Source organism: Bacillus sp. MYb78 (assembly GCF_002975115.1).
Taxonomy (GTDB): domain Bacteria; phylum Bacillota; class Bacilli; order Bacillales; family Bacillaceae_G; genus Bacillus_A; species Bacillus_A cereus.
Map to the genome: position 1 here is coordinate 1 of NZ_PCOB01000002.1, position 57,671 is coordinate 57,671.

The following is a 57,671-nucleotide window of genomic DNA, read 5'->3' on the forward strand; positions in this document are numbered from 1 at the left end:
GCGCACGCCTGATAAGCGTGAGGTCGATGGTTCGAGTCCATTTAGGCCCACCATATATTATTCCGCAGTAGCTCAGTGGTAGAGCTATCGGCTGTTAACCGATCGGTCGTAGGTTCGAGTCCTACCTGCGGAGCCATACAGAGAAGTACCCAAGTGGCTCAAGGGGCTCCCCTGCTAAGGGAGTAGATCGCTAACGCGGTGCGAGGGTTCGAATCCCTTCTTCTCTGCCATACATATTGGCCCGTTGGTCAAGTGGTTAAGACACCGCCCTTTCACGGCGGTAACACGGGTTCGAATCCCGTACGGGTCATACTAAAAGAGATAGCATAATCTGCTATCTCTTTTTTGTTGTATAAAAGTAGACTTTGGATAGTCTGCTTTTTTTATGCAATAGAAGAAATATGAAGTATTCGCTGTTGCAGTTAGGTACATAGAGAGCCGTAAATACAATCATGTTATTTATTTGGACCTGTATGGATATGAAGGAAGTATGACTGTAGCCTCCTATACTTGGAGAAACCGATGAAAATACATCCGGGAGCTACTGTGGAAAATAAATAATATATAGAAGACAGCTTTTTTAGGTTGTCATTATTGTCGAGTTTTGTCGGTAAGTCGATATATTGCAAAAATCGCTGATATAATTTGAGTTACGATCGATAAATTTCAATAATCGCTGATATATTTGGAGTTACGGTCGATATATTCTAAAAATCGCCGGTATAATTTCACTTACCGACAAAAACATAAGAAAATCCCTTTCACAATCTAAAGAAAACGCCTCCATTGAAATTGATTCCACACCTATTCTAATAACTTTACACTCTATGTGAAAAAGTTCACAAATAGGTCATAATTTGTGAAGTAATTCACAATAATACGTGCTACAATATGAATGTAAAGAAGTTAAACAACATTAAATTAGTATTTTAATTAATTACTTAAACAATCATAAAAAATAGATGTGAACAATAGAGAGGGGAAATTACCATGAAAAAAGGTATCAATCGTGTAGTATTAGTAGGAACAGGAGCTGTAGGTTGTAGTTACGCTTACTCAATGATCAACCAAGGTGTAGCTGAAGAGTTCGTATTAGTAGATGTTAATGAAGCAAAAGCAGAAGGGGAAGCAATGGACTTAAGCCATGCGGTACCATTCTCTCCATCACCAACAAAAGTTTGGAGCGGTAGCTATGCAGATTGTAAAGATGCAGATTTAGTAGTTATCACTGCTGGATTACCACAAAAGCCAGGTGAAACTCGTTTAGACTTAGTTGAGAAAAATACAAAGATCTTTAAACAAATCGTTCGCGGTATTATGGATAGTGGATTCGATGGAATCTTCTTAATCGCAACTAACCCAGTTGACATTTTAACTTACGTAACTTGGAAAGAATCTGGTTTACCAAAAGAGCGCGTAATCGGTTCTGGTACTACTTTAGACTCTGCTCGTTTCCGTTACATGTTAGGTGACTACTTAGATGTAGATCCACGTAACGTTCATGCTTATATCGTTGGTGAACACGGTGACACTGAACTTCCAGTATGGAGCCACGCTACTATCGGTGTACAAAAACTAGAAACAATCTTAGCTAACAACGAACAGTACAATCAAGAAGACTTAGATAAAATCTTCGAAAACGTACGTGATGCAGCTTACCATATTATCGAGCGTAAAGGTGCAACTTACTACGGAATCGGTATGTCACTACTTCGTGTAACTAAAGCAATCTTAAACAACGAGAACAGCGTATTAACTGTATCTGCATACCTTGAAGGTCAATACGGAGAGAAAGATGCTTACGTAGGTGTTCCAGCTGTAATTAACCGCGAAGGTGTACGTGAAATCGTAGAACTTGAGCTAAATGAAGATGAAAAAGCGAAATTCGCTCATTCTGTAAAAGTATTAAAAGAAACAATGGCACCAGTACTATAATAATTGCTAAATAATTCAGAGGTGGGAAACTGCTTCTTACCTCTGAACTTATATAATTTAATATAAATTCCTTTTCCGGTTTCCCTTGTATATCCCCAATATACCCCTTTTGCTGGATAAGGGTCGTTTATAGAAAAGAGCACTCTACTTTACGTAGAGTGCTCTTTATTATCCCGCATTAACGGGCAGTAAGATCCCCACCTCAAAATGCAGCGAAAGCAAAGAAGTTAGTTTGGTGATCAACTGCCCGTAAAAGCCCGATTGGTTCAACTAATAATCAGTGGGGGATGAACACCCCCCACTGATTAAAGTTTCACTTTATCATTTTTTAGGCGTTAATCCCAATTTCTTTAAAATATCTGTCAGTGTACCGCTTTTTGATTTTTCTACAGGTGTTTGTGATTTAGATGCATCTGGCCCTTTTTTCAAGAAGTTCTTTTCAACGAAGCGAATATCTTTTTCGTCGACAATCCCATCTTTATTAAGGTCTCCGTCTTTTACAGTTAGTCCTTTTTTACCATAGTTGCTAGCGATAATTTCAGCATCTTTAATATCGATTACTTTATCAGCATTTACATCGCCGGCAAGGTTTTCGTCAGGTCTTGCATAATAATATTGGCCAAGCAGCTTACCGTCTTTTTCAGTACCAAGTTTCGTTGTTAGGCGGCTTGTTAAATGTCCTGGCACTTCTACATATAGGTTATAGTCGCGTTTATTAACTGGAAGTCCATTTAGTTTGAAGTACCCATATTTATCTAGTGAGCCTTCAAACTTATGACGGTAAGAATCAGTTGCGTATACTTTTACGCCAAGCTTTGCATAATCAAACTTTTCATCTAAATATCCACGTTCATTTAAGAATGCACCAGGTTTAATATTTCCTTCTACTAGTGAATTTAAGGACATAACTGAGAATGTTTGTTCTTGAAGTACACGCATTCTATTTGGTTCTGATTCACCTTGTTTCCAGTAAACAAAAATTGGTGACTCTAATTGAGCGTTTGCTTCATAAAATTCATCATTTTCTACTTTGAAAGTTACATCAATGAACGGGAAATCACCATCTAATCCAGCAAAGTTTTTGTCATCGATAGCGCCACCAACTGTAACCGAACCTGCCTCTAGTTTCGGTTCATTTACTTTTGCGGTTACTCCTTTTTCGGAAAGTAGCTTTTCAAAAGCAGGATTAAATTTCGCATTTGCAAATTTGAAGTTCTTCTCTAGGAAGTTTACATTAAATTGCCCAGCAACAAATTGTTTTACGTGTTTTGCGTTTAGTGTTACTGTGAACTCGTCATTTTTATATAATTCTTTTTTATCGTAACTAGCTTTCGCATATTGAGCACCTTGTGGGATAAACCAGTAGTTATTTACACCGCTTGGATAGTCAGCTCCTGCAGTTGCATAATCGAAAATATATACGCCTGTGTTCATTGGACCTTCCGTTCTGAAGGAGTCAGGTGTAATGCCAACTTTAAAGTCGCCATTTGCATTAATCGGTAAAAACTTATGCAAGTATGGAGAATAGTCATAGTACATAACGCCATTCGCTTCTTGCGTAATGTTTAATCCTTTTCCTTTTAAGTAGTCAACGTTTGAATCGTATACATTTCCTTTAATCCATAGTGCTTTTTTGTCATCTTCTACTGTATAATTTTCTTCATTTAACTCGTAAATACCAGGTTTTAATCCAGTTAGTTTCACTTCTGGTGGGGTATTATCAATTACAACATAATCACCTTTTACACGTGCTTTCCCAGCCTTATCATAACCGACAAACTCAATTGTGTAGTCTCCTTCTGCTAAGTTGATTTTCTCATCACCAATTGGTTTTGCAGGATCATTTGTAAAAGGATACACTTTTCCATTAAAGAATGAGTCTAAGTAGTAATACACATCAGTTTTTAGTCCACTTGTGTTTAATGTCCCAATGAAGCCCAGAGCTTTATCTGTTTTGGAATCTTTTACGATAAGATCTAACGTTTCAAGTTCGCTGTTTAATTGGAATGCCCCGTGAACATACGATTCACCGTATGGATTAAATTTAGATGTATCAGTTGAAATTGCTTTTCTTGATAGTATTGCATTTTCAATACCAGGCTCTGATACACGAATAGAGAATGGGATTTGATATGTTTCTTCTTTATTTTTCGTGTTCGTAATATGAATATATCCTTCATATCGGCCTTGTTTTACACCGGCTGGAACATTAATTTTTGCTTCAATTTCATCTGCTTTGCCAGCATCAAGAGTAATTGTTTCTGGAGCTGAGATTTTTACACCGTTTGCGACAGCATCGTTAATAGTAGAAGAAGCCGGTGTATAAGAAATTTCTGTTTTAAATTCTTTTTTCTCTTGTTTATTATGATTAGTTACTTTTATATTTCGTTTTTGTTCAAGAGCTTCACCGTCTTTTTGATAAAACTTACCGAATGCAATAGATCCAGTTTCTTCGGGCACTTCAATTACTTCATCATTTACAACATTTTGTGTCGTATCTAATACTTTAAAGCTTGTTTCTGTACGAACGGCGTTGTAAGCATCTACTCGCCCAGCTCCAACTTCATACACCGAATATTTTTCTTTTAAATCATCAGCTGTGTTCATTAGAGACGCTTTTACATCGAACGGAGAGTAGTCTGGGTGTTCTTGTAAAATTAGAGCAGCAACGCCAGCAATATGAGGGGAAGCCATAGATGTTCCTTGCATACGCTCATAGGAAACAGCGTAGTTTTCACCCTCTTGCGGGTCGTTAATATATTCAGGAACTGTTGAAAGGACAGCGACACCAGGCGCTGTAATATCAGGCTTAATATCATCATTTGCTGTAACAGGACCGCGTGAGCTAAAGTCTGCAAGATGATCGCCTTCTGTTTGAATGTAATTAATTTCATCGAAAGTTAAGGATGTGCTACCTTGTTCAATTTGAGCTTTTAGTTTTTCACCGTCTTCTTTCGTTAGGCGGAATGATGGAATGTATTTTGTGCTTTCACCAACGTAGAAAGGAATTTCTCCATCCACGTTGTTATAAATAATAACGGCCTTTGCACCTGCTTGTTTTGCGTTAGCAATTTTTTCATCAAATGAGGTTGTACCACGTGCAACGAGAGCGATTTTTCCTTTTACATCTTTTTTACTAAACTCGTCAGGCGTACCGATTCCTACAGATTCAATAGGTAAAGTTTGTCCCTTAAAATCTTCTATTTTATCAGTGAAGTTTTTGCCGAACAAAATTAGGTTAGGGAATTGTAATTGTCCAGCATGACCTGATAGTTTCGGTAAGGAAATAGAGCTATCACTGGCTCCAACCGTAATAGCAAATGGCGAAGCACCTGGTGATCCGAGTGTTGATGGATTCGGTCCAGAGTTACCAGCAGCAACGACTGTAACAACGCCTGAAAGCATCGCGTTATTAACAGCGATAGATGTTGGATCAAGAGGATTGTTGCTATCATCACCTAACGATAAGTTAATAACGTTCATACCGTCAGAAATAGATTTATCAATTGCAGCGATAATACCTGAACTATCTCCACTTCCGTATGGACCGAGTACACGATAGTTATACAGTTCAATGTCAGGTGCAACACCTTTTACTGCTGAATCAGATTGGTTCTTCTTTTGAGCAGAAACGATACCTGCTACGTGAGTGCCGTGGGCTGTGTAGAAGGAAGAACCGCGGCTATCAAATTCAGGAGCACCAGATTTTTGCCATTCTGAATAAGTAGTTTCCATTGGATCTGCATCGTTATTAATAAAGTCCCAACCCTTTACTGAGTTTGGGTCTACTTTGCTAGAGTCCTCACCAGGTTTTGCGCGATAGCCTTTATATACGTCTTTTAAGTCAGGATGATTGTAATCAATACCTGTATCTAATACACCAACTTTAATTCCTTTTCCGGTAATGCCCTCACTATGTAACTTATCTACTCCAATTTGCGGGATGCTATCTGTTAGTTTTTGAGGTGCTTTTTGCTCAGCTTGTTTTGGTAAATTTAATTTCACTTCGTAATCTTTCCAAATGCGTTTTACAACACCAATTCGTAACAACTCTTCAACTGTATTTGCTGGTAATGTCATCGCAACACCATTTATCGCATGCTTATAAGAACGTTTAATTTGTACAGACTGGAAGTTTCCTGATTTTACTGATGGGCTGAATTGATAAAGACGTTTTAGTCCTTTTTCGAATTCTTCATGTTCTTGATCAATACGTGCTTTTGTATTTTCAGGAGCAGACTGTAATCCTTTTTCTTTTTGTTTTAATTCATTAATCTTTACTGGAGCAGTTTGAAATTCTACGATGATATTTACAGGCTCAGAACTACTCGTATTAATATCTGGTGAAATTGTAAAACCAGGGTTGGCATCTACCGTTTGTAATGCTAGGCGTTGTTCTTTAGAAAGCTTCGATAATATAGAATGAGCATTTGAAGATTCAATTTGGTTAATAGGACTTTCAGCAAGTACATTGAACGGAATGGCAGTTGAAAACAGAACGCCAGCCGTTACAATTCCAGTAACAAAACGGTTTTTCTTTTTCATTTATAGGCCTCCGGTAATATATATTTTTAAAAATTATTTCTCCACACCTGCTGTTTGCTCAGCATGGAATGTCCAGTTTAGCTGCAGGGAATCACCTTGAAATCTATTTTGATCTTGGTCGTTATCTTCAAATGAGAAGAGGACATGTAAGTAATCTGTTTCACCAGATTTAATACCATCTATTAAGTTATGACGTTCTAGAGACGTAGCGACATCTTCAGGTTTCATAGTTTTTAATTCTGATAGTTTTGTTTCCCACAAAATCTCATGATCATCGTTTGGATTAGATGGCTGTCCATCATTCACTAGAAACTTGACGATAATGTGATCACCTAAATCTTCACCGACATTATTTTGCGTTGCATCTGTAACTTCATATGATGTTTCAAGTGCTACTTTTGCAATATCCAATGTACCTTTATTTTCAAGCTTGAAGTTCCTTTCAATAAAATCACCTGGTTTTAAATCTTTCACATTAACGATTACACTTGGATTAATAGAAAGATCTAGTGTTCCAGCTTGAAATGAGTTACTTGATGTTTCTGAATCACTGAAATAGGCGAATACACCGCCGAATGTAAGGGATAAGCCAAGTGAAGCGGTGATAATTCCCATTCCTACTTTTTGTTTTAATGACATAAGAAAGCCTCCTAGTTAAATTTGTATAGCAACCGTTCGCAACAAGGATAAATAAGTAAACATAGTAGTCCGCTATGAATTATAGTTACGAAAGATCGTAGTTCTTTATTGAGAACAAGTATATGCTTATGAATTTCGCGTTTCAATAAAAATATGACAAAAAATGTTGAGAAACATTTTTTTTATTACAGATTATTTTGTTTTGATTTTGAGTGGAAAATAGCATGAAAAATAGTATAAACCTAATAAAATAAAGGTTGAGAAAAAAATAATAGGAGGAAATATAGAAGTAGAATGAAGCGTTTACAATGAATATTCGTCAAAATTCGATATTTTACACGGAAATGTGAAGAAAAACTAACATTTTTAAGAAAAAAACGAATGTTTTTTATAAATTAACAAGGATATTGCAGTTTTTCGCAGAAATAGTTAAAGTATAAAAAATTCTGTCATCTAAGTGAGGTGAGCATATTGAATGTAATAAATTGTGAAGAAGTGAAACGAGATGAGTTTCATACAGAAAAGTACTATGAAAGTTATAACATCTTTGGCGCGCATGTTGTGACGGAAGATGAGATTCAAGGGGTACGATTTACAGTGTGGGCTCCTCATGCGAAAGCAATGAGTGTTGTTGGGGATTTTAATGAGTGGGATTATGAGCAACATAAGATGCTACAAGTGACAGAAGAAGGCATTTGGTCCTTATTTATACCGCATATTGAAGAAGGAGAAATATATAAATATGCGATTGAAACGTTGGCTGGTGACGTCATTTTAAAGGCAGATCCGTATGCTGTATATGCAGAAGTAAGACCGAATACGGCATCTGTAGTTTTTGATATAAAAGGATATGAATGGAATGATAAAAACTGGAATCGTAAGAAAAAGAAAAAATCGATTTATAAAGAAGCGATGACAGTTTATGAATTACATTTTGGTTCTTGGAAAAAGAAAGAAGATGGAACGCTGTACTCTTACAGGGAAATGGTTGAAGAGCTCATCCCGTATGTGGTGGAACATCAATTTACACATATTGAAATTATGCCGCTTGTTGAGCATCCATATGATCGTTCTTGGGGATACCAAGGAACGGGATATTATGCAGCGACGAGTAGATTTGGTACGCCGCATGATTTAATGCATTTTGTCGACGAATGTCATAAATATGGAATCGGTGTCATTTTAGATTGGGTGCCGGGGCATTTTTGTAAAGATGCTCACGGTTTATATTTGTTTGATGGTACACCGACCTATGAATATAAAGATAAAGATGTACAAGAAAATCCAGTATGGGGAACTGTCAATTTTGATTTAGGAAAGAGAGAGGTACGTAATTTCTTAATTTCAAATGCGTTATTTTGGATGAGATATTTCCATATTGATGGTTTCAGAGTTGATGCAGTTGCGAACATGTTGTACTGGAATAAAGAAGGACAAGAGCAAAGTAATGAGCATGCTGTTTCATTTTTAAGAGAGTTAAATGAAGCAGTGTTTGCAGAGGATGAAGATTTTCTTATGACGGCAGAAGATTCAACAGCTTGGCCACTTGTAACAACTCCAACGTATGAAGGTGGGCTTGGATTCAATTACAAATGGAACATGGGCTGGATGAATGACGTGCTGAAATATATGGAGTGTGCGCCTGAATATAGGAAACACATTCATGAGAAAATGACGTTTTCTTTACTATATGCGTACTCTGAAAACTTCATATTACCGCTTTCTCATGATGAAGTCGTTCATGGGAAAAAGTCGTTATTAAATAAAATGCCAGGTGATTACTGGGATAAGTTTGCTCAACTTCGTTTATTATATGGATATTTCTTTACTCACCCAGGAAAGAAGTTACTTTTCATGGGAGGAGAATTCGGACAGTTTGATGAGTGGAAAGACCTTGAAGATTTAGATTGGAATTTACATGATTTTGAAATGCATCGTTATATGCATGATTACTTTAACGAGCTCATAGCATTGTATAAGCGCTCAAAACCACTTTGGCAACTTGACCATTCACCTGAAGGTTTTCAGTGGATTGATGCTAATAATAATGAGCAAAGTATTTTCTCTTTTATCCGCCAAGGGGATAAACAAGAAGATGCGTTAGTTGTCGTATGTAATTTTACGAAAGCTACATATGAAAACTATAAAGTAGGTGTACCAGATTTCGAGTATTATAACGAGATTTTAAACAGTGATGCTGAGCAATATGGCGGTTCGGGGCAAGTGAATAAGAAACGTCTTAAGACGATTCTAGAACCGTACCATAATCAAGCAGCGCATGTAGAGATTACAATTCCACCATTTGGCGTATCCATATTACGACCAGTGAAGACGAGAAAGGGGAGCAAAAAACAAGATGGCTCAAAAACAAAAGTGCGTAGCAATGTTACTAGCAGGGGGAAAAGGTAGTCGTTTAAGTGCATTAACAAAAAATTTAGCCAAGCCAGCTGTTCCATTTGGTGGTAAATATCGCATTATTGATTTTACGCTAAGTAACTGTGCGAATTCTGGTATTGAAACGGTTGGGATTTTAACGCAATATCAACCACTTGAACTTCATAATTATATCGGAATCGGAAATGCGTGGGATTTAGACCGAGTAAACGGTGGGGTCACAGTATTACCTCCTTATGCGGAGTCTTCAGGGGTTAAGTGGTATACAGGTACGGCAAGTGCCATTTATCAAAATTTAAACTATTTAAGTCAGTATGAACCGGAGTATGTTCTTATTTTATCAGGCGACCATATTTATAAAATGGATTACAGTAAGATGCTAGATTACCATATTGAGAAAGAATCGGACGTATCCATTTCTGTTATTGAAGTACCTTGGGATGAAGCGAGTCGCTTTGGCATTATGAATACAAATGAAGAGATGGAGATTGTTGAGTTTGAAGAGAAACCACAATTTCCAAGAAGTAATCTTGCATCGATGGGAATCTATATTTTTAATTGGTCAATTTTGAAAGAGTATTTAGAGATGGATGCAAGAAATCCTGAATCTAGTAACGATTTTGGAAAAGACGTCCTTCCGCTTTTATTAGATGAAGGGAAGAAGCTAATGGCGTACCCGTTTGAAGGATATTGGAAAGATGTTGGAACGGTGAAGAGCTTATGGGAAGCGAATATGGATTTGCTTCGCGATGAAACATCACTGAATTTAAACGATCGTAATTGGCGTATTTACTCTGTCAATCCAAACGAACCGCCTCAATATATTGCTGAAAAGGCGAAAGTAGAAGAATCGCTTATTAACGAAGGGTGCGTCATTGAAGGGGACGTGAAGCATTCTGTGTTATTCCAAGGAGTGACGGTGGAAGAAGGTAGTATGGTAATTGATTCTGTCGTTATGCCAGGGGCCAAGATTGGTAAAAATGTTGTGATTGAAAGAGCGATTGTTGGATCAGAAATGGTTATCGAAGATGGAACAATCATTCGTCCAGAAAAGAATGTTGACGATGTAGTATTAATTGCTGAAGGGAAATAGAAAAGGGGGATGAAATGAATGGGAGAAAAAATGTTAGGGATTATTAATGCAACGGGAAGTTTTCCTTCCTTAAAGAAAGTAACAGGGCATCGTTCACTAGCGGCGTTACCGTTTGGGGGCCGTTATCGACTCATTGATTTCATGCTTTCAAATATGGTGAATTCTAGTATTCATAGTGTGGCAGTTTTTACAAGCCATAAAAACCGTTCGTTAATGGACCATGTCGGTTCAGGGAAACAGTGGGATTTAGATAGAAAACGAGACGGACTATTTTTATTCCCGCCAAACTGCCAATGTGACCAAGATGAGTTTGGGTCTTTTGCACACTTTAGAAGACATATTGATTATTTTCTAAGAAGCAGAGAAGAGTACGTTGTTATTACGAATAGCCATCTCGTAACAGCATTAAATTTTCAAGCGGTGTTAGAGCGACATATACATACGGCAGCTGATATTACGGAAGTTTGCCATGAAGGGGTTTCGCTTCAAACATACGTGTTAAAGAAACAATTATTATTAGATTTATTTGAGACATATAAAGATGTGGAGCAATACAGTTTATTTGATGTAGTGAGAGAAAAACGCGGGAAATCATTACATATTGCTACATATGAACATACTGGATATGTAGCAATTATTGACTCGATCGAAAGTTACTATAAACATAGCTTAGAAATTTTGCAACCTGCTATTTGGAAGCAATTATTTAAGAAAGAAGCGCCGATCTTTACGAAAGTAAAAGATGAGCCACCAACTCGTTATCTAAAGGGTGCAGTCGTGAAAAATACAATGATTGCAAATGGCAGTATTATTGAAGGGGAAGTCGAAAACAGTGTTGTTTCCCGTTCGGTTAAAATTGGAAAAGGTTCAATTATTCGTAACAGTATTATTATGCAAAAGAGCCAAATTGGAGATAACTGTATAATAGACGGTGTTATTATTGATAAAGACGTGAAAATTGGCGACGGTGTCGTATTAAAAGGAAACGCCGATGAGCCGTATGTTGTAGAAAAAGGAAGCGTACAAAACAGTACGATTAATAGTTATTCCTAAAGAATCAGTGGGGGCTTTTTCCTCCACTGATTAAAGTTTTAATTTAAATGAAAACTCGAAGGGAGGAAGCTGCAAGAGGAGTAATAAAAACTTTTCGCGCAGTGGGACAACAAGTGAATATTTTATTTGCAGTATCAGAATGTGTACCGTTTGTGAAATCGGGAGGATTAGCTGATGTAGCGGGTGCGCTCCCAAAAGAGCTGAAAAAATTAGGAGTGGACGTTCGTATTATACTTCCGAATTATAGCCTCATTCCGAAAAAGTTAAGAGATGGATGTACGTTACATAAAGTAATTAACGTCCCGCTCGGGTGGAGAAATCAATATTGTGGAATTTTAAAAGGTGAGCAAGACGGAATTACGTATTACTTAATAGATAATGAATATTATTTTAAGAGAGATTCTCTGTATGGTCATTATGATGACGGGGAGCGTTTTTCTTATTTCTCAAAAGCAGTGTTAGAGTGTATTCCGCACCTTGATTTTGAAGTGGATGTTCTTCATAGCCACGATTGGCATACGGCTATGGTTAATTTCTTACTTCGTGAAAAGTATCAAGATAACCCGTTATATGAGCGTATTAAAACGGTATATACGATTCACAACTTGCAGTTCCAAGGAGTATTTCCTCCTGAAGTGATGTACGACTTGTTAGAGCTTGGTGATGAATATTTTCATAGTGAGCAGCTAGAGTTTTATGGAAACATAAACTTTATGAAAGGCGGTATTATCGCTTCGGATCAAATTACAGCGGTGAGCCCGACGTATAAAGAAGAAATTCAATATGAATTTTTCGGTGAGAAGTTAGATGGATTACTGCGAAAATATAATGATAAGCTTAGCGGTATTGTAAATGGTATTGATACGAGCGTATATAATCCAGAAACGGATTCGTATATTAAGACTCAGTATGATGCAGAGTCATTATATGAAAAGAGTGAAAATAAACGCGCTTTGCAGCGTTATTTTGGTTTGCCAGAAAAAGAGGATACACCAATTATTTCAATGGTAACGAGATTAACGAAGCAAAAAGGTCTTGATTTAGTACGCACTGTATTCCGCGAAATAATGGAAGAAGATGTACAATGTATTATTTTAGGTTCAGGTGATTCGGAATATGAGCAATTCTTTGAGTGGATGGCATATGAGTATCCGGAGAAGGTAAAAGTTTATATCGGATTTAATGAAGAATTAGCGCACCAAGTGTATGCGGGAAGCGATTTGTTTTTAATGCCATCGCTGTTTGAACCGTGTGGACTTGGACAACTTATCGCATTAGCGTACGGTACGATTCCAATTGTAAGAGAAACAGGTGGATTAAACGATACAGTACATTCTTATGATGAAGAAACAGGCGAAGGAAATGGTTTCAGTTTCACGAACTTTAATGCACATGACATGCTGCATACGGTTCACCGTGCAATTGAATTTTATCACGATAAACCAGTGTGGGAGCAGCTTGTAAAACAAGCGATGACTGAAGATTATAGCTGGGAGCAATCGGCTCTTGCTTATAAGGAATTGTATAAAAGTCTCATGGAATAACATGTAGGTGGTGAAAAAATGTTTACTCATGTTGAAAGTTTTAAATCAACTTTTCTAGAAAAGTTAGAGACGATGTATGGGAAAAGTTTCAAAGATTCTACAACTCGTGATCAATATAATACGCTCGGCCATATGGTACGTGAGTATATGAATAGTCAATGGATTGCAACGAATGAGAGTTATCGATCCGGAGAGCAAAAGCAAATGTATTACTTGTCTATTGAGTTTTTGCTTGGACGTTTGCTTGGAAGTAACATCTTGAATTTAGGTATTAGAGATGTATGCGAGCAGGGGTTATCTGAACTAGGGATTTCGTTGCAAGAGTTAGAAGAAGTGGAAGCAGATGCAGGCCTTGGTAATGGTGGGCTTGGACGCTTAGCAGCCTGTTTTCTCGATTCACTTGCATCTTTAAACTTGCCAGGACACGGCTGTGGAATTCGTTATAAACATGGTTTGTTTGATCAGAAAATTGTTGATGGTTATCAAGTTGAATTTCCAGAACAGTGGCTTCTTCATGAAAATGTATGGGAAGTAAGAAGGCATGATCAAGCTGTGGAAGTAAGTTATTTCGGCAGTGTTGAACCGCTAGAAATTGACGGGCGTTTAGAGTTTAGGCATACAAATGCAGAAGTCATTATGGCAGTGCCATATGATGTGCCGGTAGTAGGCTATGAGACGAGTACTGTAAATACACTTAGACTTTGGAATGCTGAACCAGTTCCGTTCCCGCAAAACTGCAAAGATATTTTGAAATATAAGCGCGAAACAGAGGCTGTATCGGAGTTTTTATATCCAGATGATACGCATGATGAGGGGAAAATACTTCGTTTAAAACAACAGTATTTCCTCGTATCAGCAAGTTTACAAAATATCGTTCGAATGCATAGAGAAAGATACGGTGACCTTCGTCAACTACATGAAAAAATTGCGATTCACATTAACGATACACATCCGGTTTTAGCAATTCCAGAACTGATGCGTATTTTACTAGATGAAGAAAAGTTAACATGGGAAGAAGCTTGGCACATAACGACGCAGACGATTTCTTATACGAATCATACGACGTTATCAGAAGCGCTCGAAAAGTGGCCAATTCACATTTTTAAACCATTATTACCGAGAATTTATATGATTATTGAAGAGATTAATGAACGTTTCTGTCATGAACTTTGGGAACGTTATCCTTATGAATGGCATCGCATTGAAGACATGGCAATTATTGCGCATGATCTTGTGAAAATGGCTCATTTAGCAATTGTCGGTAGCTATAGCGTAAACGGTGTAGCAAAAATTCATACGGAAATATTAAAGCAGCGGGAAATGCGATTGTTTTATGAATTTTATCCAGATAAGTTTAATAATAAGACGAATGGAATTGCTCATAGGCGCTGGCTTATGAAAGCAAATCCACAGTTAACAAATCTCATTTCAGAGGCGATTGGAACAGAGTGGAAGAAAGAACCGATTAAGCTTCAATCGTTGCAAACAGTTCAATATGATGCGAGTTTCCAAGAGAAATTTGCAGAGGTAAAACAAGAGCGTAAAGAGATTTTAGCGGAGCGTATTCATAATACAATGGGGATTACGATTGATCCAAATTCTATTTTTGATGTGCAAGTGAAAAGATTACATGCTTATAAACGACAATTATTAAATGTTCTTCATATTTTATATTTATATAACCGTTTGAAAGAGGATGCTAGTTTTACATTTTATCCGCGTACTTTTATTTTTGGAGCGAAAGCATCACCTGGCTATTATTACGCGAAAAAAATTATTAAATTAATAAATGAACTCGCAAGAAAAGTAAATAATGACCCGTATGTCAGTCAATATATGAAAGTTATCTTTCTAGAAAACTATCGAGTTTCTTTAGCGGAAGATATATTCCCAGCGGCGGATGTAAGTGAACAAATTTCAACGGCGAGTAAAGAAGCATCGGGAACAGGTAATATGAAATTTATGATGAATGGTGCGATTACACTCGGAACGCTAGACGGTGCTAACGTTGAAATAAAAGACCGGGTCGGTGATGATAACTGTTTTATTTTCGGTTTAACGGCCGAAGAAGTTCTTCATTACTATCAAAATGGTGGATATCGTGCAAGTGATTATTATCACCACAATAGACACATTAAAAAAGTAGTTGATCAATTAACAAATGGTTTCTTTGCACAATCGGGAGCTGAATTTGAAGCGATTTACGATTCTCTTGTTATTCAAAATGATGAATATTTCGTTCTGCGAGATTTTGGCCCATATGCTGAAAGACAAGAAGCTGTCGGTAGAGCTTATGAGAACCGAACAAAGTGGCTAGAAATGTCGATTTTAAATATTGCACAGTCTGGTCATTTTGCGAGTGATCGAACGATTTTGCAGTACAGCAATGAAATTTGGGGTATTGGTAATGCAGTTAAACAGTTTTAAAGAAGTTGCTATATTGGGAGATATATTATCGATTTACCAACAAAAATGGATATTAATAAATAAAACGGGCTTAATAAAATTAAGCTCGTTTTATTTATTTTGCTTAAGAAAGACATGGAACAGTGGTATATATGATACCTGCCCCATCATACTCTCCTGTCGCAAAGTATGAAAATGTAAAGAAACCTGTGACCGTAAAAATTACAATAAGAAAAAGTGTGAAGATAAATTTTAACATGTAAGGTCCCCTCATCCAAAAATAACTTCATAGAGTATTATAGTATACGAATATTTTATTTCCAATTGTTTACTGGTTAAAAATGAGAAGTCAGACATGTTTTGTATGTTGTAATGGAATGATTATTTGTAATGGATTTTGTATTTTTTGTAAATGTCATATTGTGATGGACGTGTGCATACTCCCAATCATGATCATTAAAATTTATGTTTCGGGGAGGGAGAAGTGGAACGACATCGAACAAGTTGACGAAACGAAAGCTACTAGCTACTTGTAGTTTATAATAATTTCGAAAAGCGATATCTCCTACTTTTGGAGAAGCGAATGTATAAAGTCCATACTGTGCGAAGGCAGTATTTATACGTGCATCTAATATGTGTAATGTGGCAAGCGCACCACCTAGACTATGCCCAGTAGCTAGCAGTTTTTTATGTGCTGGCAATGATACGAGCATATCCATAATAGAATCACGACAAGACTCATAAATAGAGAGAAAGCCGTTATGGACATTTCCGCTATTTAAAGCATAAGGATAAGGTTTTTGATTGACGAGAGAGTCAATAATCCAATCAGGGTCTGTTTGAGTGCCCCTGAAGGCAACGATAATTGTATCCTCAGATTCTAATATAAACCCGAACCATTCTGTTGTTTGAATGGCTTTTCCTTGAAACCCTTGTACATATTGAAAACCATCTGGTATTTCGAAAATACCATTTTGTTTATATTGTTCATACGTTAACTCACAACAAGAAGCTAACAGTATGGCAGTGTCTTTATCAAAGGATAAAGGAGTACGCATTAAGGAAGCCCTCCTTAAGAAAAGGTATAGTTTAATATATGCGGTGAGGAACTTGATTCATGCTTTTGGAAAAAAGACTTGAACCTACAGTTACGTGAGGGAGTATGATTTTTGTAAACATATTGTTAGGAGGAGTGTAAGATGAGCAAAAGGGAAGGCTGTTCAATTGGTGAGTTTGCAAAGAGGACAGGCACATCAATACGGACACTACAATATTACGATGAAATTGGACTACTTAAACCTGGAAAGAATGTTAGCTCTGGTCACCGTGTGTACAAAGGAAAAGATATATTAGAACTCCAGAAAATAGTGAGTCTTAAAGTATTAGGATATAGTTTAGAAGAAATACGCGTTATGCTGAAAATGCCAAGTTTGAATGTAAATTTAAAAGAAACGTTGGAACAACAAAGAAAAGCCTTTGAAGAAAAGAGAAGACACATTGAAGTTTCGATAAAGGCGCTTGAACGAACAATGGTATGTCTTGAGGAAGATGAAGAGTTGGATAGTGACATATTAATGAGTCTAATTAACAGCATTCAAAAAGAAAACGAACAACGTTTATGGCTTGAAGGATATGTATCAAAAGACTTGGCTGATGGATTATATAATAAGTCGGAAGAAGAGGGCATAGCACTTGATAAAGAGTTTGTGCGTTTAGCAAAAGAAGTGAAAAGGTTATTTGGAAGACAAATTGAGGATTCAGAAGTGCAAAAATTGGTTGATGAACATATGAAGGCGACTCTTAAGTATGTTGGTGAAGAGACAATGTATTCTTTAGGTAAATTAGAGAATGTAGAAGAACAATATAATAATATGATGCCATCTCCTTACACGGAAGAAGAAGAGACATGGCTTAATGAAGCGATGGAGTATTATATGATTCGAAATGGTATGTATAGCCCTCCGCAGTAAAAATAAAGTGCCATAGTCATAAACTTTAGAGAAATGCCTCCGATGTTTTTTGCATTGGAGGCATTTTTTACTCTTTTCCATCTAAAAGGTGAACAAGGCCACCTAATATACTACTTTCACCAGTACTTTATAATGCTGGGCTTGTAAGAGGTTTGAAAAAATAGTCTGTATATATTTGAACGATGATTACCTATTTACTTGTGTTTGTTCGCACTATATACCGAAAATTTCGGGAAACGAAACATATTATTTATCTGTTTGTTTTTGCTTTTTTTTTCAAATACTCCGCACGTAATTGTTCAAGTTGCTGCTTTTTATCAAATTTGGCAGGCTTCTGTTTTTCATGAAACTTTGCCACAGCTACCTGACTTTTGGAATCCAATTGATATTTTCCCACTTTGTTCACCTACTTTTCTTGTCTTGAAAGAGAATCTATTCAACAAATATAATATACCTTATTTTACTGAAGTAAACCTTATTACTTTATTTCATCTGCTTTTTCTCGTTTGTAGACGTAAATTAAAACACCCTTTCACTGCATTACTGCAAGCAAGGGTGTTTAATTTTAGTATTATATTAGTCGATGGACAAGCCTGCATAAGGGCCCTTTTTACTCTTTCCCATCCAATAAACGACCAAGGCCACCTAATACACTACCTTCGCCAGTACTTTGCGCTGCTGGGCTTGTAAGGCGTGCTGCTAATCGGCTAAGTGTTAAGGACTGAATCCAAACTGTTCCAGGACCTTCTAATGTTGCGAAGAATAAACCCTCGCCGCCAAATAGAGCTGTTTTTACTTTACCAACGAATTCGATATCATAGTTAATATCTTTTGTCATGGCAACGAGACAACCTGTATCAATGCGAAGTTTCTCACCAGGTTTTAATTCACGTTTATATACAGTTCCACCTGCGTGCATGAAAGCAAGGCCGTCACCTTCAAGTTTCTGCATGATAAACCCTTCACCACCGAAGAAACCAGTTCCTATTTTTTTCGTAAATTCAATTCCGATAGAAACACCTTTTGCGGCACAAAGAAAGGCATCTTTTTGACAAACTACTTTTCCTTGATATTCTGTTAAATCTACAGGGATAATTTTACCAGGATAAGGAGCAGCAAATGAGACGTGGCGTTTGCCGTGACCTGTATTTGTAAATACAGTCATAAACATACTTTCGCCTGTAACGAGACGTTTACCAGCGCCCATTAATTTGCCGAATAAACCGTTAGATGGGCCAGAACCGTCACCAAAGATTGTTTCCATTTCAATGTAATCTTCCATCATCATCATTGCGCCAGCTTCTGCGATAACGCTTTCTTTTGGATCTAATTCAATTTCAACAAACTGCATATCATCGCCATATAACTTATACTCGATTTCATGTGCTTGCATTTTTTCACCTCATAAATATGTAGTAATTATATTGTACAGAAGTTAAAAGAATTAGAGTACTGTATTTTTGTTAATTTTTGAATAAAAATAGAATGAAAATTTAAGGTTATACTAGGATTATAAAAAATGATGGAATGAAAGTGTTCTCATTTGACGTTTTCGATATAGCATGATATAGTGAAAGCACTATTGAGCTACATAATGTGGTACGGAAATAAAGCACGTTGTATTAAAGGCTGTAAGCTTGTTATACATTCATGTCCTTTATATCCACCTTTTCATGTGGATTCATAGTTTCATTTTTATTTAGGAGGTACATGACATGCAAACAGGTAAAGTTAAATGGTTTAACGGCGAAAAAGGTTTTGGCTTCATCGAAGTTGAAGGCGGAGAAGACGTATTCGTACATTTCTCAGCTATCCAAGGCGACGGCTTCAAAACTTTAGAAGAAGGTCAAGAAGTTTCTTTCGAAATCGTTGAAGGAAACCGCGGACCACAAGCAGCTAACGTTACAAAAAACTAATTAGCTAGCGATAAAAAGCATTCCGATTTTCGGAATGCTTTTTTTTATTCTTTGGAACTAGATTCATTTGAAGATAATTCACCTTTGAAGGTACGTTCTTCAAAATCATCAAGCATTTGTTCATATTCTTCATGCTCTTCTGTAGCGAAAACTTGTGGGTTTTTCCCGTACATATCCGTACCGATAAAGTTTTCAAAATCCTCCACGTAGCCTACGTTTTCTTCACTATTTACATACATGCCATTATAGTTTTTTGAATCTTGTCTTTCTAAATCAGACGGCGTTTCAGATGTTCCGTAATTTGCGACATCTTGCCACGCATCTTCCGCATCGTACTCAACAGAATGGTCCTCATCATGCTTGTGGAAAGAAGGAGACAACACTTCTTCTTCAACTGGCCGTGTATTCATATTTAACTTATTTGTCGCGTGCTGTATGCATGTTGTAGCAGTCGGCATTGCTTCCAATCTTTCAAATGGAATTTCTTCGCCAGACACTTCACAAATGCCGTACGTACCCGCTTCTATTTTTTGTAGGGCATGTTTCGTCTCCTCAAGCTGTTTATGCCAAAGTTCAATAAGCCCGAAGTCTTTTTCCCGTTCATATAGCTCTGTAGCCATATCACCTGGATGGTTGTCATAGCTAGACAGTTCTCCTACTGAATCGCGTTCAGAAGCACGATCTGTATTTTCATGAGTTTGTATCGTTTGTTCCAGTTCTTGTTTTTGTTTTTCTAAAATGGATTTAAATTGACCTACTTGTTGTGGAGTTAACATAGTCGTCCACCTTCCTACAATTCAGTTTCTTTACATAGTATGAGCGTTGAGAGTAGGAATTATGAGATGAATTTCAGATATGAAAAAGGAGCCACATAAGCAGCTCCTTTTATAGAAAGTATCCAAGTAATAATCCGATTCCCATTAGGAAACCGAAGATTGTATTTGTTTTTGCTGTTGCAATCATCGCAGGTACCATTTCCATTGGAATGCTTTTGCCGATAAAGCCTTTCGTCGCTTTAAATGCTTTCGGCGCACTTAAAAATACGATAAGCATCCATGGTGATACGATGCCCACGATAATTAAAGCAATTGTCCAAATGTAGGAAACGATGAACATCGAAGCAAGTACACCAACAGCTCTTTCACGTCCAACGAGAATTGCTAACGTTTTACGACCGTTTTCTTTATCGCCATCCAAGTCGCGAATATTATTAGCTAGTAAAATGGCGCCAATTAAAATGGAGCTTGGAATAGATAGTAAAATGACTTCTGATGTTACAGTTCCAGTTTGAATAAAGAATGAAATCCCAATAATAATGACACCCATAAATAATCCGGCTGTCAACTCTCCAAATGGTGTATATGCAATTGGAAGTGGGCCACCTGTATAAAGGTAAGCAACGGCCATACAAACAAGACCGATTGCAGCAAGCCACCAGCTAGAATTCATACAAATATAAACACCTAATAGTATTGCGATGCCGAAAAATCCAAATGCTAAGTTAAGCACTGTTTTTGGCTGAATGCCATCGCGAACGATAGCGCCGCCGATACCAACTGAACCTTCGTGATCGAGTCCTCTTTTATAATCAAAGTATTCATTAAACATGTTTGTTGCTGCTTGAATGAGAAGACAAGCAAGAAGCATCATAAGGAAAAGAGGAAGATGTATTTGATTTATACCTCCGACCTGCATCGAATATGCTGTTCCGATGAAAACAGGTACGAAAGCGGCTGTTAATGTATGGGGACGTAGTAAACTCCACCAGATGCGCCAGCCTGTTTGCTTACTTGGCTTTGGCGCCGTAGGAGAGGAATTCGTTTTGACGTTCATTTCCATGTTGAATCCTCCTTTGGTCACATATTGTACACAACTAAGTGTAGAAAAAGCATCATTTAGTGTCAACGTTTATTTTCTAGGAAGAGAAGGTGAATTTCTCAGAAATGCTAAACGTTGACAGGCCTTTCGTTTGAGGTGTATCTTAAAATCAAGCGTAATTATGACTATTTTTCGCCCATAGGGGGGAGACAATTGTGATTCAAACGAAACAAAAAGGCTTGCAAGAAGTTCTTATTGCAGCTATCAAGCGTGCAACTAACGAAAAAACATTGGTTAGTTTTGTAAAACAAATAGACTGGGTGGATCCGCTTCTGTTCTATGCAGCAGGAAAAAGGATTTCATTCGAAAATAGATGTTATTTTGCAGACCCGGCTCAGCATGTAATATTTGCAGGAATTGGCTCTGTTTTCACTATAGCAAATTCTTCTCATAAGCGCTTTCAAACCGCTCGTGACGAGTGGGAGAAAGTAAAAGAGAATGCATTTGTCCAAAGAGATGAATATGAATTTGGAACGGGTCCGCTTTTATTTGGTGGTTTTTCCTTTGATCCAGAAAAAGAGAAAACGGACCTATGGAAAGAGTTTAAAGATACGACATTTTCACTACCAGCATTTTTATTAACTGTAAAAAATGAAAAAGCATGGTTAACGATGAATACATTTGTTGCAGCAACAGATTGTGCAGAAACTCTTTATAATGAAATAATTTCTTTAGAAGAGAAAATTTTTGAGGAGAGTAAATGTGCGCTAAACGGATCGAAATTAACTGTTATTTCTAAAGTAGAAGTGGATCCGAAAGGCTGGATGAAAGCAATTGAAAAAGTACAAGATGAGATGAAGCAGGGTAACGTGCAGAAGGTTGTATTGGCGAGGGAACTAAAAGTAGAGATGAACCATTCGATTGATTCTGCTCTTGTTTTAGAAGCACTTCGCATTGGTCAACCGGATTGTTACGTATTTTCTTTTGATTATAAAGGAGCATGCTTCTTAGGAGCGACGCCTGAGAGATTAATTCGCAAAGAAGATGAGAAATTTACATCGATGTGTCTTGCTGGTTCAATCGGTCATGGTCATTCTATAGAAGAAAGTGAACGAAATAGTAATGCGCTTCTTCATGATGAAAAGAATTTAGCTGAACATGGTTATGTTGTTAACATGATCCGCTCGGTACTAAATGAACATTGCGAATACGTTAATATTCCGGAAAGCCCAGGTTTATTAACAACGAAAAACTTAATTCACTTATATACGCCTGTAGAAGCAAAAGGCGATGCGAGTCTTTTAACAATGGTAGAAGAATTACATCCAACACCAGCTCTTGGCGGGACACCTCGTTTGGAAGCGATGAAACTGATCCGTGATGTTGAATTGTTAGACAGAGGGTTGTATGGTGCACCGATTGGCTGGATAGATGATGAAGGAAATGGTGAATTTGCGGTTGCGCTGCGCTGCGGATTATTAAACGGCGAGAAAGCATCCTTATTTGCCGGTTGTGGTATTGTAATTGATTCAATCCCGCAGCTTGAATATGAAGAAACAAGTTTGAAGTTTAGACCGATGCTTGGTGCTTTGGAGGAATTAATGAAATGAACAATCATATAGAAGCATTATCATATTATTTAGGCGCGTTCGTGGATGAACTGACGCGTCTAGATGTATGTGATGTTGTCATTAGTCCAGGCTCACGGTCAACGCCGATTGCTTTACTAATGGAACAACACGAAGGAATGAACACATATTTACATGTAGATGAAAGATCAGCTGGATTTTTCGCGCTCGGTATTGCGAAAGCGAAAAAACGCCCAGTAGCATTATTATGTACGTCAGGAACAGCAGCAGCTAATTACTATCCAGCTGTATGTGAAGCTTTTCATTCAAGGGTCCCGCTTATCGTCTTAACAGCGGATAGACCGCATGAATTAAGAGATGTGGGTGCACCACAAGCAATGAATCAATTTAATTTATACGGTACTTTTGTGAAACAATTTACAGAGATGGCACTGCCAGAAGCGAGTGAAGCGATGTATCATTACGCTCGTATGACGACGCAGCGCATAGTAGCAAATGCTTGTTTAGCGCCGCAGGGTCCTGTTCATCTTAATTTTCCAGTTCGCGAGCCACTTATCCCTGATTTCTCACTAGGAAGCTTATGGGATAAAGGACGTAGTGAATATACAGGAGTAGTTCAGCAAGGAAACGTGACGATGCCGAGTGAATATGTAGATTCTCTTGTAGGGCGCCTTTCACATATGGAAAAGGGGCTTATTATTTGTGGAGATGATAGTCATTCAGAAATTGCAATGTTTGCAACGCAACTAGCTGAAAAAACTGGCTATCCTATATTAGCAGACCCACTTTCTAATATTCGTAGCGGACACCACGATAAAACGATGGTAATTGACTGTTATGATACATTTTTACGAAATGAGCAGTTAAAAGAAAAATGGAAACCGGACGTGTTAATTCGCTTTGGTGGTATGCCTATTTCTAAATCATTAACGCAGTTCATAAAAAAACAAACGAAAGCAGTTCATATCGTTGTCGATGAATCAGGACAATGGAGAGATCCAGCTCTTGTTGCGACAGAAGTTGTGCAAGCAAGTGACATTGAATTCTGCAAGGCAGTAATAGAAAAAATGCCAGTTATGAAGAAGAATGATTGGTTCGTAATGTGGCAACATATAAACGAAAAAACGAAGGAAACGCTTCGTGAAATGGAAACATATGAAACTGCATTTGAAGGAAAGGTTATTACAGATATTGTGCGCGTATTACCAGAAGACGCAACGTTATTTGCGAGCAATAGTATGCCAATTCGTGATACAGACTCATTCTTCTTCACATCGGATAAAAACATCCATGTGATGGCAAACCGTGGCGTAAATGGTATTGATGGAATCATTTCGACAGCTTTAGGAGCGAGCATTATTTGCGATCCACTTGTATTAGTGATTGGTGATTTATCATTTTATCACGATTTAAATGGGCTATTAGCAGCGAAATTACATGAATTAAACATAACAATTGTCGTTGTAAATAATGATGGCGGGGGTATTTTCTCATTCTTACCACAATATGAGAAAAAGGAACATTTTGAATCATTATTTGGAACACCAATTGGACTTGATTATGAGCACGTTGTCAAAATGTACGGTGGTTCATTTAGCCGTGTAAATGGTTGGGAGCAATTCCGTGAAGAAGTACAAAAGGGAGCAACGACAAAAGGTTTACACGTTGTGGAAATTTGTACGAACCGTGATGAAAACTTAACATTGCACCGTACGTTATGGGCAAAAACACAAGACGTAATTACTACATCGTTGCAAGGTGAATCAAAATGAACGTAACACTGCAAGGTGTATCGTATGAATATGAAGTAGTTGGAAGCGGGGAACCACTTCTACTTCTTCATGGTTTTACGGGAAGCATGGAAACGTGGCGTTCTTTTATCCCTTCATGGAGCGAGCAGTTTCAAGTTATTGTAGTAGATCTTGTTGGACACGGAAAGACCGAGAGTCCTGAAGATGTTGCGCATTATGATATCCGAAATGTGGCATTGCAAATGAAAGAACTATTAGATTACCTTCAGATTGAAAAAGCGCATATACTTGGCTATTCAATGGGCGGTAGATTAGCGATTACGATGGCATGTCTATATCCAGATTATGTACACTCTCTTTTATTAGAAAATTGTACAGCTGGGCTCGAAAACGAAGAGGATAGAAAAGAACGTCGTGAAAAAGATGATCGACTTGCTAATAAAATTGAGCGAGAAGGCGTTCAAAGTTTTGTTTCTATGTGGGAAAATATTCCGCTTTTTGAAACGCAAAAACGTTTAGCAAAAAACGTACAAGAAGCGGTGCGAAAAGAACGGCTTGCTAACAATCCAAAAGGACTTGCAAATAGCTTGCGCGGCATGGGAACAGGGGCTCAGCCTTCATGGTGGGATGAGCTACACAATTTGAAAATGCCTGTTCTTTTAATGAACGGAGAATATGATGAAAAGTTCTTTCGCATATTAAAAAACATCGAAAAATACGTTTCTGATGCGAAAATTGTCAAAATTGATGGTGCTGGCCATGCAATTCATGTGGAACAACCGGAAAAGTTTGATACAATAGTAAAGGGATTTCTAAAAACTATGCAGTGATGCTTTTTTCAGTAAGAAGGAAGTCACACTTATAGAGGAGATCAGAAATATACAAGGAGGTAGTTGTAATGGCTATTGAATGGGTAACAGAAGGCAATTACGAAGATATTATTTATTCAACATACAATGGTATCGCAAAGATTTCGATTAACCGCCCTGAAGTACATAACGCATTCCGTCCAAAAACGGTAATGGAGTTAATCAATGCATTTGCACACGCTCGTGATGATGCAAATGTTGGCGTTATCATTTTAACAGGAGAAGGTGGACGTGCATTCTGTTCTGGCGGCGACCAAAAAGTTCGCGGTCATGGTGGATATGTAGGTGACGACCAAATCCCACGTCTAAACGTATTAGACTTACAACGTCTAATTCGCGCAATTCCTAAACCAGTTATCGCAATGGTAGCAGGTTATGCAATCGGCGGTGGACACGTACTTCATATCGTATGTGACTTAACAATCGCTGCAGACAACGCTGTATTCGGACAAACAGGTCCTAAAGTAGGAAGCTTTGACGGTGGATACGGAGCTGGTTACTTAGCTCGTATGGTAGGCCACAAGAAAGCTCGCGAAATTTGGTACCTATGCCGTCAATACAACGCACAAGAAGCGCTTGATATGGGCTTAGTAAATACAGTAGTACCATTAGAAGAGCTTGAAGCAGAAACAGTACAATGGGCACAAGAAATTTTAGCAAACAGCCCAATGGCACTTCGTTTCCTAAAAGCTGCATTCAACGCAGACACAGACGGTCTAGCTGGTATTCAACAACTAGCTGGAGATGCAACGTTATTGTACTACACAACTGACGAAGCAAAAGAAGGTCGCGACGCATTCAAAGAAAAACGCAGTCCGGACTTCGGTCAATTCCCTCGTTTCCCGTGATGAAAGCGGAGCCGACTGTTTTGCCTCGTAGGAAGGCGTGAAACGACCGACTGTTCTAGCCACTGTAGCTGGATAAGGTCAAACCGGAAACAAAACAACTAAGAGACTTGATATCATATCAAGTCTCTTTCTTTCATGAAAGGAGAATGAATGATGGAGACGATGCCAAATTGGTTAATGCAACGTGCATTTTTAACACCAGATCGCACTGCAATTGAAATAGAGGAAGAGAAAGTTACTTTTATGGAGCTACATGAAAAAGTAGTATCTGTTTGTGAACACCTCACGTATGTTGGAGTGGAGCGAGGGCAAAAGGTGGCTGTTCTGATGAAAAATGGTATGGAGATGATTACAGTTATTCACGCCCTATCTTATGTAGGTGCAGTAGCTGTGCTTTTAAATACGCGTCTTTCAAGAGAAGAGCTACTTTGGCAAATGGATGATGCTGAAGTTGTTTGTTTAGTAACGGATCAAGATTTTGATGCTAAAGATGTTCCTGTTTATTCATTCGCCGAAGTGATGAATGGACCAAAAGAGGAAGCCTCTATACAAGAAGAGTTTTCTTTAGAAGAAGCGATGACAATTATTTATACGTCTGGGACGACAGGCAAACCGAAAGGCGTTATTTTAACGTACGGCAATCATTGGGCAAGCGCAGTCGGTTCGTCGCTTAATTTAGGACTTCGTGATGATGATTGTTGGTTAGCCTGCATGCCGATGTTCCATGTTGGCGGGCTATCTCTTTTAATGAAAAACATTATGTACGGCATGCGTATTTTACTTGTTCCGAAATATGATGCTGATTTTATTCATAAAGCACTTCAAAAAAGAGGAGTAACAATTATTTCTGTCGTTTCTAAAATGTTAACTGATTTATTAGAGCGACTTGGGGCAGAGACATATCCATCTTCTTTACGATGCATGTTACTTGGCGGAGGGCCAGCGCCAAAACCACTATTAGAAGCATGTGTAGAAAAAGGGATTCCTGTATATCAAACGTACGGTATGACAGAAACATCTTCGCAAATTTGTACGTTATCCGCAGATTACATGTTAACGAAAGTAGGATCAGCTGGAAAACCACTATTTCAGTGCCAACTTCGTATTGAAAAAGATGGCGTAGTAGTGCCACCATTTGCGGAAGGTGAGATTGTAGTAAAAGGACCGAACGTAACAGGCGGTTACTTTAACCGTGAAGATGCGACGCGAGAGACTATTCAAAACGGATGGCTTCATACTGGCGACCTCGGTTATTTAGACGAAGAAGGGTTTTTATACGTATTAGATCGTCGCAGTGATTTAATTATTTCTGGCGGAGAGAATATATATCCAGCTCAAATTGAAGAAGTGTTGCTTTCTCATCCGGCAGTAGCGGAAGCTGGTGTTGTCGGCATGGCTGACGATAAATGGGGACAAGTACCAGCTGTTTTTGTTGTGAAAAGCGGGGCGGTAACAGAAGAAGAAATTCTTCATTTTTGCGAGGAGAAGTTAGCGAAATATAAAGTGCCGAAGAAAGCATGTTTCTTAGAGGAATTACCACGTAACGCTTCGAAAAAATTGTTAAGACGAGAGTTAAGACAATTAGTGGAGGAGATGTAGGTGGAAATAAAAAAAGCGACACTGTATATAACGGAAATGCCACTCGTAATCCCGTTTGCTGCAAGCTACGGGACTTACGAAAAGCGTGAGAGTATCGTTATTGAATTAGAGGATACGGACGGGTACATCGGATTTGGGGAAGTCGTTGCATTCTCTGAACCGTGGTATACGGAAGAAACGGTGAAGACAGCGCTGCATGTACTGCAAGACTTTTTAATACCTGATTTATTAAAGGCTGAAATTTCTCATCCGAATGAGGTACCGGGTCTATTTCAACATATAAAAAGAAACCGAATGGCAAAAGCCGGAATAGAGGGGGCTGTTTGGGATTTATATGCGAAGCGTCAAAAGAAATCGCTAGCGACAGTACTTGGCGGAACTAGTCATGAAATTGAAGTCGGCGTTGTAATTGGCCTTAATACGATTCCAGTTATGTTAAAACAAATCGAGAAGTACGTGGAAGAAGGATACGAGCGTTTTAAAGTGAAAATAAAGCCAGAGCATGATTATGAGTTATTAAAAGAAATTCGAAAAGAGTTTCCGCATATCCCGCTAATGGCTGATGCAAATTCAGCATATACATTAGCGGATACAGAGAGGCTGAAACGACTAGATGAATTCCAATTAATGATGATTGAACAACCGTTAGCGGATTACGATTTTCTTGATCACGCGGAGTTGCAAAAGAAAATTGAAACGCCGATTTGTTTAGATGAAAGTATTCATGGTTTAGAAGACGCACGCGTTGCGATTACGCTTGGTAGTTGCCGCATCGTTAACATTAAGCCAGGGCGAGTGGGCGGATTAACAGAGTCGGTTCAAATTCATAATTATTGCATGGAGCATAACATACCCGTTTGGTGCGGCGGTATGGTAGAAATGGGGGTTTCACGAGCGCAAAATGTTGCTCTTGCTTCACTGCCGAACTTTACGATTCCTGGTGATATATCCGCTTCTAGTAGACATTGGCAGAGGGATATTATTTCACCGGAAGTGACGCTTGAGGGCGGGAAAGTGATTGTACCGCAAAGTGTTGAAGCTGAGTATAAAGTTGACCGCGAAAGATTGGAAGAAATTACGAAGCAGCGAATTGTTTTTGAGCGGTAAATGGAAGTTTCATTAGGATGCCCGCAAGTAGCGAGAGGATTTTGTCGTTCATTGTCGGTAAGTCGATATATTTCAATAATCGCTGATATAATTTTATTTACAAAGGTTACTTTAACGAGTAGCCTTTTTGTATTGTACAAATTGGATAGACTAGTTTACAATCGAGCGTATAAAAATGGAATGAAAAAGGGGGAGTAAAATGAAACGCATTTCAATTTTAATCGCTGATGATGAGGCGGAAATTGCTGACTTAATTGAGATACATTTAGAAAAAGAAGGGTACCATGTTGTGAAAGCAGCGGATGGGGAAGAGGCGGTTCATATTATTGAAACGCAGCCAATCGACTTGGTAGTTTTAGATATTATGATGCCGAAAATGGATGGTTATGAGGTGACGCGTCAAATTCGCGCGAAACATCATATGCCAATTATTTTTTTAAGCGCGAAAACTTCGGACTTTGATAAGGTGACAGGTCTTGTACTAGGTGCGGATGATTATATGACGAAGCCTTTCACACCGATAGAATTAGTTGCACGTGTAAATGCACAACTGCGTAGGTTTTTTACGTTAAATCAACCGAAAGTAGCGGAGAGTAAATCTGCTTTAGAAATAGGCGGAGTCGTAATTAATCCTGAGCGCAGGACGGTTGATGTGTATGGTGAGCAAATTGAATTAACGCCGAAAGAGTTCGATATTTTATATTTATTAGCGAGTCATCCGAAGAAAGTATACAATGTGGAAAATATTTTTCAGCACGTATGGGCGGATGATTATTATGAAGGTGGAAATACAGTAATGGTACATATTCGTACTTTGCGGAAGAAACTTGGAGAAGATAAAAGAAAGGATAAATTAATAAAAACAGTGTGGGGAGTAGGTTATACTTTCAATGGCTAATATGATGAAAAGTTTTCGATTTAAAATGATTGCCTTATTTGCGTTAAGTATGGTGCTTGCAGCAACTGTAACTTATATAATTTATAAAGGATTGCAGTTGTATTATAAAACGATGGTTCGCTACGAAGAGCCTTTAGCACAATTTAGGTCAATGGTAAGGGAATTTGGAGACATTAACTTCTTTTTAATTTTCTTTATTCCGTTATCTATTATCTTTTTCTTCTTTTTGACAAAACCGTATTTAAAATACTTTGATGAAATTTCTAATGGGATTCATCATCTTGCGAACGGTAACTTTACGAATAAAGTTCAAGTTTCATCAAATGATGAGTTTGGAAATATCGCGCGTGAAATAAATGTTGCAAGTGAAAAGTTAAAAGAAGCTGTTGAAAGAGGAGATTTTGCTGAAAGTAGTAAAGATCAGCTCGTTGTGAATTTAGCTCATGATTTAAGAACACCGTTAACATCCGTGTTAGGATATTTAGATTTAATTCTTAAAGATGAAAATTTAACAAAAGAACAAATTAAACATTTCTCCACAATTGCATATACAAAATCGCAAAGACTGGAAAGTTTAATTGATGAGCTATTTGAAATTACACGTATGAATTATGGCATGCTAAAACTGGATAAAAAGCCGATTGATATAAGTGAGTTGCTTATACAGTTAGAGGAGGAATTGTATCCGTTATTAGAAAAACATCATTTAGAAGCTAGATTGAATGTGGATCCTCATTTACCGATGCACGGTGATGGGAAATTGTTAGCTAGAGTATTTGAAAACTTGTTAACAAATGCCGTTCGTTACGGGTATGATGGGCAATTTGTTGATATGAATGGGTATGTTGATAATGGAGAAGTTGTCGTACAAATTATGAATTACGGAGATAGCATTCCAGAAGAAGATTTACCTTATCTTTTTGATATGTTTTATACAGGTGATAAAGCGAGAACAGAGAACCGTGGCGGGACAGGCCTTGGACTATTTATTGCGAAAAATATTGTCGAGCAACATAACGGTACGATTTCTGCTGAGAGCAATGTAGTTAGAACGCTATTTGAAGTACGATTGCCAAAAGACGAGAATGTAACAATTTAATAAAAATTTAAACTTTACCCCACTTTTTATTTTAATAGTTTTTTCTATTCTATACGTAAGTTACATTAAGGAGGAACTAGAAATGAAAAAGTGGGTATTTATTTCTTTTTTTATAGCATGCACAGTATGTGTAGGCGTTTATATATCACCGTTATTTCAAAAGGAAATCGATGTTAAAATTGTCGGGAAAGATGAGCTAGTAAAGGCGGCAAACACCGAGGGGAAAGAGATTACGAAGGAACAAATTTATAAGGGCGATTTATTATTAGTTAACAGGGATTATCCAGTAAAAAAAGATAGTATTAGGTCTGATATTATAAATGTAAATCATAATAGTGAATTAGTAAGAGGTTATGTAATATTTGATAGAAATCTTCGTTTATCAAAGGATGTTGTGAAAAAGTTTTTGAACGTTGTCGATGCGGCTGGAAAAGAAAGTGTTAACCATTTTTTGATTAGTAGTGGTTATAGAGATTTCCAAGAGCAAAAACAGCTATATGAAAAAATGGGATCTGATTATGCACTTCCAGCAGGATACAGTGAACATAATTTAGGATTATCACTGGACATTGGGTCTACTCAAAAGAAAATGGAGAAAGCGCCTGAAGGAAAATGGATTGAAGAGAACGTATGGAAGCATGGCTTTGTATTACGTTATCCGAAAAATAAAAGTAACATTACTGGAATTCAATATGAGCCATGGCATATCCGTTATGTCGGCCTACCTCATAGCGCAATTATGCAAAAAAAGAATTTTACACTAGAGGAATATTTAGAGTTTTTAAAAGAGGAAAAAGAGGTTTCAACTGAAGTAGAAGGTAAGAAATATACTGTTTCTTATTATAAAGTTTCTGAGAATATGAAAGTGAACGTTCCAGCAAACAAGCAGTATGAAATTTCGGGGAATAATATGGATGGAGTTATTGTGACGGTTCAGGAATAGAGAAAAAGGCTGTGCCATTTGGGACAGCCTTTTCTTATATAAGAAAGGAAGTGACGTTTTTTGTCGGTAAATCGATATTCTTTGTCGAATCGTTAATATATTATAAGTTATGATAGATATAATTGAAAAATCGTTGATATATTGTAAGTTATGATAGATATATTCAAAAAATCGTTGATATAATTTCCTATACTATTAGCATTTTGGAGGAGCATCTTTTTATGTATTTTTAAACATTATAACGTTATATTTACTTCTCCCTTTTTTTGTGTTACGCTAAACGTGTGAAAGAGATATAAAATGAAACTTTAATGTAAGCGTATTCTTATGGCTTCTTATAGAAAAGGGTGGAAATACAATGACAGAACGATTCGTACTACGTAATGTGAAACGTGTGAACGGGGAAGAGATTGACATTGTAATTGAAAATAACAAAATCGCACAGGTGACGAAAGCTGGTGCTGGCGAGGGTGGAAAGGTTCTTGATTACTCTGGTACTTACGTATCGAGTGGCTGGATTGATTTGCACGTTCACGCTTTTCCAGAGTTTGATCCGTATGGCGATGAGGTAGATGAAATTGGCGTTAAGCAAGGGGTAACGACAATTGTTGATGCGGGTAGTTGCGGTGCTGATCGCATTGCAGATTTAGTAAAAAGTAGAGAGCAGGCAAAGACAAATTTATTTGCCTTTTTAAATATTTCTCGCATCGGTTTGAAACGAATTGATGAATTATCCAATATGGAATGGATAGATAAAGAGAAAGCGATAGAAGCAGTAGAAAAGTATAAAGATGTAATCGTTGGGTTAAAGGCGAGAATGAGTAAAAGTGTCGTTTGTGATAGTGGAATTGAACCGCTGCATGTAGCGCGCGCTTTATCTCGAGAAACATCATTACCGATTATGGTACATATCGGTTCAGCGCCTCCCCGTATAGAGGAAGTTGTACCTCTTTTAGAAAAAGATGATGTGATTACACATTATTTAAATGGGAAAGAAAATAATTTATTTGATGAAGAAGGGAAACCGCTACCTGTGTTGTTAGATGCGGTGAATCGCGGCGTGCATTTAGATGTTGGTCACGGTAATGCTAGCTTTTCTTTTAAAGTAGCAGAAGCGGCGAAGTGTCACGATATTGCCTTTAATACAATTAGTACGGATATTTACCGGAAGAATCGTATACATGGTCCAGTGTATAGTATGGCTCACGTTCTTTCGAAATTCCTTTACTTAGGTTATCCGCTAGAAGAAGTGATTGATGCGGTTACGAAAAATGCGGCAGAGTGGCTTAAGAAACCAGAGCTTGGCCGTATTCAAGAAGGAGATATTGCAAACTTAACTTTATTTACGGTTAAAGATGAGAAGGTTACGTTAATTGATTCAGAAGGGGATCAGCGCATTGCTGAAAAAAGAATTGATACGAAAGGGGTTGTAATTAATGGGTCAGTCATTGAATGCTAATTACGGATTAAAAAGAGTAATTAATGCGAGCGGTAGAATGAGTATTTTAGGTGTATCTGCTCCTACAGATACGGTAATGGATGCGATGAAACATGGTGGACAAAATTATGTGGAAATTGCTGATTTAGTAGATAAAGCAGGAGACCATATTGCGAGAATTCTAGATTCAGAGGCAGCGGTCGTTGTGAATTCAGCATCGAGCGGAATTGCACTTTCTATCGCTGGTATCGTTACAGAAGGAAATCGCCGTAAAAGTGAAAGACTTCATCAAGAAGTAATCGCGAAAAACGAAGTGATTATGTTAAAAGGTCATAACGTTCAATACGGTGCTCCTGTTGAAACGATGATTTACTTAGGTGGAGGAAAACTCGTTGAAGTTGGCTACGCAAATGAAGGGAAAGCAGAACATATTGAAGATGCGATTGGCGAAAATACAGCAGCAATTCTTTATGTGAAATCACATCATGCAGTGCAAAAAAATATGATTTCTGTTGAAGAAGCATGGGAAGTAGCGCAGCGAAATAACGTACCACTTATCGTTGATGCGGCAGCTGAAGAAGACATTCAAAAATATGTGAAGTATTCAGATCTTGCTATTTATAGCGGTTCAAAGGCGATTGAAGGACCTACTTCTGGTATTGTTGGCGGGAAACGAAAATATATTGAGTGGCTGAAAGTGCAATTACATTGCATCGGAAGAAGTATGAAAGTCGGGAAAGAGACAACTTTTGGCTTACTTCAAGCGCTTAATGAGTACGGAGTAAAAGAAGATAAGAGCGAGCAAGAAAAAGAATTGCTACAAGTACTTATGCCGCTAAAAGAATTAAATGGTGTAAATGTAACGATCGTTCAAGATGAAGCTGGAAGAGCAATCTTTAGAGCTCGTATTCATATTAAAGAGAAAGAGTTAAACAAATCAGCAAGAGATGTTGTGACTGCATTACGCGAAGGGGAAATCGCCATTTATACACGTGATTACGGAGTAAGACAAGGATTCTTTGATATTGATCCGCGTCCACTTCAAGGTGATGACATACATGTGATTGAAGAAAAATTGAGAGAAATCGTAGGGGGAAACTAAAATGACAAACATTCAAAAACGTTTTTATAAAGGCCGCGTAGCATTAAATGTATTAGCAAACAATATAGAAAATGCAAAAGATATTTTTGAAGCAGCAGAAGGTTATGTAGTAGTGGGAGTGTTATCAAAAGACTACCCAACAGTAGAAGAAGCTGTTACAGCTATGAAAGCATACGGAAAAGAAATTGATGACGCTGTATCAATCGGACTAGGCGCAGGAGATAATCGCCAAGCAGCAGTTGTAGCTGAAATTGCGAAGCATTATCCTGGTAGCCATATTAACCAAGTGTTCCCTTCAGTTGGAGCAACGCGTGCAAATCTCGGCGAAAAAGATAGCTGGATTAATAGTTTAGTATCACCAACAGGAAAAGTAGGTTACGTAAATATTTCTACTGGCCCAATTAGTGCGGCTGGAGAAGAAAAAGCAATCGTTCCAATTAAAACAGCAATCGCACTTGTGCGTGATATGGGCGGAAATTCATTGAAATACTTCCCGATGAAAGGGCTAGCTCACGAAGAAGAATATCGCGCAGTTGCGAAAGCTTGTGCAGAAGAAGGATTCGCATTAGAGCCAACAGGTGGAATTGATAAAGAAAACTTTGAAACAATTGTACGTATTGCGCTTGAGGCAAATGTAGAGCAAGTTATCCCGCACGTATACTCTTCTATTATTGATAAAGAAACTGGTAATACGAAAGTAGAAGATGTTCGTGAATTATTAGCAGTCGTGAAAAAGCTAGTTGATCAATATGCGTAAGAAAATTGCAGCGTTCGGCGAAGTAATGATGCGCCTGCAAGTACCTGGATATGAATTGTTGTCGCAAGCTAACACGTTAAATTACTCATTTTCAGGTACAGGTGTGAACGTTGTAGCGGCACTTTCTCACTTAGGGCATGAAGGGCTTCTTATTTCAACTTTACCGGAAAATTCGGTTGGAGATGCAGCTGTATCTTACATTCAAAAGTTAGGGATTCAAACTTCTCTTGTTTCAAGAGGCGGTAAATATGTAGGTATGTATTTTTTAGAAAATGGATTCGGTGCACGTGCAAGCCGCGTTACATATTCGAATCGATTAGAAAGTAGCTTCAATACGGCATCTGAAGAGATGTACCAATTTGAAGAAATTGCTAAGGAGATTGATATCGTTCATTTTTGCGGTATTACACTTGCGATGAATGATACTGTACGCCATCATATGAAGTCTTTAGCGAGAGCAGTTAAAGAAAACGGAGGAACCGTCGTTTTTGATTGCAATTATCGTCCATCACTTTGGGGAGAAGACGGATATGAACAGGCAAAACCGCATTATGAAGAAATGCTGGGGCTTGCTGATATCGTTATGATGAACGAAAAAGATGCGATGTTCGTTCTTGGAATGAAAACAGAAGAGACGGAGCGAGAAGCGCAGCTGCTGGATCTTATTCCAAAGGTAGCTGAAACGTATCATATCGCTACAATCGCTGGTACTCATCGCTCTATTAACAGCGATAATACACATTCGCTTCGCGGGTTTATATGTAAAGCTGGTTCGTTAACTTTTGCAAAAACACTTACGTTTTCTGTATATGATAGAATAGGTGCTGGAGATGCTTATACGAGCGGAATTATTCATGGCGAGATAAAAGAGTTTGCACCAGAGAAAGCTGTTTCATTTGCGTCAGCAGCTGGAATGCTAGCACATACAATCGTCGGTGATACGCCAATGTCATCAGAGAAAGATATACTTCGGGCGATGACGGCATCAGTAGGTGATGTAGAAAGGTAGTGGGTGTAACAGTGAACGTAACGAGGAAAAAAGGACCATTATATTTACAAATAAAAAATATTATTCGTGATCGAATATTGCATGGCGTATATGCGATTCATACGAATATTCCTTCAGAACCGCAATTAGAAGAAGAGTTCAAAGTTAGTAAGATTACAGTGCGTAATGCGATTAAAGAACTCGCTCAAGAAGGATATTTGGAAAAGAAGAGCGGCAAAGGAACGAAAGTGATTCGTAATACTTCTGCGACAAAACTGTCAAAGGGTAAGAAATTTACAGAAGTGTTAGTGGAAGAAGGATATAAAGTACAAAAGAAATTATTAAAAGCAGAAATCGTTCATAATGAGGAAGGAACAGTGCCGTTTCGATTATTCGGTAAAGAGAGTTTTCGTATCGAGCGCCTATATATGTTAAATGATACGCCGTATATTCATTATACGCACTATTTCTCAGCTCGAATGGCGAGTACAGATTTATCGGACTTTGATTTACAATCGCTTTACGATTTAGTTGAGGACCGAGGTATACATTTAGAAAACTTCAGAGATGAATTCGCGGTTGGGCTTGCACCTAATTTCGTTGCAGAAGCGCTAGGTGAAAAAGAGGGAACAGCGTTATTAAAACGTATGCGCTATTCTTATGATGAAGTTGGCGAAGTAATTGAATATAGCGAAGGCTACTACAATACAGAAATGCAGCATTATGTAGTGAATTATGACGTATAAAAAAGAGGGGATGTTCCCTCTTTTTTTATAAAGTAAAACTTTAATTAGTGGAGGAGGGCATCACCCACTAATTATTAGCCCACACCAATCGGGATAAAAGTAAGGAGAATGAGAGCTGGATATATACTTATTAATCGTCACGTTACTTGCGATCACAATTGTTATTTTAGGGGTATCATGGTGGAAATGGCATGCATTTATTAGTTTAACAGTTGCGAGTTTGTTTTTAGCTATTATGTCTGGACTGAACTTAACGAAAATAGTGGCTGCCTATGAAACTGGTGTTGGTAGTGTACTAGGTCATTTAGTTGGTATTTTGGCACTTGGAACTATACTCGGGAAAATGATGTCTGATTCAGGAGCAGGCATGCAAGTTGCAGATTTCTTTATTCGATTTTTCGGCGTAAAAAAATTACCTTGGGCTATGTTATTTGCAGGTTTTGTTATAGGGATTCCCGTCTTTTTTGAAGTAGGGATTGTTATTTTATTACCACTTGTAATTTCAATTCGAAAAACAACGAAGCAAAACATATTATTAATTGCTTTACCTGTTATTGCGGGATTATCTATCGTACATGGGCTAGTACCTCCGCATCCAGGTGCCATGACTGCAATCGGTATTTATAACGCGAACTTAGGAAAGGTACTTTTATATTCATTAATTATCGCGTTACCGACGGCTATTATAGCAGGCCCAATATTTGCAAAGTGGGTACATAAGAGGGTTATACCTGAAAATGAACCGGAGCTTGTTCGAGTTACGACAGTATCAACTGATTTGCCAAGTCGTAAAGTTTCATTCTTTATTATTTTATTACCAGTTGTATTGATGATTTTATCAGTAGTTGCACCATATATTTCATTACCGAAAAAATTAACTGAATTTTTCGTGTTTATAGGAAGTCCAGTAATCGCCTTACTTATTTCATGTTTCGCAGCATTTTATTTACTTGGTATCAAACAAGGTATTAATAAAAAGATGATTAAAAAATTAACAGATGAAAGTTTATTGCCTGTCGGTTCTATTATTTTAATAATTGGTGCAGGCGGTGGATTTAAACAAATATTAATTGAAAGCGGCGTTGGAACAGCTATTGCACAAATGGCAGAACATATTTCGTTATCACCAATCGTATTAGCTTTCATGGTAGCTGGTTTAATTCGAATTGCAACAGGTTCAGCTACAGTAGCATTAACGACAGCAGCAGGGATTGTTTCACCAGTTATTCAGCACATGTCTGGTGTGAATTTAGAGCTTCTCGTTATTGCAACCGGTGCAGGTTCATTAATGTTTTCTCACGTAAATGATGCAGGGTTCTGGCTTGTAAAAGAGTATTTAGGTTTGACGGTGAAGGAAACGTTTAAAACGTGGACGGTACTCGAGACATTGTTATCATTTATTGCATTCGGTTTTGCCCTTTTGTTGAATATGTTTCTTTAGGAGAGGAGGTCAGATTTAAACGAATAAAACCTACAGAGAAATTACATTTCCTCTGTAGGTTTTATTCGTTTTTTGTGCTTTCTATTACTTAATGGAACGGACATACTGATCTTCTCCATCGTCTTTGACAAAGACTCCTAGCTCATTCAAATCTTTGCGTAAATGCTTCTTTTTTTTCGAGTTTCCTTCTCGAAGGGCATTTCGTCTTTCATACAAAATAGTGTTTATGCTTTTATTAAATCGCTCATCCTCTAATTTCCATAAGCTATACTCATGTTTATAAGGATCTTGTTCCACCCAGGGGAAGCCGTGCATTAAGAAAGTATCTTTAATTTTGCTTGGGTTAATGTCAGATGTTTCACGTAACCATTCTCGCTCTTCTTGATCAATGATAACCACTTGACGCTTATCTACAAAAACGGCTTTTACATTTGATCTGGTGATTTGTTTCTTTTGATCGTCCTTATTCACGTGAATGCTTTCCGAAGTAATGTTCATCTTTAAAGCGTCACTATAAATAATTAAAGAAAATAAAATTCCTGCAAAAACACCAATTAGCATGAGGATAATAGGAAGCCAGAAGGGGTTAATAAAATTTAAAAGTTCTATAATTTTTGAATCAGAAAAGAGAGGAATCCTTTTTATAATCTCTATTAATTTAGGTGAAAAATATCCAATAATGCCTAAAAGGATTGGGCTTACTATAGCAAGTAATTTTTCTAAAAAACCTAATCCAATGACAGATGCCTTTTTCATGTGTAGTTCATCCTTTCATATATATTTTTTTAATCAAGGCATATTTAAACAGTGAGTTTCTTCACCATTTTTATGAGCTCATCTGAGTAATTTTCTATGGATATAGATGAATTTGCCTTCAGCATTCTTTCTTCGATTGCTCCTAAAATAAATGAAGCTAATGTGTCGGTTTGGAAAGAATCGGAAAACACGCCATTTTGTTGACCAGTCTTCAAAATATCTAATAACATCGTTCTAAGAGCATCCTCCTCTTCGTCGTCTTCGATTCTGTAATAAGGAACGTTCTCTTCATTTCTTGCATTAAAGACAATCTCAATTAAGGCAATATTATTTTTGTAATGAGTTTCTTGATAAGCCAAGTGTGCTTCAATAAAAGCCTCTAGTTTATTTATTTCAGATTGAGCTAATAGTACTCGATTACTAATAAATTCATGTTGTTTGGCAACTAAAAATTGTAATGTGCGATTCATAAGGTAAAGCTTATCGTTAAAATGATAAGAAATAAGTCCGGTGCTAATCTTAGCTTTTTTTGCTACCTTCGTTAAGCTTAAGTTGTTATATCCAACCTCTTCTAATGTATCAATACATGCAAGAATAATTTGTTCACGCCTAGCCTCTGCAATAAAAGAATCAGTCACGCTATTCAACTCCTAATTTATATGATTTAAATGTATAATCAAAAAATTGATTGATCGTTCAATTAAATATTAGTAAGAAATTAAGAGTATGTCAAATGTTTTATGCTTACATCTGGATAAGGCTCATTCGCTTTTTAATAAAGCCCAATTCCTAAAACAAGCCCGTTTTTAGGTAAGCCAAGCTTCCTATTCGCCCTGAAAACATAATATAAATGGAATCCCCTCATTTAGAGCAAGGTGAACTTGTTATGAATGATACTAAAGGAGGAATAGGGTAATGAGCGAAAAGTGTGAACACAGACATGATGATTGTAACCGCAGACATGGTTGCGGAGGCGGTTTTGCGCTTCTAATCGTATTGTTTATTTTATTAATTATCATCGGTGCTAGCTGCTTCGGCGGAGGCGGCGGTTGTGGCTATGGTGGTTATGGCGGTTATGCTGGCGGCTACGGCGGATATTGCTGCTAATTATTAAAAACTATTGAAAATAGCCTTGTGCATATTGCACAAGGCTATTTTATTCATATTTTTATATGCTGTGATAATTTATTAATGTACAGAGAACGGATTAAGAAGAAGAAAATGATCTCGATAATCCCGAAAAAGGTGAGTACGATACATGTCTCTTTTAATAAGGAGAAAGAAAACATGCTTTGTAAAAACTTAACCGCAAATAATGTGTGAACACCAGCAACGATGTAAGGAACGAAAAATAAAATTCCTAATTGAATCGTTGCAGAGCGAAACATTTCTGATTCAGTTAAGCCAAGCTTTGTAATCGTAATATACTTTTGTCTTTCAGTTGTTAAGTCATTATACATACGGAAATATAAAACACTAGCTGCTCCGATAAAGAAAATAAAGCCGAGAAATGCCCAAATAAAGAATTGAGCGACTGCATTTCCTTTACTATGAACGAGTTCATCCGTAGCTGTATAAATATAAAATGGTTTAATGAAATTTTCTTCATTTTTATGTGCTTCATACAAAATTTCTGCATCATGATCTAAGCTTTTTAATATATTTTTTGTTGGGACAATTGCATTTTCCCAATTTTCCACGAAGTAGTTATAGACTGTAATTGTTTCAATATGAGGAATCATATTTTCAATTACTTCATCTTGCATCACAATTAAGTGAGGTAATGCAAAGGGAGGCTCAATTCCTCTATTAATAAAACCTTTAATTTGAAATTCCTTTTTATTAGAGCCAAGTGTAATTGTGTTCTGCTTCGCAAATGGGTTAGACACGAGATTTAATAACGCTGGTGAATAGCGAGAAATATTATAAACTTGTGAAGAATCGAGAGTGATTTTTGGTCTGTTTAATTGCTGTGCTATTGCGTTATAATCACTCATTTTCATAATGGCAATTGATTCTTTTGAAGCTGTATCTTTTAAAACGGTAAACTTATATTTGTCATATTGAAAATTAGCATTTGTAAGTTCAGTTTCAATCGTAGTAATATGCTTTTGTTCAAATGCATTAACACCTTCTGATGTATAGGTGAATGGTATTGGATATCGTTCTAGTATGGGTGCTTTCGTATTATTGTTTGCAGCAAATAACCCGATAATAATTGTAAATGCAAGTGCAGATAGCATAGAAACAATAAAGAGTACATTAATATTACTGCGTGTACGAGAAACTAAATCTGAAATCCATAACATATTTATTTGTTTTAAGTAAAACTTTCTTCGTTTCTTTAAAATATAGATAAAGAGAAGAAATGTTTGTGAAAAAAATAAATACGTCCCAATCACTACAAGCGGTAAAATAGATAGCATAATTAAGAATACAGATCCATTTTGTGCATTTTTTTCCGTTATGTAGCCTTGCGGATAACCGGCAATATAATAACATAGTCCTAAACAAGTTAAAGCAAATAGTGAAATGAGTATAGATGGTTTTTTTTCGCTCTTCTCTTTGTTAACACCCTTAATAAGCTTCGTTGTTTTTCGAGTACGAATAAACATTGGTGTAAATGTAGAAACGATTAAAAATAAAATGATAAACGTTACGGTTGTAACGATAATCGCTTCTGTTGGCCAATATAAATAGAGACCTTTCGCGTTTGTTAATTTCGAAGTGACTAATAAGAAAAAGTTAGAAAATACAAGTCCACCTTGAATGCCGATAAAGATGGATAATATCCCAATTATCATGTTTTCGGTAAATAACAATCTTTTTAATTGTCTCTGTGAGATACCAAGAATAGTGAGTATCCCGAATTGCTGCTTCCGCACATTTAAAAATGTTCCAATTGAATATAAGAGAAAGAAGAACGAGAACATAACAATCACAAGCTGTGCTGTACTAGCTAAATTCATTAGAGGATCACGTTCTTGAAAGCTTTGTACACTCTGTAAGCGTGGATGATACGCGTATACAGTAAATGAAAAGAAAACCATGATAGAAAACGCACTACTTACAAAGTAGGCGAAATATGCTTTTGAATTACGTGAGACATTTTTAAATGCGAATTGCCAAAACGTCATCCACGTCTTCCTCCTAATAAGGCTAGAACATCTAATATTTCTTGATAAAACTTCTCGCGATATAATCCGCGGTGCAGTTCATTGTAAAGCTCTCCATCTTTAATGAAAATAACACGGTTACAATAACTTGCTGCAAACGGATCGTGCGTAACCATTAAAATCGTTGCATCTTCTTCTTTGTTTAATTTCGTAAATAACTCCATCACATCAATAGCGGCTTTTGAATCCAGGTTCCCTGTCGGTTCATCGGCTAGTAAGAGAGAAGGGTGATGAATAACAGCACGTGCTACTGCAGTACGCTGTGCTTGTCCTCCAGAAACTTCAAAAATACGTTTGTCCAAAATATGATCAATTCCAAGCTTTTTTGAAATGTTATCAAGCTTTTCATCCATTTCTTTTAATGGAACATTATCTAATGTTAAAGGTAGTACGATATTTTCACCGATTGTTAGTGTATCTAGTAGGTTAAAGTTTTGGAAAACAAATCCTAACTCTTGGCGGCGGAAAATAGCTAACTTCTCTCTACGAAATGTGTGTGGTTTTTTTCCGTTAATAACGACGTCACCAGAAGTAGGAGAATCAATTGTAGAAATAACGTTTAAAAATGTAGATTTCCCGCTACCAGATGGACCCATAATGGCAACGAATTCCCCTTTATCTACGTGTAAATTTATATTTTTTAAAGCAGTATGAGGGACTTTTCCCTCATATACTTTTGAGACGTTTTTTATGTGTAATACTTCTTCCATAGTAATCACCTTTCTACTTTTAAAACTTAATATGTTGTGATAATTTTTGCATATAAAAGGAACGAATTAAAAGGAAAAATAAAATTTCAACTGTTCCAAAAATCAACAGTACGACTGTAATCTCAGCGAAGAACGAGAGATGTAAAACTTCTTGTAGCATCTTTGTCGCAAACATCGTATGGATTGACGCCATGATGTAAGGCACGAAGAAAAGAATCGCAAGCTGAATTGTCGCTGAACGTTTCATTTCAGTTTCAGTTAAGCCAATTTTCGTAATCGTTATATATTTTTCTTGCTCATTTGTTAAATCTGTATACATTCGGAAGTAAAGAACACTACCAGCACCGATAAAGAAGATAACACCTAAGAAAGTACCAATTAAGAAGAACGAAGCGACATTTAGTTTTGTCTTATATAGGGAATCGCTCGCTTCACTTGCATGGAAAGGTGGATGCTCTGCTTGAATTGCTGCATTATCGTTATCAATTTTTGTTATAAACGATGAACCGATATTATGTGCTTTTTCCCAATCTGTAACTTTGAAGTTATATACACTCATTTGTTTGGAAACTGTGGATAAGGATTCTACATTTTCATCAGATAGTATGAGTAATTGGTATATTAAGCTGTTTGGGAATGGGCTATAACTTTTATATTCTTTCACTTGTAGTTGTAAATTGTTTTGAGTAAGTGTAAGAGTATTTTTCTTTTCTTCATTGTGAAGTGTTCCAATAACTTGATCATCTAAGTCTTTCATAAGAATATAAGATTCATTCTTATTTACCGTGAGTTTTTCCCAATTTAATGCTTTAGCAAGTACATTATAGTCACTTTGTTTAATTGCGTAATAGAGCTGCGTGTTATCTTCAGCTGAAGATACCTCATATATATCCGTTTTAAATTTTGTATAAGTAAAGTGCTCTTCATTAAATTTCTGCTCTAACCAGTTTAAATGTTCATCAGCTAATGTATTTTCAGTATGCGATAAATACGTAAACGGGAAAGGGTTCTGTCTAATTGCATCAAACTTTGTAAATTTCCCAAAACCGTATAAGAATGTAATCATTGTAAAAGCGAGTGTTGATAGCATCGCTACAATAAAGAGCATGTTAATGTTTGTCCGAATGCGCGCTGCTAAATCCGAAATCCAAAGCATATTAATTCGTTTCATATAAAACGTTCTTCGCGTTTTTAAAATACGAATAAGTAAAAAACTAATTTGTGAAAAGAAAAAGTATGTTCCAGCTGCAATAAGCGATGGGATGACAAATATACTAGAGACGGCATATAAAAGCCCAATGATGTCACCTAGCGACATAAAATACAACGGATTTGCGGCTAACGCATATCCACATATTAAACACGTCGCACCAAATAGAGAGATGAGCACGGATGCTTTTCTTTCTTTTTGGTGTGTTCCTTCTTTTAAAAGACGTACGGCTTTTCTCGTACGAATGAGCATCGGTGTAAAAGATGATACGAGAATGAAGAGCCCAAGAAAGATGATGATAGTTAAAACGATAGCACTTGTAGGCGGATATAAATATAAACCAGGTACGTGTGTAATTTTGGCGGTAACTAATAAAAAGAACTGTGAAAAGACAACTCCAAGTTGAATGCCAAAAAATATAGAAAGAGCACCAATTAACATATTTTCTATAAATATGAGTCGCTTTAATTGTTTTTGAGATATGCCAAGTACTGTTAAAATCCCGAACTGTTTTTTTCGTACTTTTAAAAAGGTCCCGATTGAATACAGTAAAAAGAAAAATGAAAAGAACACAATGACAACTTCTGAAATTGTCATTAATATGTTCAGAGAATAATTCACGTCTGTCATATGCAATTTAGGATGAAATAAATAAACTGCAAATGAGAAAAAGATTGCAATGGAGAACGCACTGCTTACAAAATAGGCGAAATAAGCTCTGGCGTTCCGCGTCACGTTTTTAAATGCAAACTGCCAAAATGTCATTCACCTGAACCTCCTGATAGGGTGAAGATGAGAAGAGCATAAGAAATACTCTTTTCATCAAGTTTGTTTTAAATATTTTGTCCATTCGTGTATTGTGATAATTTTTGCATATAAAGTGAACGAATGAATATGAAAAATACGATTTCAACGAATCCAAAAATAATAAGAACGGCTGAAACCTCTTTGAACAGAGATAAACCAATTACATCTTGTAGCATTTTTGTTGCGAACATTGTATGAATGGATGCCATAATGTACGGAATGAAAAATAAAATACTAAGTTGAATGGTTGCAGATCGTTTCATCTCTGTATCTGTTACACCGATTTTAGAAATCGTTATATATTTCTCTTGTTCGTTCGTCAAATCCGTATACATTCTAAAGTAAAGAACGCTACCAGCTCCAATGAAGAAAATAACTCCTAAAAATGTCCCAATTAGGAAAAATGCAGCACTGCCTGATGTTATTTTGTATAACGATCCTGCTGATTCAAAGGAACGAATAAGAGGTCCTTCATACTGGGATTTATTTCGATCTTTTTGCACTTTTTCTATAAAATTATCAGCAATTTCATATGTCTGTTCCCAGTTTTGAATTTTGTAATTGTATGCTGATATATGCCTTACGGTGCTAGGTAAGTTATTTACGATAACATCAGGCAAAACTATCGTTTGATATGAAAAGCCAGATGGAATTGCATTCACATGCTCATAGCCTTTCACTCGTAATTTCGTATTTGTACTAGAGAGTGTAATGTAATCTCTTTTGTAGCTTTGCTCAAATTCGTTGAATATGGTGTTATAAGATGTCCCTGTTAGCACATATGCTTCGTTATCATCCATAAATAGTTGTTTCATTCGTAAAGAATCTGCAAGTTTGTTATAGTCACTTTGCTTAATTGCGTATACGTCATTATAAATAGCTATATCTTTATCTTCTTTTAGTGGTGTTTCATATATATCAGCTTTTATTTTTTGATAGGGGAAATGCTCTTTTTGTAATTGTTGCTCAAGCCAATTTAAATGCTCTGTAACAAAAGGGTTCGCATCATAAGAAAAATAAGAAATTGGAAAAGGAGAAGTTCTATTCACCTCTAGCTTAATAAATTTCCCGAATCCATATAGAAACGTAATCATTGTGAAAGCAATTGTAGATAGCATCGCTACAATAAACAGCATATTAATATTCGTTCGAATACGGCTTGCTAAATCCGAAATCCAAAGCATATTAATCCGTTTCATATAAAACTTCCTTCTTTTCTTTAAAATATAAATAAGTAAGAAACTAATTTGTGAAAAGAAGAAATATGTTCCAATTGTAACAAGCGTTGGGATAACGAAAATACTTGAAACCATATATATAACACCGATTTGCGGGCTTACTGATACGAAATATTTAGGATTTCCAGCTAACGCATAACCACCAAATAAACAAATCGCACCAAATAATGAAACAAGTATGGATGGTTTTCTTTCTTTTTGTTTTCCACCATTTGTTTTTAAAAGGTGTACTGCTTTTTTTGTACGAATAAGCATTGGTGTGAATGCAGATACAATGATAAAAAGACTAAGGAAAACAATGGTTGTTAAAATAAACGCGTTAGTAGGCCCGTATAAATATATTCCTGGAACATGCGTAAGTTTGGCTGTTACTAATAAGAAAAATTGAGAAAAAACAACTCCAAACTGCATGCCGAAAAAGATAGATAAAATCCCGATTAACATATTCTCCATAAAAATAAGACGATGTAATTGTTTTCTCGATATTCCTAAAATGGTCAAAATACCAAATTGTTTTTTTCTAACTTTTAAAAAAGTACCAATGGAATATAGTAAAAAGAAGAAAGAGAAAAATACAATTACTACTTCTGAAAATATCATTAATGCTGAAATTTCATAGGTCATGTCAAAGTTTTGTAATTTCGGATGGAATAAGTAAACAGCAAACGAAAAGAACACAGCAATGGAAAAGGAACTACTTACAAAGTAAGCAAAATAAGCTCTCGAGTTGCGCGTGACGTTTTTAAATGCAAATTGCCAAAATGTCATAGATTATACCTCCGGCTAGAAGATATAGAAGTAGTTGTATTGCAAAAAATGTATGAGAGTGAGTTCTCATACATTTTGCTTGCATATGTTACGATCATGCTTCGGTCACCTTCTCCGTATGTTCTGCTTGATTATTTGCAGCGTTGTGGAAGATGATTTTAATCGTCGTTCCTTTACCAACTTCAGAATCTAGTTTGACAGAGTGACCTAAATAATCACAAATTTTACTTACAATATAAAGTCCCATACCAGTAGATTCTCCGAAGGCGCGACCGTTTTTCCCAGTGTAAAACGGTTCAAATACTCTTCGAATATCTTCTTGTGGAATACCAACACCTTCATCACGAACTTCTAAAATAATATCTTTTCCGTTCCGGTAAGCAGATAAGAAAACTTTCTTTCCGCGCTCACCGGAGTAACGAACAGCGTTTGTCATTAATTGATAGATGATAAATTTTAGCCATTTCGCATCAGAAGCAACTTTTAAATCAGAATGGACTTCTAAAACAGGGAAGACACCATTACGAATGAATAGTTCTTTTAATCCATTAATATTTTTTGTTACCGTATCTTTTAATGAAATCGTCTCGACATGGAAATCTTCATGGAAGTTATTTAACCTAGCCATGTATAAAGCCATATCAAGCCCTTGGTTTAGACGCTCTAATTCTTTTTTAAACTTTGGAATTAAATGCTCGTCTTCCATTTCTAGCACCATAAGCTGCATAACAGAAACAGGTGTCTTCATTTGATGTACCCAATGGTTAATGAATAGTTGATGTTCTTGTTGTTTTACTTCATACGATTGTAGTTCTTTTTGGAAGAGGCGGTACTGCGTACGCACGAGTTCATTGACACCGTGAGGCATCGGAGCAGTCGCTCTTTCAATAAACGCATCTTCCATTTTTTCTGGTTGCTCACTTAATCTATGGTACATTCTACGATTGCGAACGTAACGGTAAGCGAGGAAACAAATAAATAAATATAAACTTAAAACGACGAAGTAAAATTTATTGTTTTGAAATCCATCTACTGCATCATAAAGAACGAAAATGATACCGAAGTTTAAAACGTACAGTAGGAAAAATGCAAAATGATCACGTAAAAATAGCTTCATGCTTATTCACTCCAAGTTGCGTTAAAGCGATATCCAAGTCCACGTACTGTTTCAATAGAGTTCTCAATGCCAAGCTCATTAAACTTTTTACGAAGACGCGTAATGTTTACGTTTAATGTATTTTCTTCAACGAAGCTCTCGTCATCCCAAAGCGCAGCTAATAAATCTTCACGGCTCGCTGTACGAGGGAATTTAGATAATAACATTTCAGCTAAAATAGCTTCTTTCTTCGTTAAAAGAACTTGTTCAGATCCGAAGTGAATTTCAGGACGTTCTGGGAATAGTTTTAAACCTTCTACTTCAACGATACGTTCAGAAATATTTGGTGCATAATCACCGTAAATACGACGTAATTGTCCTTTAATTTTCGCCATTACAACATCGTAGTGGAACGGTTTTGTAATGTAATCATCCGCACCGCTTTCAATTGCCATAATTTGTTCCATCTCACCAGCACGAGCTGAAATGAAAATAATTGGACAAGTAGATTCATGACGAATTTGACGGCACCAGTAGAAACCATCGAATTTCGGTAAGTTTACATCAAGTAAAACAAGATGTGGTTTCACAGCGTTAAACGATTCCATAATATCATCGAAATTCTCCGCTACCACAGCCTCATAACCGTACTTCTGAATGTGAGATTGCAGTAATGATGAAATATTTGGATCGTCTTCAACGATTAAAATTTTATACATATGTATATTCCTCCTCAAAAAAACAATTGTAGCTATAGTGTATCATGTGTTTCAAGTCTTTTCATTATGTTGAAAGATAAGCTAGTAAACAGTATAGGTTAAAAGTGAGAAAAGTAAAAAGGGCGCTGGATACAATTGACAAATAACGGTAATCATTTTAACATTTAGATAAATATCTAAATGTCTAATTATCGAAAGGAAGAAAGACATTGAATCAAGCATTCAAAGCATTAGCAGATCCAACAAGGCGAAAAATTTTAGACTTATTAAAAGAAGGTGATCTAACCGCTGGTGAGATTGCTGAACATTTTAATATGACAAAACCCAGTATTTCACACCACTTAAGCGCACTTAAAAATGCTGAACTTATTCAAGATGAAAAGAAAGGGCAATTCGTTGTGTACTCTTTAAATACAACGGTCTTTCAAGATTTATTGACTTGGGTGTTTACATTTACGAATAAGGGGGAAGAGGGGAAATGAAAAAGCATCTTTTTGCAATCTTATTAATTGTTATAACTTGTTTAGCTTGGGCGTTTGCTTGGCCACATTTACCGGATACAATTGCAACGCATTGGAGCGGCGGTAAAGTAGATGGATATTCTTCTAAATTGTATGGAATGCTTTCTATGGTTGGAATTATGATTGTTTTATATATTTTTCTAAACGTGTTACCAAAGATTGATCCAAAGAAAGCAAACTACGAGAAGTTTTCTAAAGCTTTTATGATGATGAATAACGGGATATTACTGCTACTATTTGTAGGGAATATAGATATTATTACAAGTGGATTAGGATACAATTTATTCATTAATCGCGTGCCGGAATTATTAGTGGGTATTTTATTTATAGTCATCGGAAACTATTTACCACAATGTAAACCAAATTATTTTGTAGGTATAAAAACGCCGTGGACGTTAAGTAGCGAAGAAGTATGGAGAAAGACACACCGTTTTAGCGGAAAGGTGTTTGTTGCATTGGGGATCATTATGATTTTAAGTGTTTTTGCACCAGTAACGTGGAAATCTTTCGTAATGGTTGGAATTATTATTGGTGCAGTAGGATTAACGATGGGATATTCATATATTGCTTACAAAAAAGAAATAGGGGCCTAATAAAAAATTATGGGGGAGAGAGGATGAAAAGACACGTATTAGCATGGAGTTTAATTATTGGCATTGCAATTGGATGGTATATTGTATGACCATATTTACCAGAACAAATTCCACGCCATTATAATGCAGCAGGAGTAGTAGATGGATATTTTTCTAAAATAGAAGCAAGTTCATTCTCGATAGGTAGTATGGTAGTGCTCTATATGATATGGCTAGTTTTTGGATTCATAAAAGATAAGTCTACACAGCAATCCAAAGTTCTTTCAGCGATTAATTATGCCATTCTCTTTATCGGATTTGGATGTAACATATTTGCACTATTAGCAGCGTCTAATTATATTGCATCGGGCTCAATTGCATTTAATTTTGGACTTGGAACATTGTTTCTTGTACTAGGTAATTACATGCAACAAACGAAGCCGAACGGGTTAGTAGGCATTCGAATGGACTGGACATTAGAAAATCCTGTAGTTTGGAGAAAAACACATAGATTTGCTTCGAGAGTATTTGTAATAGGTTCACTTTGTATATATGCCGGGGCTTTGCTTCCAGATCCATTTAATATTTTTATGGGGATTGGAATTATATTAATATGCATTATCGTATCAACAATAAAGTCATATAGCATTTATAAAGAAGAGTTGAAAATGTAAATAAAGCTGCTTTTCCTTTTAGGGAAGAGCAGCTTTGTTTTTTTATCACTTCTTCAAAATCGGTATCCAAATTTCACTTTTAAAGTTTGGAGAAGATATATCTTTCTGTTCATTCCACAATATCTCTGGTCCTTCCGCTAGTTCATAGTTCGAAGAAGGGAACCATTCAGAATAAATACGTCCCCATACATTTTGTAGTGCATCAGGAAATGGACCGACAGCTTCGAATATAGCCCATGTGGAAGCAGCAATTTCGAGTTGTTTAAACTGCTCTGGACAATCCTTTGTTGTGGCTACGCCAATATAGTGATCAAGTTCTCCTTTTTCCTCCATTCTTCCTTCAGAAAAGTTAGTAGAAGCACTAATGATTCCATTCGGTTCCATGTTTGAAAGTGACTTTAATGTTTGAATAGACTCTGGGTTTAAACTTTTCCACATAGAAGCAATTTCTTCATTTACACCGTTAAAAACGATTGGTACTCGTTTTGTAATACCTATAATTCGAAAGGGCTCTTTTTCTTCAATTCGATAGTTCATTTCATTTCCTCCTTGAATGGATAATTGGAAGGTCATTGGTGAATAAGCCTTCAAAGAATGGCTACTATTTCGGGCCTCTGAAGGTGTTATACCGTGCAAGTTTTGAAATGCACGAGCGAATGAATCTGGTGAGTTGTATCCATATTTTATAGCGATATCAATGACTTTTACATTGTTGTTTTTTAGTTCAAAGGCAGCGAGAGTAAGACGTCTAAAGCGAATATATTCTGATAGTGATATGCCAGCTAAAAAAGAAAACATTCTCTTGAAATGATATTCGGAGCAGTAAGCTATTTTTGCGACTTCTTTAAAATCAATTTCATGTGTAAGGTTGTTTTCGATATACTGCATTGCAGCATTCATATTTTTAAGTGAATCCATATTATGACCTCCTCTGTACATAGAATAGCAGGAACGAAATAGCTCCATCCGACATTTCGTGCACAACTTTGTAGGTGCATTTTTTACCTTACAAAATTGTAATGTTCCTGTAAGGAGAATGAATGGATGGTATGATATCCCAATGTTATAGTAACAAAGTACTTTAATTCATTACGTTAACTTTTTGATTTCTTTACTTATGTGCCTTACATAACTGTCATGTTTGTGTAAGAAACATCGATAGTGGCAAGAGTAGAGAGTGTATATAGTTGAAAATAGAGAATAGAAGAAATGAGGGATGTCGAGATGAAAACAGTATTAGAAGCAAAAAATATTGAAAAAGTATATGACACGGGTGGTAATAAATTTGCAGCGTTAAAAGGTATTAACTTACAAGTAAAAGAAGGTGAGTTCGTTGGAATTATGGGACCTTCTGGTTCTGGTAAGACGACTTTACTAAATGTTCTTTCTACAATTGATAATGCGACGAACGGTGAAATTTTAATTGATGGAAAAGATATTGTGAAAATGAATGATGATAAGTTAGCATTATTCCGCCGCGATCATTTAGGCTTCATTTTCCAAGATTATAACTTATTAGATACGTTAACAGTGAAAGAGAATATCGCTTTACCACTTGCATTATCAAAGGTGAAAGCGAGTGAGATTGATCGCCGCGTTCTTGAAATCTCAAAGAAATTCGGTATTGATCATATTTTAAGTCAATTCCCATATCAAGTATCTGGTGGACAGAAGCAGCGCTGCGCAGCATCACGTGCAATCGTTACGAATCCAAGTATGATTTTCGGAGACGAGCCAACTGGAGCGCTTGATTCTAAATCTGCAACAGATTTACTTGAAAGTATGAAGTCGTTAAACGAATATGATAACTCAACAATTTTAATGGTAACGCATGATGCATTTGCAGCAAGTTATTGTAAACGAGTTATTTTCATTAAAGATGGTGAACTATATAAAGAATTGCACCGCGGTGAATCGACGCGTAAACAGTTCTTCCAAAAAATTGTTGATGTAATGTCTTCTATTTCTGGGGGTATGGCTGATGACCTTATCTAGCATTGCCCTCCGCAACATACAGCGGAACTTTAAAGACTACTTTGTATATTTTGCATCTATGATTTTTAGTATCGTTATTTATTTTACATTTAAAGCACTGCAATACAATTCACAAATGGAAAAAGCTGCAGAAGCTTCAAAAAAAATTAGCGGAGCGTTCCAAGTTTCAAGTGTGATGCTTATCATTTTCGTAGCAGTGTTTATTATATATTCGAACGGTTTCTTTACACGTAAACGTAAAAAAGAAGTTGGCTTATATTCGTTATTAGGTATCCGTAAAAGACAAATTGGTAAAATGCTCTTTTATGAAAATATGTTAATGGGATTAATGTCTTTAATTATCGGTATTGCGATTGGTAGTGTCCTTTCAAAATTATTCCTTGAACTGCTAGTAAGCATGATGGGATTAAACTTAAATGTTCATTTTGAAGTACCGATGGCTGCCATTATTGATACAGCACTTATTTTCTTTGTGATTATTTTATATACATCACTTCAAGGATATCGTTTAATTTATCGATTTAAGCTAATTGAACTTTTCCGCGCCGAACGTGAAGGAGAAGCAATGCCAAAAGGATCAGTTATTATGGCATTAATTTCAGTTGTCTTAATCGGTTCAGGTTATTTTTTAGCATTAATGTTCATGAAGGCTGTTAAATATGCAGACTTTATGGTCGTTGCATTATACATTTTATTAGCGACAGTAGCAGGGACTTATTTACTGTTTATGTTCTTCACAGTATTTGTATTGAAACGTGCAAGAAATAATAAGTCAGCGTTTTATAACGGTATGAATATGGTAACGACGTCGCAGCTACTATATCGTATTAAAGGAAATGCAAAATCACTTGCGACAATTTCTATTTTAAGTGCGGTAACATTAACAGCGGTTGGTACGTCAGTTACGATGTATTACAACACATTTACGCAATCAAAAGTTGCTGCACCATATAGCTATTCTTATGAGAAAAAAGATGCAGCGCTTGATAAGAAAGTAAATGCGATTTTTGCAGAAGAGAAGAAAGATCATCCGATTAAAGATCAATTTGAAATTGAGACAGTTCCTGTAAAAGGGAAGTTTGAAGGAGATAAAGTTGATTTCATCTTTAATATGAACTACAGTATCTCAGAGAAATATCAATTTATGTCTCAATCTGAATTTAATAAGCTTGCTAAGAAAATCGACGCAGAAACAGTGAATGTAGCTGCTGATGAAGCATTTATATATGATAGTTCGTATATTGAAGGACATGAGTTTAGTCCACAATATAAAGGAAACAAAGCAGTATTCCAAATTGGAAACGAAACGAAGCAATTAAAAATCCAAGGTGCAAATGACGTTGCGATTACAAATTTAGGTGAATTAGTTGTTGTCGTTTCAGATGAAATGTATGAACAAGCGAAGCAAGCATTTGGAACACGCGTTGTAAAAAATATTGATGTAAAAGATGAAAAAGATAGTAAAGTGTTAACAGAAAAATTAACAAAAGTGATGCCAGCTGGTGAATCAGAAATGGTGCCATCATTTAGAGATTTCTACACTGGTTTCCATATGGGGCTTGAAGGAACAGGATTAATGATGTTCATCGGAATGTTCTTAGGACTTGTATTCTTACTAGCAACAGGTTCTATCATTTACTTTAAACAATTAACAGAAGCAAATGCTGATCGTGAGCGTTATGTTGTACTTCACAAAATAGGGGTCACAAAACAAGAAATGAAAAAAGCTATTGCAAAACAAGTAAGCTTTATCTTTGCGATTCCGTTAGTAATCGGAATCCTGCACAGCTTGTTTGCATTAAAAGGTTTAGGGAACATATTACCATTTGAAATTATGATTCCGCTTCTCATTAGTATTGGAGTATACGGTGTCATCTATATTGGATATTACTTCTTAACGGTTCGTTCTTATTATAAGATCGTGAGTGCGAAGTAATAAGGGGCAGCTATCGCTACACGCGATAGCTGTTTTTTTTATTCTTCATAAAATCTTAAGAAACTTCCTCAATTTTTATTAAGAAACGATAGTTATACTTAGACACAAGTTAAAAACTATCGAACGAATGAGGAGAGGTTTACATGCAGCTCATTACATTTTTACATGAATTTATAAAGCATCCAAAACATACTGGTGCAATTGCGCCAAGTTCAAAAATATTAGCAAAGAAAATGGTCGATGTAATTGATTTTAATAAAGCGAAATGTATTGTAGAGTTAGGGCCTGGCACAGGGGTTTTTACGAAAGAGATTATGAAGAGAAAAAAGAAGGAAACAATATTTCTTCTTATTGAAATTAATGAAGTATTTTTCAAAGAATTAAAAAGAAAGTTTAAAGATGAGCAGAATGTCATTGTTGTACACGGTTCAGCTGAAAATATAAAGAAGTATATGGAGGAGCTCAATATAGAATGCATTGATTACGTTTTATCAGGGTTGCCTTTCACTTCTTTACCAGAAGAAGTTTCAAAGCGCATTTTAAGCAATGCGATGGAAGCGATACATGAGAATGGTGAGTTCATTACATTTCAATATTCACTTGTGAAAAAAGGGTTTATACAGCATTTCTTCCCTGAAATTACACTAGAAAAAGTATGGCTCAATTTCCCGCCAGCCTACGTCTTTAGTTGCAAAAAAGAACTAAGGAGAGCGTATGCATAATGGAATTACATGAATTATTATCCTATATCGAGCAATACGGTTATTGGGCATTATTTTTCTGTTTATGGTTAGGTATTATCGGTATGCCAATTCCAGATGAAATGATTGTTATGAGTGGTGGTTTCGTATCTTCAGTAGGTATATTAAGTGTTGTTCCTTCATTTGTATTAACATATTTAGGTGTTGTATCAGGGCTTTCTTTAGGATATATATTAGGGAAGGTATTTGGCACGAAGGTACTCCATAAATTGATGAAAAAGAAAAAAGCGAAGTATTTAATAAAATCACAAGAAATGGTTGATAAATACGGACAGTACGCGTTAGTTACAAGCTATTTCATACCAGTTGTAAGACATATCGTGCCGTATTTAGTTGGAATGAATAACATGTCATTTAAGACGTATGCTTTGTATTCTTATACGACAGGATTTGTTTGGACACTCGTTTACTTTGTGCTAGGTTCTTTATTTGGACAACATATTGAAAGAATTGTAGCAGTTGCGATAGAGTATGGTTTGTATTTTGGCGGAAGTATTGTATTGATTGTGAGTGTGTTTTATTTATATAGACAAAAAAGAAATACAGTGATGAGTAAATAAAGGAGGCGAAAGCCTCCTTTTATTATTAATATGGATTCATTTATTGAAGTTCGGATGCAAAGCCCTGTTACATTAAGAAAAAGTTAAGAAACCGTACGAGTTTTTATTAAGAAATACGCCCTATACTTAGAAATGTCATAAATAAAAACATAATGAAAGGCGGAATATAGATGAAAAGATTTATTTTGGGAGCAATGATTGTTATCGTCGCAGGGGCGGCATATTTATTAAGTGGGAGTAAGCTATTAGATCAGATGAACCCATTCCTTGATATAGAGAATCATTACGCAATTATTGATAATGATGGAAAAGAGTTAGGCGGAAATAAAGGCCGTGAATATAAGGTGAAAGCTTACGATAAGGATGGGAAAGAAAAAGAAGTAACGATTGATGGAGTAGGTGAATTACAAAAAGGTTCGTACTGGCATGTGCTTACAAGAGGAAAGTTTTTACATGATAAAGTGCAAGTAACGATAGATAAAATTCCTGACGGTGCGAAGGGAAAATTAGGATTGTAAGTATAAACCCGATTCTTGATGAGAGAATCGGGTTTGTTATTTTATGGTAAAATAGAGAGGGAGGAGTGAGAGTGATGCTACTCATTGTTAGTCTCATATTAATTGGGATTATGTGTAGTATGAGGATAGTATCTTTACATATGATAGAACGCCAAAAAATAGAAGAACGATATGTATATTGTCCAAAATGTGATACGAAAATTAGAAAAGGGAATTCTGCTCCTTTTTGTTCGAAATGTAATTTAATATTTTAACTATATTAAATCCAAAATCAATTCTTATGATTTTGGATTTTTCTTTTTAAGAAAATATTAAGAAACCCCATCACTATTTGTTAAGAAAATGTATCTATACTGAATTCTGTTGCTTAAAGAGAACAGCAAGAATCATAACAGGAGGTACAAATAGGTGAAAACAATGTTAGAGGCGAAAGGAATTTCGAAAATATATGATACAGGTGGGAATACGTTTGAAGCGTTGAAAGATATTCATTTGCAGGTGAAAGAAGGAGAGTTTGTCGGTATTATGGGACCATCAGGTTCTGGTAAGACGACACTTTTGAATGTACTTTCTACCATTGATACAGCTTCGAAGGGTGAGATCTTAATTGATGGAAAAGATATTGTGAAGATGAATGATGATGAATTGGCGTTATTCCGACGTAATCATTTAGGGTTTATTTTTCAAGATTATAACTTATTAGATACGTTAACAGTACGAGAAAATATCGCTTTGCCGCTGGCCTTATCCAAAGTGAAGGCGAAAGAAGTAGAAGCTCGCGTTGAGGAAATTGCGAAGAAGTTTGGAATAAATCATATTTTAAATCAATATCCGTATGAAGCGTCAGGTGGGCAAAAACAACGATGTGCAGCATCAAGAGCGATTGTAACAAATCCAAGTATGATTTTTGGAGATGAGCCAACGGGTGCGCTTGATTCGAAGTCAGCGACAGATTTATTAGAAAGTATGAAGACATTAAATGAAAAAGATCGTGTAACGATTTTAATGGTAACGCATGATGCATTTGCAGCAAGTTATTGTAAACGCGTTGTATTTATTAAAGACGGAAAGTTGTATAAAGAATTACATCGTAAAGAGATGACACGTAAACAGTTCTTCCAACAAATTATTGATATGATGTCTTCAATTTCTGGAGGTGCTACAAA

General features: G+C 36.5%; 51 protein-coding genes, 3 tRNA genes and 1 pseudogene (2 of these 55 only partly in view). 38 read left to right on the forward strand and 17 right to left on the reverse strand.

Going from position 1 to position 57,671, the window contains the following annotated elements:
• Positions 1-61 precede the first annotated feature (61 nt).
• The 4 genes from CQ064_RS03840 (at position 62) to CQ064_RS03855 (ending at position 1,935) form a co-directional block, all read left to right on the forward strand.
• Positions 62-136, forward strand: a tRNA-Asn gene (locus tag CQ064_RS03840).
• A 3-nt stretch (positions 137-139) separates the two neighbouring features.
• A tRNA-Ser gene (locus tag CQ064_RS03845) sits at positions 140-230 on the forward strand.
• Between the two features lie 8 nt (positions 231-238).
• Positions 239-310: transfer RNA gene (locus CQ064_RS03850), tRNA-Glu, on the forward strand.
• Between the two features lie 680 nt (positions 311-990).
• Positions 991-1,935: an L-lactate dehydrogenase gene (locus tag CQ064_RS03855; protein ID WP_000715346.1), complete on the forward strand. Its 945-nt coding sequence runs from the start codon at positions 991-993 to the stop codon at positions 1,933-1,935.
• 321 nt (positions 1,936-2,256) lie between these two features.
• On the opposite strand, the gene CQ064_RS03865 is transcribed toward CQ064_RS03855, so the two are convergent.
• Positions 2,257-6,480 (reverse strand): S8 family serine peptidase, encoded by a 4,224-nt coding sequence (locus CQ064_RS03865; protein WP_000728856.1) that lies wholly within the window; start codon positions 6,478-6,480, stop codon positions 2,257-2,259.
• Between the two features lie 33 nt (positions 6,481-6,513).
• Positions 6,514-7,119, reverse strand: a complete 606-nt coding sequence (locus CQ064_RS03870) for a CalY family protein (RefSeq protein WP_000053928.1) — start codon at positions 7,117-7,119, stop codon at positions 6,514-6,516.
• Between the two features lie 471 nt (positions 7,120-7,590).
• Here CQ064_RS03870 and glgB point away from each other — a divergent pair, with 471 nt between their 5' ends.
• The 5 genes from glgB (at position 7,591) to glgP (ending at position 15,630) form a co-directional block, all read left to right on the forward strand.
• Complete coding sequence (gene glgB, locus CQ064_RS03875; protein WP_001100881.1) at positions 7,591-9,528, forward strand: 1,4-alpha-glucan branching protein GlgB; 1,938 nt, start codon at positions 7,591-7,593, stop codon at positions 9,526-9,528.
• Positions 9,476-10,606, forward strand: coding sequence for a glucose-1-phosphate adenylyltransferase (gene glgC, locus CQ064_RS03880; RefSeq protein WP_000057604.1), 1,131 nt, complete (start codon positions 9,476-9,478; stop codon positions 10,604-10,606). The genes glgB and glgC overlap by 53 nt, the downstream gene beginning before the upstream one ends.
• 18 nt (positions 10,607-10,624) lie before the next feature.
• Positions 10,625-11,659 carry a glucose-1-phosphate adenylyltransferase subunit GlgD gene (glgD, locus tag CQ064_RS03885; protein WP_000504170.1) on the forward strand — a complete coding sequence of 345 codons (1,035 nt, stop codon included), beginning with the start codon at positions 10,625-10,627 and terminating at the stop codon, positions 11,657-11,659.
• 113 nt (positions 11,660-11,772) lie between these two features.
• Positions 11,773-13,203, forward strand: a complete 1,431-nt coding sequence (gene glgA / locus CQ064_RS03890) for a glycogen synthase GlgA (protein ID WP_033795020.1) — start codon at positions 11,773-11,775, stop codon at positions 13,201-13,203.
• An 18-nt stretch (positions 13,204-13,221) separates the two neighbouring features.
• Positions 13,222-15,630 carry a glycogen phosphorylase gene (glgP, locus tag CQ064_RS03895; protein ID WP_000494104.1) on the forward strand — a complete coding sequence of 803 codons (2,409 nt, stop codon included), beginning with the start codon at positions 13,222-13,224 and terminating at the stop codon, positions 15,628-15,630.
• Between the two features lie 103 nt (positions 15,631-15,733).
• On the opposite strand, the gene CQ064_RS33985 is transcribed toward glgP, so the two are convergent.
• Positions 15,734-15,868: a hypothetical protein gene (locus CQ064_RS33985; protein WP_000911077.1), complete on the reverse strand. Its 135-nt coding sequence runs from the start codon at positions 15,866-15,868 to the stop codon at positions 15,734-15,736.
• Between the two features lie 76 nt (positions 15,869-15,944).
• Complete coding sequence (locus tag CQ064_RS03905; protein WP_001260112.1) at positions 15,945-16,667, reverse strand: lipase family protein; 723 nt, start codon at positions 16,665-16,667, stop codon at positions 15,945-15,947.
• A gap of 141 nt (positions 16,668-16,808) precedes the next feature.
• Here CQ064_RS03905 and CQ064_RS03910 point away from each other — a divergent pair, with 141 nt between their 5' ends.
• Entirely contained in the window at positions 16,809-17,579 is a 771-nt protein-coding gene (locus CQ064_RS03910; RefSeq protein WP_000043962.1) for a MerR family transcriptional regulator, read from the forward strand.
• 250 nt (positions 17,580-17,829) lie between these two features.
• Here the strand turns inward: CQ064_RS03910 and CQ064_RS33330 are convergent, their stop codons facing one another.
• Together CQ064_RS33330 and CQ064_RS03920 are read right to left on the reverse strand one after the other, a co-directional pair.
• On the reverse strand, positions 17,830-17,976 hold the full coding sequence (locus tag CQ064_RS33330; protein ID WP_000521640.1) for a hypothetical protein: 147 nt from the start codon (positions 17,974-17,976) through the stop codon (positions 17,830-17,832).
• Between the two features lie 213 nt (positions 17,977-18,189).
• Positions 18,190-18,972, reverse strand: a complete 783-nt coding sequence (locus tag CQ064_RS03920) for a TIGR00266 family protein (RefSeq protein ID WP_001147841.1) — start codon at positions 18,970-18,972, stop codon at positions 18,190-18,192.
• 322 nt (positions 18,973-19,294) lie between these two features.
• On the opposite strand from CQ064_RS03920, the gene cspD reads away from it, so the two are divergent.
• On the forward strand, positions 19,295-19,495 hold the full coding sequence (gene cspD, locus CQ064_RS03925) for a cold-shock protein CspD (protein WP_001193052.1): 201 nt from the start codon (positions 19,295-19,297) through the stop codon (positions 19,493-19,495).
• Between the two features lie 44 nt (positions 19,496-19,539).
• Here the strand turns inward: cspD and CQ064_RS03930 are convergent, their stop codons facing one another.
• Entirely contained in the window at positions 19,540-20,271 is a 732-nt protein-coding gene (locus CQ064_RS03930; RefSeq protein ID WP_000957398.1) for a yteA family sporulation protein, read from the reverse strand.
• A gap of 109 nt (positions 20,272-20,380) precedes the next feature.
• Positions 20,381-21,334 (reverse strand): 1,4-dihydroxy-2-naphthoate polyprenyltransferase, encoded by a 954-nt coding sequence (locus CQ064_RS03935; RefSeq protein ID WP_000425770.1) that lies wholly within the window; start codon positions 21,332-21,334, stop codon positions 20,381-20,383.
• A gap of 194 nt (positions 21,335-21,528) precedes the next feature.
• Here CQ064_RS03935 and CQ064_RS03940 point away from each other — a divergent pair, with 194 nt between their 5' ends.
• The 15 genes from CQ064_RS03940 to gntP all read left to right on the forward strand — a co-directional run bounded on the left by CQ064_RS03940 (position 21,529) and on the right by gntP (position 38,488).
• Complete coding sequence (locus CQ064_RS03940; RefSeq protein ID WP_000616734.1) at positions 21,529-22,923, forward strand: isochorismate synthase; 1,395 nt, start codon at positions 21,529-21,531, stop codon at positions 22,921-22,923.
• The gene (gene menD, locus CQ064_RS03945) at positions 22,920-24,674 is read left to right on the forward strand and encodes a 2-succinyl-5-enolpyruvyl-6-hydroxy-3-cyclohexene-1-carboxylic-acid synthase (RefSeq protein WP_001059199.1); all 1,755 of its coding nucleotides are present in this window, start codon (positions 22,920-22,922) and stop codon (positions 24,672-24,674) included. The genes CQ064_RS03940 and menD overlap by 4 nt, the downstream gene beginning before the upstream one ends.
• The gene (gene menH, locus CQ064_RS03950; RefSeq protein WP_001103349.1) at positions 24,671-25,483 is read left to right on the forward strand and encodes a 2-succinyl-6-hydroxy-2,4-cyclohexadiene-1-carboxylate synthase; all 813 of its coding nucleotides are present in this window, start codon (positions 24,671-24,673) and stop codon (positions 25,481-25,483) included. The genes menD and menH overlap by 4 nt, the downstream gene beginning before the upstream one ends.
• A gap of 68 nt (positions 25,484-25,551) precedes the next feature.
• Entirely contained in the window at positions 25,552-26,370 is an 819-nt protein-coding gene (menB, locus tag CQ064_RS03955) for a 1,4-dihydroxy-2-naphthoyl-CoA synthase (RefSeq protein WP_000963892.1), read from the forward strand.
• Positions 26,371-26,523: 153 nt separating this feature from the next.
• Entirely contained in the window at positions 26,524-27,969 is a 1,446-nt protein-coding gene (locus CQ064_RS03960; RefSeq protein ID WP_000449576.1) for an o-succinylbenzoate--CoA ligase, read from the forward strand.
• The gene (menC, locus tag CQ064_RS03965; RefSeq protein ID WP_000403309.1) at positions 27,970-29,076 is read left to right on the forward strand and encodes an o-succinylbenzoate synthase; all 1,107 of its coding nucleotides are present in this window, start codon (positions 27,970-27,972) and stop codon (positions 29,074-29,076) included. It begins immediately after the preceding gene.
• A 199-nt stretch (positions 29,077-29,275) separates the two neighbouring features.
• Positions 29,276-29,974: a response regulator transcription factor gene (locus tag CQ064_RS03975; protein WP_000822510.1), complete on the forward strand. Its 699-nt coding sequence runs from the start codon at positions 29,276-29,278 to the stop codon at positions 29,972-29,974.
• Entirely contained in the window at positions 29,967-31,073 is a 1,107-nt protein-coding gene (locus CQ064_RS03980; protein ID WP_000002602.1) for a sensor histidine kinase, read from the forward strand. Before CQ064_RS03975 ends, CQ064_RS03980 begins: the two co-directional genes overlap by 8 nt.
• Positions 31,074-31,155: 82 nt before the next feature.
• A complete protein-coding gene (locus CQ064_RS03985) occupies positions 31,156-32,016 on the forward strand; it encodes a D-Ala-D-Ala carboxypeptidase VanY (protein ID WP_000759399.1) in 861 nt (286 codons plus the stop codon).
• 358 nt (positions 32,017-32,374) lie between these two features.
• Entirely contained in the window at positions 32,375-33,475 is a 1,101-nt protein-coding gene (locus tag CQ064_RS03990) for an amidohydrolase/deacetylase family metallohydrolase (RefSeq protein ID WP_000139935.1), read from the forward strand.
• A complete protein-coding gene (locus tag CQ064_RS03995; RefSeq protein ID WP_000531615.1) occupies positions 33,453-34,556 on the forward strand; it encodes a DgaE family pyridoxal phosphate-dependent ammonia lyase in 1,104 nt (367 codons plus the stop codon). The genes CQ064_RS03990 and CQ064_RS03995 overlap by 23 nt, the downstream gene beginning before the upstream one ends.
• Before the next feature lies 1 nt (position 34,557).
• Positions 34,558-35,313, forward strand: a complete 756-nt coding sequence (gene dagF / locus CQ064_RS04000) for a 2-dehydro-3-deoxy-phosphogluconate aldolase (protein WP_000181907.1) — start codon at positions 34,558-34,560, stop codon at positions 35,311-35,313.
• Positions 35,306-36,322: a sugar kinase gene (locus CQ064_RS04005; protein WP_001227518.1), complete on the forward strand. Its 1,017-nt coding sequence runs from the start codon at positions 35,306-35,308 to the stop codon at positions 36,320-36,322. Before dagF ends, CQ064_RS04005 begins: the two co-directional genes overlap by 8 nt.
• Entirely contained in the window at positions 36,322-37,047 is a 726-nt protein-coding gene (locus CQ064_RS04010; RefSeq protein ID WP_000539259.1) for a GntR family transcriptional regulator, read from the forward strand. The genes CQ064_RS04005 and CQ064_RS04010 overlap by 1 nt, the downstream gene beginning before the upstream one ends.
• A 115-nt stretch (positions 37,048-37,162) precedes the next feature.
• Positions 37,163-38,488: a gluconate permease GntP gene (gene gntP, locus CQ064_RS04015; protein ID WP_000356187.1), complete on the forward strand. Its 1,326-nt coding sequence runs from the start codon at positions 37,163-37,165 to the stop codon at positions 38,486-38,488.
• 84 nt (positions 38,489-38,572) lie between these two features.
• Here the strand turns inward: gntP and CQ064_RS04020 are convergent, their stop codons facing one another.
• Positions 38,573-39,244: a YqeB family protein gene (locus CQ064_RS04020; RefSeq protein WP_000710352.1), complete on the reverse strand. Its 672-nt coding sequence runs from the start codon at positions 39,242-39,244 to the stop codon at positions 38,573-38,575.
• A gap of 44 nt (positions 39,245-39,288) precedes the next feature.
• Positions 39,289-39,882, reverse strand: coding sequence for a TetR/AcrR family transcriptional regulator (locus CQ064_RS04025; protein WP_000132248.1), 594 nt, complete (start codon positions 39,880-39,882; stop codon positions 39,289-39,291).
• Positions 39,883-40,159: 277 nt separating this feature from the next.
• Here CQ064_RS04025 and CQ064_RS04030 point away from each other — a divergent pair, with 277 nt between their 5' ends.
• Positions 40,160-40,351, forward strand: a complete 192-nt coding sequence (locus CQ064_RS04030) for a YjcZ family sporulation protein (protein WP_001290392.1) — start codon at positions 40,160-40,162, stop codon at positions 40,349-40,351.
• Between the two features lie 53 nt (positions 40,352-40,404).
• Here the strand turns inward: CQ064_RS04030 and CQ064_RS04035 are convergent, their stop codons facing one another.
• From CQ064_RS04035 to CQ064_RS04060, 6 genes are all read right to left on the reverse strand, one after another.
• The gene (locus CQ064_RS04035) at positions 40,405-42,381 is read right to left on the reverse strand and encodes an FtsX-like permease family protein (protein ID WP_000144950.1); all 1,977 of its coding nucleotides are present in this window, start codon (positions 42,379-42,381) and stop codon (positions 40,405-40,407) included.
• Positions 42,378-43,130 carry an ABC transporter ATP-binding protein gene (locus CQ064_RS04040; protein WP_000393250.1) on the reverse strand — a complete coding sequence of 251 codons (753 nt, stop codon included), beginning with the start codon at positions 43,128-43,130 and terminating at the stop codon, positions 42,378-42,380. Before CQ064_RS04040 ends, CQ064_RS04035 begins: the two co-directional genes overlap by 4 nt.
• Before the next feature lie 19 nt (positions 43,131-43,149).
• Positions 43,150-45,105, reverse strand: coding sequence for an ABC transporter permease (locus CQ064_RS04045; RefSeq protein WP_000145000.1), 1,956 nt, complete (start codon positions 45,103-45,105; stop codon positions 43,150-43,152).
• Positions 45,106-45,173: 68 nt separating this feature from the next.
• Positions 45,174-47,153 (reverse strand): FtsX-like permease family protein, encoded by a 1,980-nt coding sequence (locus tag CQ064_RS04050; RefSeq protein WP_000145061.1) that lies wholly within the window; start codon positions 47,151-47,153, stop codon positions 45,174-45,176.
• A 94-nt stretch (positions 47,154-47,247) separates the two neighbouring features.
• Complete coding sequence (locus CQ064_RS04055; RefSeq protein ID WP_000765341.1) at positions 47,248-48,270, reverse strand: sensor histidine kinase; 1,023 nt, start codon at positions 48,268-48,270, stop codon at positions 47,248-47,250.
• 2 nt (positions 48,271-48,272) lie between these two features.
• Positions 48,273-48,968 (reverse strand): response regulator transcription factor, encoded by a 696-nt coding sequence (locus tag CQ064_RS04060; RefSeq protein ID WP_000276738.1) that lies wholly within the window; start codon positions 48,966-48,968, stop codon positions 48,273-48,275.
• A gap of 209 nt (positions 48,969-49,177) precedes the next feature.
• Here CQ064_RS04060 and CQ064_RS04065 point away from each other — a divergent pair, with 209 nt between their 5' ends.
• The 3 genes and pseudogenes from CQ064_RS04065 to CQ064_RS04075 all read left to right on the forward strand — a co-directional run bounded on the left by CQ064_RS04065 (position 49,178) and on the right by CQ064_RS04075 (position 50,735).
• A complete protein-coding gene (locus CQ064_RS04065) occupies positions 49,178-49,450 on the forward strand; it encodes an autorepressor SdpR family transcription factor (protein WP_001070531.1) in 273 nt (90 codons plus the stop codon).
• Positions 49,447-50,082 carry an SdpI family protein gene (locus CQ064_RS04070; protein ID WP_000716359.1) on the forward strand — a complete coding sequence of 212 codons (636 nt, stop codon included), beginning with the start codon at positions 49,447-49,449 and terminating at the stop codon, positions 50,080-50,082. The genes CQ064_RS04065 and CQ064_RS04070 overlap by 4 nt, the downstream gene beginning before the upstream one ends.
• 23 nt (positions 50,083-50,105) lie before the next feature.
• A pseudogene (locus CQ064_RS04075) lies at positions 50,106-50,735 on the forward strand (SdpI family protein).
• 45 nt (positions 50,736-50,780) lie between these two features.
• On the opposite strand, the gene CQ064_RS04080 reads toward CQ064_RS04075, so the two are convergent.
• Entirely contained in the window at positions 50,781-51,653 is an 873-nt protein-coding gene (locus CQ064_RS04080) for an AraC family transcriptional regulator (RefSeq protein WP_000377711.1), read from the reverse strand.
• Between the two features lie 306 nt (positions 51,654-51,959).
• Here CQ064_RS04080 and CQ064_RS04085 point away from each other — a divergent pair, with 306 nt between their 5' ends.
• A complete protein-coding gene (locus CQ064_RS04085) occupies positions 51,960-52,730 on the forward strand; it encodes an ABC transporter ATP-binding protein (protein ID WP_000859655.1) in 771 nt (256 codons plus the stop codon).
• On the forward strand, positions 52,717-54,666 hold the full coding sequence (locus tag CQ064_RS04090; RefSeq protein ID WP_000176133.1) for an ABC transporter permease: 1,950 nt from the start codon (positions 52,717-52,719) through the stop codon (positions 54,664-54,666). The genes CQ064_RS04085 and CQ064_RS04090 overlap by 14 nt, the downstream gene beginning before the upstream one ends.
• Before the next feature lie 143 nt (positions 54,667-54,809).
• Positions 54,810-55,388, forward strand: a complete 579-nt coding sequence (locus tag CQ064_RS04095; protein ID WP_001176065.1) for a class I SAM-dependent methyltransferase — start codon at positions 54,810-54,812, stop codon at positions 55,386-55,388.
• Entirely contained in the window at positions 55,388-55,987 is a 600-nt protein-coding gene (locus tag CQ064_RS04100) for a DedA family protein (protein ID WP_000418942.1), read from the forward strand. Before CQ064_RS04095 ends, CQ064_RS04100 begins: the two co-directional genes overlap by 1 nt.
• A 170-nt stretch (positions 55,988-56,157) precedes the next feature.
• Positions 56,158-56,505 carry a YxeA family protein gene (locus CQ064_RS04105; RefSeq protein WP_000819383.1) on the forward strand — a complete coding sequence of 116 codons (348 nt, stop codon included), beginning with the start codon at positions 56,158-56,160 and terminating at the stop codon, positions 56,503-56,505.
• Positions 56,506-56,579: 74 nt separating this feature from the next.
• Positions 56,580-56,759, forward strand: coding sequence for a hypothetical protein (locus CQ064_RS04110; RefSeq protein WP_000924675.1), 180 nt, complete (start codon positions 56,580-56,582; stop codon positions 56,757-56,759).
• A gap of 154 nt (positions 56,760-56,913) precedes the next feature.
• Positions 56,914-57,671: the 5' portion of an ABC transporter ATP-binding protein gene (locus CQ064_RS04115; RefSeq protein WP_000855627.1), read on the forward strand. The gene runs 13 nt beyond the window's last position; only the first 758 of its 771 coding nucleotides appear in the window; the start codon lies at positions 56,914-56,916; the stop codon falls past the right edge of the window.
• Position 57,671 carries a 1-nt sliver of an ABC transporter permease gene (locus tag CQ064_RS04120; protein ID WP_000059443.1) on the forward strand. 1,916 nt of this gene lie beyond the right edge of the window, so just 1 of its 1,917 coding nucleotides falls inside the window; only part of the start codon is in view: it crosses the right edge, with 1 base visible at position 57,671; the stop codon falls past the right edge of the window. Before CQ064_RS04115 ends, CQ064_RS04120 begins: the two co-directional genes overlap by 14 nt.

Excerpts from the sequence above, each read along its gene's own strand:
- glgP (WP_000494104.1), top strand. The coding sequence starts at position 13,222 with ATGTTTACTCATGTTGAAAGTTTTAAATCAACTTTTCTAGAAAAGTTA.
- CQ064_RS04005 (WP_001227518.1), top strand. The coding sequence starts at position 35,306 with ATGCGTAAGAAAATTGCAGCGTTCGGCGAAGTAATGATGCGCCTGCAA.
- CQ064_RS03935 (WP_000425770.1), bottom strand. The coding sequence starts at position 21,334 with ATGGAAATGAACGTCAAAACGAATTCCTCTCCTACGGCGCCAAAGCCA.
- CQ064_RS04030 (WP_001290392.1), top strand. The coding sequence starts at position 40,160 with ATGAGCGAAAAGTGTGAACACAGACATGATGATTGTAACCGCAGACAT.
- menH (WP_001103349.1), top strand. The coding sequence starts at position 24,671 with ATGAACGTAACACTGCAAGGTGTATCGTATGAATATGAAGTAGTTGGA.
- menD (WP_001059199.1), top strand. The coding sequence starts at position 22,920 with ATGAACAATCATATAGAAGCATTATCATATTATTTAGGCGCGTTCGTG.
- CQ064_RS03905 (WP_001260112.1), bottom strand. The coding sequence starts at position 16,667 with ATGCGTACTCCTTTATCCTTTGATAAAGACACTGCCATACTGTTAGCT.
- dagF (WP_000181907.1), top strand. The coding sequence starts at position 34,558 with ATGACAAACATTCAAAAACGTTTTTATAAAGGCCGCGTAGCATTAAAT.
- CQ064_RS03865 (WP_000728856.1), bottom strand. The coding sequence starts at position 6,480 with ATGAAAAAGAAAAACCGTTTTGTTACTGGAATTGTAACGGCTGGCGTT.
- CQ064_RS03960 (WP_000449576.1), top strand. The coding sequence starts at position 26,524 with ATGGAGACGATGCCAAATTGGTTAATGCAACGTGCATTTTTAACACCA.
- CQ064_RS04040 (WP_000393250.1), bottom strand. The coding sequence starts at position 43,130 with ATGGAAGAAGTATTACACATAAAAAACGTCTCAAAAGTATATGAGGGA.
- glgD (WP_000504170.1), top strand. The coding sequence starts at position 10,625 with ATGGGAGAAAAAATGTTAGGGATTATTAATGCAACGGGAAGTTTTCCT.
- CQ064_RS04020 (WP_000710352.1), bottom strand. The coding sequence starts at position 39,244 with ATGAAAAAGGCATCTGTCATTGGATTAGGTTTTTTAGAAAAATTACTT.
- CQ064_RS04085 (WP_000859655.1), top strand. The coding sequence starts at position 51,960 with ATGAAAACAGTATTAGAAGCAAAAAATATTGAAAAAGTATATGACACG.
- glgC (WP_000057604.1), top strand. The coding sequence starts at position 9,476 with ATGGCTCAAAAACAAAAGTGCGTAGCAATGTTACTAGCAGGGGGAAAA.
- menB (WP_000963892.1), top strand. The coding sequence starts at position 25,552 with ATGGCTATTGAATGGGTAACAGAAGGCAATTACGAAGATATTATTTAT.
- CQ064_RS03870 (WP_000053928.1), bottom strand. The coding sequence starts at position 7,119 with ATGTCATTAAAACAAAAAGTAGGAATGGGAATTATCACCGCTTCACTT.
- CQ064_RS03990 (WP_000139935.1), top strand. The coding sequence starts at position 32,375 with ATGACAGAACGATTCGTACTACGTAATGTGAAACGTGTGAACGGGGAA.
- CQ064_RS04105 (WP_000819383.1), top strand. The coding sequence starts at position 56,158 with ATGAAAAGATTTATTTTGGGAGCAATGATTGTTATCGTCGCAGGGGCG.
- CQ064_RS03975 (WP_000822510.1), top strand. The coding sequence starts at position 29,276 with ATGAAACGCATTTCAATTTTAATCGCTGATGATGAGGCGGAAATTGCT.
- CQ064_RS03980 (WP_000002602.1), top strand. The coding sequence starts at position 29,967 with ATGGCTAATATGATGAAAAGTTTTCGATTTAAAATGATTGCCTTATTT.
- CQ064_RS03930 (WP_000957398.1), bottom strand. The coding sequence starts at position 20,271 with ATGTTAACTCCACAACAAGTAGGTCAATTTAAATCCATTTTAGAAAAA.
- CQ064_RS04110 (WP_000924675.1), top strand. The coding sequence starts at position 56,580 with ATGCTACTCATTGTTAGTCTCATATTAATTGGGATTATGTGTAGTATG.
- CQ064_RS04055 (WP_000765341.1), bottom strand. The coding sequence starts at position 48,270 with ATGAAGCTATTTTTACGTGATCATTTTGCATTTTTCCTACTGTACGTT.
- CQ064_RS03985 (WP_000759399.1), top strand. The coding sequence starts at position 31,156 with ATGAAAAAGTGGGTATTTATTTCTTTTTTTATAGCATGCACAGTATGT.
- CQ064_RS04045 (WP_000145000.1), bottom strand. The coding sequence starts at position 45,105 with ATGACATTTTGGCAGTTTGCATTTAAAAACGTGACGCGGAACGCCAGA.
- CQ064_RS04100 (WP_000418942.1), top strand. The coding sequence starts at position 55,388 with ATGGAATTACATGAATTATTATCCTATATCGAGCAATACGGTTATTGG.
- CQ064_RS33985 (WP_000911077.1), bottom strand. The coding sequence starts at position 15,868 with ATGTTAAAATTTATCTTCACACTTTTTCTTATTGTAATTTTTACGGTC.
- CQ064_RS04070 (WP_000716359.1), top strand. The coding sequence starts at position 49,447 with ATGAAAAAGCATCTTTTTGCAATCTTATTAATTGTTATAACTTGTTTA.
- CQ064_RS03995 (WP_000531615.1), top strand. The coding sequence starts at position 33,453 with ATGGGTCAGTCATTGAATGCTAATTACGGATTAAAAAGAGTAATTAAT.
- CQ064_RS03920 (WP_001147841.1), bottom strand. The coding sequence starts at position 18,972 with ATGCAAGCACATGAAATCGAGTATAAGTTATATGGCGATGATATGCAG.
- CQ064_RS04095 (WP_001176065.1), top strand. The coding sequence starts at position 54,810 with ATGCAGCTCATTACATTTTTACATGAATTTATAAAGCATCCAAAACAT.
- CQ064_RS04090 (WP_000176133.1), top strand. The coding sequence starts at position 52,717 with ATGACCTTATCTAGCATTGCCCTCCGCAACATACAGCGGAACTTTAAA.
- CQ064_RS04080 (WP_000377711.1), bottom strand. The coding sequence starts at position 51,653 with ATGGATTCACTTAAAAATATGAATGCTGCAATGCAGTATATCGAAAAC.
- CQ064_RS03855 (WP_000715346.1), top strand. The coding sequence starts at position 991 with ATGAAAAAAGGTATCAATCGTGTAGTATTAGTAGGAACAGGAGCTGTA.
- CQ064_RS04035 (WP_000144950.1), bottom strand. The coding sequence starts at position 42,381 with ATGACGTTTTGGCAATTCGCATTTAAAAATGTCTCACGTAATTCAAAA.
- CQ064_RS04050 (WP_000145061.1), bottom strand. The coding sequence starts at position 47,153 with ATGACATTTTGGCAATTTGCATTTAAAAACGTCACGCGCAACTCGAGA.
- CQ064_RS03910 (WP_000043962.1), top strand. The coding sequence starts at position 16,809 with ATGAGCAAAAGGGAAGGCTGTTCAATTGGTGAGTTTGCAAAGAGGACA.
- cspD (WP_001193052.1), top strand. The coding sequence starts at position 19,295 with ATGCAAACAGGTAAAGTTAAATGGTTTAACGGCGAAAAAGGTTTTGGC.
- CQ064_RS04060 (WP_000276738.1), bottom strand. The coding sequence starts at position 48,968 with ATGTATAAAATTTTAATCGTTGAAGACGATCCAAATATTTCATCATTA.